This is a genomic window from Streptomyces sp. NPDC002144, from assembly GCF_053593695.1.
In genome coordinates this window covers 1-56400 of the sequence record NZ_JBSFDB010000026.1, presented here as the reverse complement: position 1 = coordinate 56400, position 56400 = coordinate 1, and the positions used below count along the sequence as shown (strand labels likewise).

The window sequence follows — 56400 nt, the reverse complement described above, 5'->3', positions numbered from 1 at the left end:
GCGCCGCGGGCCGACCAGACGGCGCAGCCGCGCTGTTCGGCGATGCGCCGGGTCTCGGCCAGCAGCCTGGTCTTGCCGAGGCCCGCCTCGCCCCGGATCATCAGCAGGCCGCCCGGGGAGGAACGGTCGGCGCACAGGGTGTCCACCGCCTGTTCGACGGCGGCGATCTCCTCTTCGCGCTCCCACAGGGAGTCCGAGGCGGCCTCCCCGGGCCGTGCCTCCGTCATCCCGCTACCTCCCCAAGTCGCCCGAACGACGTACCGAGGTCGAGCGTAGCCGTCGCCATGGGCGAGCGGACCCCGGTGGGGCCACCAGTTCCCGTGACGGGTGACACCGGTCGCGACGGGTCGACGCACCAGGGCTGTGACCTGCGGCCGGCGAGCCCGACGAGGAGGCGGCGGGGCGAAGGCCGGATCCTCTCATCCCGCTTTCACCGACGCCTCATACGGTGGGGGCATGACGCAGGTGACTCCTCCCGGGTGGTATCCCGATCCGGGGCAGACGAGTGAGGGTCCCGCCGCCGAGCGCTGGTGGGACGGCAAGGCATGGACGGACCGGACCCGACCCGTGGGCTCGGCCGCCGTATGGGGTCCCCCGGCGCAGTCGCCGACGGCCGGGGCGGATCCGGCGTACGCGGCGTATCCCGCCTATCCGGTGTACCCCGCGCACCCGCCGGCCGCCCCGAAGCGCGGTCTGCGCACGGGCATAGCCGTCGCCGTGGCCGCGGCGGTGCTCGCCAGTATCGGTGTGGGTGTGTGGGCGCTGACCGACAACGGCGGCTCGAGCGGCAATACCGGCTCCCAGCAGGGTTCGGGCGGGCAGGGCGGATTCGGCGGGCAGGGCGGCGGTCAGGGCGGCCCGTTCGGCGGCAATGGCGGCGGCTCCGGAGGTTCGGGCGGCTCGGGTGGTTCGGGCGGCGGTGACGGCGGTCAGTCGCCCGCGCCCGGGCAGTCGGAGGCGCCGAAGATCACCAGTGGTTCGGTGGCCGACCCGATCAGCGGGATCAGCCTGCCCATTCCGGACGGCTGGTACGGGCAGCAGATCCAGGTGGGCGCCTCGGTCACGTCCGACGCGTCCTACAAGTGCCCGGGCGACACCTCCCAGACCTGCACGAAGGGCGGTGCGTACTCGGCACCGGCCTCCGTGCTCAAGACGGCCGGCAGCACGGCCGAGGTGGTGGCGAAGGCCGACATCGCGGCGAACGCCAAGGAGTCCTACGGCGGCACGACCTACGGCTCCATCACCTCGCACGACGTGCTCGAGTCCAAGGCCGTGACCGTGGCCGGGCAGAAGGGCTATCTGGTCCGCTGGAAGGCGGTCACCAGCAAGGGCGCCGACGGCTACGTCGAGTCGCTCGCCTTCCCGTCGCCCGCGAACCCCTCGGAGATCGTCGTGGTCCGCTTCGGCGTCGACGTCGGCCAGAAGGAGTCCGTCATCGACGACATCACCAAGGGCATCAAGGTGTCCACCGGCGGCGGGGACGGCCACAACGTCTGACCCCGGCCCCCGGAACCGGACAGCGGTCGGCCGGGCGGGGCTCCCCTCCGCTCAAGGAGGAGCCCCACCCGGCCGGGGGGTGCGCGCCGCCCCCGTCCCCACGGTGCGGCGCGGCCAGGCCACCGTCCAGTCATCCCGTGGACGGCGGCCTGCGTCTCAGGTCAGGCCCAGGGCCGGAAGCACGGCGGCCTCGACGAAGCAGACCAGGTAGTCGGGGTCGGCGTACCCGTCGCCCAGGATCGGGCGGACCCGCACGATGCCGAACATCTGGGCGGGGACGTACTCGAGGGCCGGGTTGTCGGCGGACACCTCACCGCGCTCCACCCCGCGCCGCAGCAGCTCCCGCAGCGCCTCGATCTCCGGGAAGACCAGTGCCTCCCGCAGCGCCCGGGCCAGCTCCTCGTCCTGGGTGACGGCGTGGCCGAGGGCCTGCAGCAGCTTGGTGTCCGTGTTGGACCAGCGCCCGATCGCGCGGGCGGCCTCGCGCAGGTCCTCCGCGAGCGACCCGGTGTCGATGCCGCCGAGGCGCTTGCTGCGCCGGGAGCGCAGGGCGGCCACCACGAACTGGGGCTTGGTCTTCCACTGCCGGTACAGCGTCGACTTGCTGCACCGCGTGCTGGCGGCCACGCCCTCCATGGTCACGGCCTCGTACCCGCACTCGCGGACCTGCTCGAGCACGGCGTCGAAGAACTCCTGCTCACGCTCCGGCGTGATCTTGGAGCGGCGCGAGGCGGCGACCGTCTCCGGTTCGTCCGCGGCCTGCGACGTCATGTGCCCTTCTCCTTCGTCTCAAGCGGTCTGCCCAGTCCGGCTCTCGAGCGGTTCCTTATCCCGGCTTTATTCCCGGGATCCAGTGTGGCGTTCCTCAATCGATACGCCAGTGTACCGGAACGCCTAAGTATCGGTACACTCCCGTATCGGAACGCTTTCGTTTCGGCACGGACGCGTACCGATGAGTTCGGGCCACGACAGCGGTCTCGACTCCTGCCAGCACACCGCACCACCGTCAGCGAAGGGGCCGGGGGATGAATGCCCGCACCGAGCCTGCAGAAGGAGAGACCGGCGCCATAGTCCGGCCTCCGCTCGTCCGTGAACTCCTGCTCGTCGCAGGGCTCTTCCTCGTCTACAAGTTCGGCCGTCAGCTGGCGACCGGCCACACCGGCGAGGCCCTGCACAACGCCCGCCGCGTGTGGGACTTCGAGCGAGCGGTCCATCTGCCCGGCGAGGGCTCGGTGCAGTCCCTGCTGCTGCACGGCGACACCCTGGCGCGCATCGCCAACACCTACTACGCCACCGTCCACTTCCCCGCCACCGTGGCCTTCCTGGTCTGGCTCTACCTCCGGCGCCCCGCGCACTACGTCTGGGCCCGCCGGGTGCTCGCCACCGTGACCTCGGCGGCCCTGGTGCTGCCCTTCGTGTTCCCGCTGGCCCCGCCGCGCATGCTGGCCGCCACCGGTCTCGTCGACACCGCGCACGTGTACGGCCCCTCCGTCTACGGCCCGCCCTCCTCCGACCACCTCTCCAACCAGTTCGCGGCGATGCCCTCGCTCCACTTCGGCTGGGCCCTGATGGTGGCGATCGGCCTGATCGCGGCGACCAGGTCCCGCGGGCGCTGGCTCTGGCTGCTGCACCCGCTGGTCACCCTGCTGGTCATCGTCGGCACCGCGAACCACTACTGGCTCGACGCGATCGTGGCGACCGCGATGCTCGGCGCCGCGCTCGCCCTCATCCACCGTCCCCACCGCACGACCACCACAGCCGGGCGCGGCACCGAACAGCTCGCGCCCGTCGCCGAGGACAACGTCCTGGTAGGAGCGGGCCGATGACCGCCACCCTCGTCGCCGTCGCCCTGTCCCTGGTCTCCGCCGTCGCCTACGCGGCCGCGGCCGTCGCCCAGGAGCGGCTCGCCGCCCGCAGCTCCGGCACCGGCATGCTGCGTCTGCTGGGCGCGGGCGCCTGGTGGGCGTCGGTCGGTCTCAACGCCGGCGCGGCCCTGCTGCACGTGGTCGCCCTCAAGTACGGCCCGCTGACCGTCGTACAGCCGGTCGGCGCGCTCACCCTGGTCGCCGCGGTGCCGATGGGGGCGCGGGTCGCCGGCCGCAAGGTGAGCACGAGCGAGTGGCGGGGTACGGCGCTCACGCTGGCCGGACTGGCCGCGCTGCTGGTCACCGCGTCCGGCTCGGCGCCCGCACAGGTGCTGAGCCTGACGGAGGCGGTGGCGGTCGCGGGCACCACGGCCGCCCTGATCGGCCTGCTGGCCCGTCCGGGGGCCCGTCCGGGCCTCCGCCACGCCACGGCCTCCGGCTTCGCCTCGGGTGTGGCCTCGGCGCTCACCCAGACGGTGACGGTCGCCGCGACCGACCACTCGGGTCCGGTGCTGAGCCCGCGGGTCGTCCTGGTGGCGGTCCTGGTGGCCGCGTTCGCGGTGGGCGGCCTGCTCCTGTCGCAGACCGCCTACAAGGGCGGCCTCGGCGCCCCCCTCGCGGTGGTGACCCTGTCCAACCCGGTGGCGGCCGCGGTGATCGGCCTCACCCTGCTGGGCCAGGGACTGCGCGGCGGCGCGGCGGGTGTGCTGCTCGGCCTGGCGGGCGCGGCGCTCGCGTCGTGGGGGGTCGTGCTCCTGACCCGCGTGGCGCCCGTCGCGGCGGTGGCGCCGGTCGAGCCGGTTTCGTCGGTCGGGCCGGTTTCGTCGGTCGGACCGGTTTCGTCGGTCGGACCGGTTTCGTCGGTCGGGCCGGTTTCGTCGGTCGGGCCGGTTTCGTCGGATGAGGAGCACCCGGTGGCGGCGGTCCTGGCCCTCAAGCCGGAGACGGCCACTCTCGAACCGGCGCTGGTGCCCCGGCAGTCGGTCGACCCGGGGCACCTCACCTCGCTCTGACAGCCGTCAGCCGAGGCCCCGGGAGTCCTGCTTCAGCGCCGTGTCGACGGTCAGCGCCGTCGCCACGACCAGACTCAGCAGCGGCTCGGGCAACTGGTAGTGGATCTGCAGCACATAGTTGTCCGCGGTCGTGAACATCGTCTTGGCGAGCCCCTCCCACGTCTTCGTGATCCGGGCGACCTCGTTCTCCGCGTGGTCGACGATCGCGAAGTTCCAGGCCCGCCAGTTCTCCGCCTTGATCGCGCCGACCTGCTGCCCGTCGACGGTCATCGCGAAATTGATCTTCCCGATCATGTTCTGCTGGACGATCTCACCGACCGGCGAACCGTCCGGACGGGACACGACCACCCGGGACTTGAAGACCTTCGCGGGCCGGGTCAGCACCAACTGCGGCTGCCCGTGGGCGTCCCGGATCTCCAGCCGGTGCGTCATGAACTGGTCCAGGCTGGAGACGAACCGCGCCACCTTCTTCAGCGTGCTCTGCCCGACCTCGGTCACCGAGCCGATCTGGTGGCCGTTCTGATCCATGACCGTGTACTCGTTGGTCAGCTCGATCAGCTTGGCCTTCTGGTTGACCACCAGAACCGGCTCGGAGAACAAGGTGCCGCCACCGGGGCCGCCCGCGGCGACCCCGGCCTGCTGCTGCACCTGACGCTGCACCCGCGGATCGGGCCCCGCGGGCTGCTGCGGCACCTGCTGCTGCGGCATCTGCTGGTGAGGCACCTGTTGTTGCGGCACCTGCTGCTGGGCAGCGGCGTGCTGCGGGGCCTGCTGCTGGTCCGCGTGCGTGTGCTGGGTCCACTGAGCGCCGTCCCAGTACCGGAGGGTCTGGGACGCACCGTGCGGATCCGGGTACCAGCCTGCAGGAGTGTTCGAATGCGTGGTCACCGGGGCACACTACCCCGGGCCCACCGGCACCTGACCAGACCCCGGGGCACGCCCTGCCTCACCCTTTACCTGCCTGCCACCGCCCGTTCGCCTACGCGGTGAGGATCGCCGGGTCGCTCACACCCGGACGCCCGTTCTCGACATGGCCCGCGAACCGCCGTACGAACGCCGGGTCCGCCTCGGAGGTGACGGTGAGGTCGTACCAGCGGCGGCTCGCCTTTAGGTCGACGCCGTGCTTCACCGTGGCGCCGGGCCGCACGGTGACGACCTGGGACTTGTGGCCGTAACCGCCGCTCAGCCGCAACCGGACGGTGCCGGAACCCTTGTTGGTGAAGGTGAGCTCGAGGTCGTCGCCGTGGTGGCGGGCGGTGACCTCGGGTCCGGCGGTCTTGTTGACGCCCTTGAAGACGCGCAGGAAGCCGTTGGGGCCGTGCACCGTCAGGTCGTACGAGCCGCTGGAGTACGCCGAGTTCCAGGTGTCCGCGACCGACTTGCCGGCCTCGGTGGTGTAACTCCAGGGGCCGTCATTGCGGTTGCCGGAGGTCACCAGGAACGCGGCGCCCGCCTTCGCCCCCGAGGCGAAGGTGAGGGTGAATTTCCCGGCGGCCGCGTCGACCGAACCGTCGACGTGGGGCGCGTACTTGAGCGGACGTGCCGGGCGCAGGCCGCGCTCCTGCCGGGGCAGGGAGCCCTTGGCCGGCGGGGTCGGGACGTAGTCGGGGTGGCGGTTCTTGTCCGGCGGCTGGTAGCCGTCGGTGCCCGGCAGGGCGACCGGCTTGGTGTCCTTGTGCGAGAAGTCGAACGCCGAGGTCAGATCGCCGCACACGGCCCGGCGCCACGGCGAGATGTTCGGCTCGTGCACACCGAAGCGGCGCTCCATGAACCGGATGATCGAGGTGTGGTCCATCGTCTCGGAGCAGACGTAACCGCCCTTGCTCCAGGGCGAGACGACGATCATCGGCACCCGCTGGCCGAGGCCGTAGGGGCCGGCCGGGTGGCTGCTGTTGCCCTTGAACAGGTCCGGGCCGACGTCGACGGTCGACTTGCCCTGGGCGGCCGAGCCCGGCGCGTACGGCGGGACCAGGTGGTCGAAGAAGCCGTCGTTCTCGTCGTAGGTGATGAACAGCGCGGTCTTCGCCCAGACCTTCGGGTCGGCGGTGAGCGCGTCCAGGACCTGGGAGACGTACCAGGCGCCGTAGTTCGCGGGCCAGTTGGGGTGCTCGGTGAAGGCCTCGGGGGCCACTATCCAGGAGATCTGCGGCAGTTTGCCGCCCTTGACGTCGGCCTTGAGCTGGTCGAAGAAGCCCTCGCCCTTGGTCGCGTCGGTGCCGGTGCGGGCCTTGTCGTAGAGCGGGTCGCCGGGCTTGGCGTTCTGGTACTGCTTGAAGTACAGCAGCGAGTTGTCGCCGTAGTTGCCGCGGTAGGCGTCCTGGATCCAGCCCCAGCCGCCGGCCGCGTCGAGGCCGTCGCCGACGTCCTGGTAGATCTTCCAGGAGACGCCGGCCTTCTCCAGGCGCTCCGGGTAGGTGGTCCAGCTGTAGCCGGCCTCGTCGTTGCCGAGGACCGGGCCGCCGCCCTGGCCGTCGTTGCCGGTGTAACCGGTCCACATGTAGTACCGGTTGGGGTCGGTCGAGCCGATGAACGAGCAGTGGTACGCGTCGCAGATGGTGAAGGAGTCGGCGAGCGCGTAGTGGAACGGGATGTCCTCGCGGGTCAGGTACGCCATGGTCGTGGAGCCCTTGGAGGGCACCCACTTGTCGTACTTGCCGCCGTCGAAGGCGGCGTGTCCGTCGTTCCAGCCGTGCGGGAGGTCCTGGATGAACGCCATGCCCAGGTCGTCGGCGTCGGGGTGGAACGGCAGGATCTCCTTGCCGCTCGCGTCCTGCTGGTGCCAGACGGACGTGCCGTTCGGCCAGGTCACCGGGCGCGGGTCGCCGAAGCCGCGGACGCCTCTGAGTGAACCGAAGTAGTGGTCGAAAGAACGGTTCTCCTGCATCAGGACGACGATGTGCTCGACGTCCTCGATGGACCCCGTGCGGTGGTTCGCGGGCAGCGCGGCGGCGCGCTCGATGCTGTTGGACAGGGCGGTGAAGGCGGTGGTCGCGCCCGCGAGTTGCAGGAATCGGCGCCGATTTACTTCGGGCATGGGTGAGTGCCTCTCATCCTGGTGCGGATGGCCGGAACGTGACGGATTGCGCGCGGTGCGAGTGTTCCAAGAGCAACAAACGTCAGGGAAGGGTCCGGTGGCGTCCGTGTGAAAGTCGTCAGTACGAGAGGTGATGCTCGACCGGGCCCGCCGGCGGGAGACCGGCGGGCCGCGCTCTGTCGTCGTCAGCTGATGAAGGAGCCCGGGGCGCAGGCGCTGGAGGCCACCCACACATGGGACATGATGTTGTCGTTCATGTTCTCGTTGTTGGTGAAGTGGTTGCGGCTCAGGTCGTCCACGTACAACTCGCCCGGCTTGAGGCAGCCGTAGGCGGAGGACGGGTATCCCGGCGTGTAGTAGAAGGTCACGACGTCCTTGCCGCCGACGTAACCGCTGTTCATGACGGACGAGGCCTTGTTCTGGTCGCCCCACTGGAAGGGGCCCTCGTCATCGCTCCAGTCGCGGTCGCCGGGATCGCGATGCCGAGGGCCGCCAGGCCGAGGGTGGCGAGGGAGACGGTCATTTTGCGCATGACGGATTTTCCTGTTCTGCCTCTTCGTGAGGCGTAGGTACGGGTCGGAGTGGTCGAGGGGTCAGGTGCGGGCGGGGGCGATCCGTTCGGCGCGGGCGAGGGCCCGTCGGCCGATCTGCCGGTAGGTGTCGAGCGCGGCCCCGTACTTGCCGCGCAGTTCGCCGACGTAGTGGGCCTCGCGCCGCTCGCCGACGGAGCGGAGCGAGACGCTGCGGGCGCAGGTGGCGTCGGCGACCGCGATCCGGGTCTCCGCGGCGAAGGACCTGGCCTCCTCGGCCCGGGACTGGCCGGCGGCGTGGTCCCTTGTCGCCTGCCGTGCGGCGTCCGGGTCGGGGTAGGAGTGGCCGGCCCGCCCCATGCAGCGCGACCAGGCGCGCACCGCGGCGGTGAACTGCCGGTCGCGCAGCAGCTTGTCCACGTAGAGGGGACGCAGGTTGCTGACGGTCGTGTCGGTGCGGAACCAGGCCGCCGGGTCGCCGTAGAGCTTCTTCTCGGCCTCGGCGGCACAACCTCCGGACTGCTTGGTGATGGTGCCGCCGGACGGGGCCCGCGACTTCAGCAGCGCCGCCTCCCGTCCGCCGTCCATCGCGGCGTCGTAGGCGATCCGCCGTGCCGGCGGGAGTGTCCCGCGGTAGGCGAGGTTGGGGTTGCGCAGACGCGCGCGGTCCTCCTTCGCCATGATCCGGCTGCCGTAGCCGTGTTCGCGCGCCCATACGACGTCGTCCTGCACATAGCCGACCGGCCGGCTCTCGGTCAGGCTCAGTGTCCGCTCCTCCCAGAAGCGGAAGCCGTGACGCCGCATGCACTGTGCGGTCAGCCGCTGTTCTGCGTCCGAGACCCGCAGGCCCTCGGCCCAGGTGAGGTCCGGAAGCCGCGAGGCGGCGGCCGCCGCCGTGGCGGTCTGACGGGCCGTCGGGGCTCCCGCCGTGCAGCCCGTCAGGGCGAGGGAGGCCACCGCGGTGACCGCACACACCGCGGCGGTCAGGCGGGGGACGGCTGTGCGGTTCATCGGCATGCTCCCGGGGCGTCAGGGGGGCGTCGTGCTGTCGAGCCGTTGACGCCCCGGGCGGCACGTTCGTATGACGCCGCAAGCACACGGGTTTTTCTCGCGTCTCCTGTCATACGGCGGCCCCCGCGCCGCCGTCACACGGGTGAGCGGTGCGTCCGCGTGCCGCTCGGATCCAGCCAAGTGACGAGCCGAGGAGGACCGGGAAGGCAGCTGTTCTCGTTCCGGACGCCAGGCCCCGTCGGGGACCCGCTCCGCTGCCGCGGACCGGCCCGATCCGGCCAGACGGTCCGGTCTTCGGCATGTCCACCCCATGCATGCGCCGATATCGTTGCCACGATCCGCGGGGGGCGGGCGGTACGGCGATCGGGGAACGATGCTCCAGGTACGTCTGCTCGGTCCGGTGGAGCTGTGGGACGGGGACCGGCGCGTGCCCCTGGGCGGGGTCAGGCCCCTGGCGGTGCTCTCCGCCCTGGTCGTCCATCTCGGCGAAGTCCTCTCCACCGAGCGGCTCGTGGACTTCGTGTGGGACGAGCAGGCGCCCGCGACGGCCGGTGCCCTCGTCGCCACCCATGTCTCCGCCGTGCGCCGGGCCCTGGCCCGGGTGGGCGAGGCGGACGTCATCCGGACCCGGCCGCCGGGCTACCACGCCGAGCTGGATCCCTCCCGGGTCGATTCCCGCCGCTTCGAGGAACTGCTCACCGCGGGCCGGGCGTCGGCCGCGGCGGGCCGACCGGAAGAGGCCGGGGACCTGCTGTCCGAGGCGCTCGGCCTGTGGCACGGGCAGGAGGCCCTGGAGGGGCTCGGCCAGTCGTTCGCCCGGATCGAGGCGGCCCGGCTGGCGGAGCTGCGGGTCGTCGGCCAGGAGGAGTCCTTCGGTCTGCAACTGGAGCTGGGCCGCGCGGACGGGACGATCGCTCCCCTGCTCGCGCACGTCGCCAACCACCCGCTGCGGGAGCGCCCGCGGGGCCAGTTGATGACGGCGCTGGTGCGCACCGGCCGGGTGTCCGACGCCCTGCGCACCTACCAGGAGGGCCGCGAGGTCCTGCGCGAGGAGCTGGGCATCGACCCCGGGCCGCAGCTGCGGGCGCTGCACAAGGCGGTCCTGACCAACGATCCCGCGCTGCTGGGCACCGGCTCCCGGGGTACGGCGGCCCGGCCGGCCGGACGTCCGAAGCCCCGGGAGACCGCGAGAGCGACCGATCCCGTACCGCCCCCACGGCCCGCCCCGTCCCATCTCCCGCCGGACATCGCCGACTTCGTGGGCCGCTCGGAGCAGATCGACTGGGCCGCCTCCCTGCTGCGCGGGGTCGACGACGCCGGCCGCACCGCACCGCCCATCGGTGTCGTCTCCGGGCGGTCCGGCACGGGCAAGACCGCCCTCGCCGTGCACGTCGGCCACCGCACGGCCGAACTCTTCCCGGACGGGCGGCTGTTCGTGGACCTGCGGGCGGCCGACACCGCACCGCTGGAGCCCGCCGACGCCCTCGCCCGGCTGCTGCGCGCCATGGGCGCCGAACCGGAGACGCTGCCGTCCTCGGTCGAGGAGCTGACGGGGCTGTACCGCACGCACATCGCGCACCGGCGTGTTCTGCTGATCCTCGACAACGCGGCCGGCGAGGCACACGTGCGGCCCCTGCTGCCGCCGGGCCCCGGCTCCGCCGTGCTCGTCACCAGCCGCCGCCGGCTGGTCGCGCTGGAGGGCGCCACCCACCTGGACCTCACCGTGCCGGAGCCGGCCGAGGCGCTCGAACTGCTCCGGCGCGTGGCCGGGCCGGAGCGCACCGACGCCGAGCCGGAGCGGGCCGCCGAGATCGTCTCGCTGTGCGGGCGGCTGCCGCTGGCCGTCAGGATCGCCGGGGCGCGCCTCGCGGCCCGTCCGCACTGGGTGCCCGGCCAACTCGCCGGCCGGCTGCGGGACGAGCGGCGCCGACTGAACGAACTGCGCGCCGGCGACCTGGAGTTGCGCACCAGCCTGGAACTCGGGTACGGCGACCTCGACCCGCAGGAGCGGCGGGCGCTGCGCCGGCTCGCCCTGCTCGACCTGCCCGACTTCGCGGCCTGGATCGCCGCCCCGCTGCTGGACATCGGCACGGAGGAGGCCGAGGAGGCCGTGGAGCGGCTGGTGGACTGCCACTTCGTCGACGTGCTCGGCGCCGACGACACCGGACGCGTCCGTTACCGCATCCACGACCTGGCCCGCGAGCACGCCCGGGAGCGCTGTCTGTCCGAGGAGAGCGCCGAGGAGCGCGCCGGGGCCGTCGAACGGCTGGTGGAGTGCTGGCTGGGGCTCGCCAAACGGGCGGCCGCCCGCGGGCCGGGCGGAGCGGCCCGGTACTTCCCGCAGCCTGCGGCCGTACGGTCCCTCGACGCTCTCGACCCACGGGCCGAGGACGAGCTGCTTCAGCGGCCCGCCGCCTGGTTCGCGGCGGAACAGGCCTGTCTGCTCGCCGCGGTGGAGTACTGCGCGGACCACGGGATGGACCGCGCCGCCCGCGATCTGGCAGGAGCGCTGATCGCGAGTTCCGCCGCGCTCTACAACCAGTTCGACGCCTGGTCCCGTTCCCACGCCGCGGCGATGGCGGCCGTGCGCCGCAGCGGGGACGGCGAGGGCGAGGCGTGGCTGCTCACGGGCCTCGGGCAACTCCGCTACGAGCAGGACGAGTTCGAGGAGTCGTACGCCTACTTCGGGCAGGCCCTGCGGTTGTTCGAGGCACGCGGCGACGTGCCGTGGGGCGAGGCGCTGGCGCTCGCCGGCATGGGGACGGCCCGGCGCGAACAGGCCCGGTACGGCGAGGCGTCCCACCTGCTGACGGCCGCGCTCGAGCGCTACGGCGAGTCCGCGGACCGCGGCGCGCGGGCCCGTGTGCTGTACGGCATCGGCTATGTGCACCGGGAACAGGGACGCGGTCCGCAGGCTCTGGAGGCCCTGTCGCGGGCGCTGGAGCTGTACCGCGCGGAGGGCGACCGGCACGGCGAGGGACTGACCCTGCGCTCGCTGGCCCTGTGCCACCGGGCCGAGGGCGAACTGGCCGAGACGGAGCGGCTGTTGCTGGAGGCGCTGAGGATCTTCGAGGGGCTGCAGGACAAGTTCGGGGTGATGTACACCGAACAGTCCCTGGCCAAGACGGAGGTGCGGCAGGGCCGCCTGGACGCGGCGCGGGTGCGGCTCGAGCGGTGCCTGGAGGTGGCCCGCGAGCGCCAGGACCGGTTCGGTGAGGCACTGGTGCTGCGCACCGTGGGCGAGTCGCGGCTGGCGGCCGGTGATCCGGCTGCCGCCCGGGAGCCGCTGGAGCGGGCGCTGTCGATGTGGGAGTCCCTGGGCCTGCCGCTGTGGCGGGCCCGTACGCTCCGGGACCTCGCCCGGGTGCGGTCGACACTCGGCGACGAGCCGGCCGCGCGCTCGGCGCGCGCCGAAGCGCTGGCGGTCTTCCGGGAGTTGGACTGCCGGGAGGCCCACGAACCGGACCCCGGCGAGTGATCCCGGCCGTATGCAGAAAGGCCGGTCGGCCGCTTACAGGCAACCTGCAGAGCATGTGCAGCGGCCTGGGCGACGCTGATCCGCGTGCCCGACATCATCACGCTCTCGGACCCACGGGTCGCAGCGGTCGCGGAGGCCGACTGCGGTGAACCGCTGGTCGACCTGCGCGGGACGGACCACCTGCGGCTCGATCACCGGCAGGCCGACGGCGACGGCACCTACGCCCATCTGCGCTCCGGCGCGCTGCGCCGTCTGGTGCGGGCACAGCGTCTGCTGCCGGCAGGTGTCCGGTTCCTGGTGGTGGAGGGGTACCGGCCGCCGGACCTGCAGCGGAGGTACTTCGAGCAGTACGCGGAGGTGATGCGCCGGGCCCACCCGGACGCGGGTCCCGAGCGGATCCGTGAACTGGCGAGCGCCTACATCTCCCCGCCGGAGGTGGCACCGCACGTCAGCGGCGGGGCGGTCGACCTGACGCTGTGCGACCGGGACGGCAGGGAACTGCCGCTCGGCACGGAGGTCAACGCCACCCCCGAGGAGAGCGGGGGCGCCTGCCGCACCGAGGCGCCCGGCATCGGCGCCGAGGCACGCGCCAACCGGGCCGCAATGAGCCGGGCCCTCACCGCGACCGGCTTCGTCAACTACCCGACCGAATGGTGGCACTGGTCCTACGGCGACCGGTACTGGGCCCTTGTCCGCCGGGCCCCCGCCGCCCGCTACGGCCCCGCAGCCCCGCCCGTGTCCACGGCCTGACCAGCCGCGACCGGGACACGGCACGACCACACCGTACGACCGAGGGGGAACCTCGTTGGAGATCAGCAACGCTGCCTGTCCGCCCACGCCAATCCGCGACCCCGACCCCGACCGGATGAGCCCGGGGGACTTCGACGCCTCCTTCACCGCCGACATGCCACGGCTGCGCCGCCGGCTGCTGGCGCTCACGGGCAACCCGCACGACGCCGACGACCTGCTCCAGGAGACGTATCTACGGCTCTCCCGGCGCGCCCGCGCCCAGGACCTGACGCACCAGCGGCACCCGTACGCCTACACCTGCACCGTCGCCCTGAACCTGCTCCGTGACTCCTGGCAGCATCCCTCCCGCCGGGAGCAGAGCACCGACCGGCTGCCCGAGGCGGGCTGGGACGGCGGACTGGCCTCGTACGAGGCCTCGGCGACCACGCTCGCTCTGCTGCGGACGCTCTCCGAGAAGGAGGCCGCCGCGGTGATCCTCGTGGACCTGGAGGGCCTCAGCCACGACACGGCCGGCGAGCGGCTCGGCGCCCACCGGGGCACGGTCCAGCGCAACCGCATGCGGGCCCTGGCCAAGATCCGCGCCGCCCTCGACCTCTAGGACCGCACCGCTCCCCCACGGGGGCGGGGAGCGGCGGCCACGCGACCAACTGCCGCCACGGGCACGCCCGGTGACGATCCATCGATTCACTGACTCATCGACTCATCGACTTACTGAGCCTTACTGACTCATCGACGAAGGATGACTTCCGTGAAGATCAGCAGCACGCGCCGCCGGACCAGCGGCGGGCTTCTGGGGGCCTCGGTCCTGGCCCTGACCGCGTTCTTCTCCGCCCCGGCCCACGCCGCCGCCCAGGACACCTCCTGCGGGGTCCTCGCGCCGGGCGCCTCGGCCACCGCACAGGCCGCCGTGAACGCGGCCTGTTCCCAGATCGGCGTCTGGTACAGCTGGGGCGGCGGCCACGGCGCGACGCCCGGCGCCACCTACGGCTACTACGACGGCTCGGACCCGGACAGCCTGCACGACAACGAGCGCAAGGGCTTCGACTGCTCCGGCCTCATGCGGTACGCGTACTGGAGGGCGACCGGCAGGGACCTGCTCAACGGCACGGCGGACGACCAGTTCCACAGCGCGCAGGCCTCGGCCCGCTTCTCCGCCGGGCAGGGCACCGCCCCGCTGGTGCCGGGCGACCTGATGTTCTGGGGCAACGGGCACATCCACCACGTCGCCATGTACCTCGGCAACGGGCAGATGGTCGAGGCCTACGAGTCAGGCACCCACATCAGGGTCACCCCTGTGCGCACGGGCGGCGACTACGCGGGCGCGATCCGGGTCAACGGGTCGGGCACCCCGACTCCCCCGCCCGCGAACGGCGGTACGACCTTCGAGACGTGGGGCACGGGAGTGCGCACCCACTCCACGCCGAGCGTGCGGTCCGCCGTGGTCGACACCTTCGCCGGTCCCACCCAGGTGTCGGTCCAGTGCCAGCAGCACGCGGAGACCGTCACCGCGGAGGGGTACACCAACGACATCTGGTCGAAGCTGGCCGACGGTTCGTGGATGACGAACATCTACATCAAGGGCCCGGCCTCGCTGCCCGGCATACCGGACTGCGGCGGAAGCAGCACCCCGCCGCCGTCGGGCGGCAGCACGCCGTTCCAGACGTGGGGGACGGGGGTGCGCACGCACAGCGAGCCGAACGTCAACGCCGGCGTCGTCGACTACTTCGCGCAGCCCACGACGGTCAACGTGGTCTGCCAGGCGCACGCCCAGGAGGTGACCGCGGACGGCTACACCAACGACGCCTGGGCGAAGCTGACCGACGGTTCCTGGCTGACCAACATCTACATCAAGGGTCCCGCCTGGCTCCCCGGCGTCCCCACCTGCTGAAGGGGCACGACCGGCGACGGCCGACCGGAACCGCGGGCCTCATCCCGGCGACCCCGGGATGAGGCCCGCACCCGAGCGGGTCAGTCCTTGCGGCGGCAGGCCAGCCACACCAGGACGGCCGCACCGGCGGCCGCCAGCAGCAGGTTGCGGTTGTCGCGTGCCAGTCGCGCTCCCTGGGCGGTGGTGTGCTGTACCTGTTCGGGTGCCTTGTCGTGCCAGACCTGGCCGGCCTGGGCGGCCTTGGCGCGGGCCTGTCCGGCGGCCTGGGCGGCCTTGTCCTTGACCGGGTCGGGCAGCTTGTCCTGTGCCTGGTGGGCCAGGTCGGCGGCCTTGGTCTTCAGCTCGCCCGCCCTGGCCGTGGCCTGCTCCCTGACCGCGGTGGCCTTCTCCTGGGCCCGTGTTTTGACATCGGCCTTGGCGGCGAGCGCCTCGACGGTCTCGCCGAGCTCCGCGCGGGTCTGCTCCACCTGTTCGCGCAGTTCCTCGGGACCGGCGGCCGTGGGCTCGTCGTGGGGTGGCTGGGTCATCGCTGTGCGCTCTCCTTGATCTCGGCCACGTCGGCCTTCACGTTCTCGATCGTCTGCTCGGGCGTGGGCGGCGCGGCCTGGCCGACCTGCTTCTTCCCGCCGAGGGCCAGCACTGCGGCGATCACGGCCAGAGCGGCGGTGACGATCAGCGCTGCGGCCCACACGGGGAGGGGTACGGCCAGCGCCGCGATGACGGTGGCCACCAGGGCCTCCAGCATCAGGAAGCCGACCACACCGGCGCCGCCGAACAGACCGCCGCCCTTGCCGTAGCGTTTGCCCTTCTCCTTCATCTCCGCCTGCGCCAGGCGCATTTCACCTCGCACCAGCTCCGTCAGCTGCTGCGAGGCCCGTTGCACCAGCTCGCTCACCGGCTCCTGGCCGGAGGGGTGCGCGCCGTGGTCCGGCCCGGGCGCGGATCGCTGGATGCTCGACACGACCGTCACCTCCCGTCGCTCTCGTCCTGGGGCCGGGGTCCGGCCCTTTTCACTCGCGCGCGAGTACCCGAAAGACGGCAGTTCACAGACGAGTGGTGCGACCGGATGTGCAGTCCTTCCGAACGACGCCATGGGCGACATCGGCACCACGGTCCCCGGCATGACCGCTCTCACCAGGCGTTTTCCAAGGGCTCTTCCGTGAGGCGGAAGCCCTGTTGCGCCCCCGGGCGGCCCGTCCCGACGATGTCGCCATCACCCAGAGACGGGAGCCGCATCCATGCCGCACATCACCGCCTTCGCCCGGAACCAGTGGTACGTCGCCGCCTACAGTCATGAGGTCGGGCGGGAGGAGTTGCTCGGGCGGACCATTCTCGGGGAGCCGCTCGTCTTCTACCGGACCGAGGAGGACGGGGCGCCCGTCGCGCTCGCGGACCGCTGTGTGCACCGCCGGTTCCCGTTGCACGAGAAGCCGAGCCGGCTGGACGGTGACCGGCTCGTGTGCGGGTACCACGGGTTCACGTACGACACCACCGGCACCTGTGTGTACGTGCCGGGGCAGAAGCGGATACCGCGCACCGCCCGCGTCGCCTCCTACCCGGTGGTCGAGCAGGACTCGCTGGTGTGGGTGTGGATCGGCGACCCGCAGCTCGCCGACCCGCAGACCATCCCGCGCGCCAAGCACCTCGACTCCCCCGGCTGGGTCACCGTCCGCGGCATGGAGCCGATCGAGGCCGACTACGGTCTGCTGGTCGACAACCTGCTCGACCTCTCCCACGAGACGTATCTGCACGGCGGTTACATCGGCACCCCCGAAGTCGCCGAGACCCCGATCACCACCGAGGTCGACGAGGGCGCCGGCATCGTGCGGGTGAGCCGGCACATGGACGACGCAGCGTGCCCGCCGTTCTACGCGAAGTCGACGGGTATCGAGGGGCGGATCACCCGGTGGCAGGACATCGAGTACCACGCGCCCTGCCTGTACCTGCTGCACAGCCGGATCGCCCCGGTCGGCGTGCTGCCCGAGGCCGACGGCAGTGACCCCAACGGCTTCCACACCGAGATCACGTACGCCATCACCCCGTCCTCCGACGGGCACGTGTACGACTTCTGGATGGTCTCGCGGGACTGGGCGACCGCGGACGCCGAGGTCACCGAGTTCCTGCGGGGCAACAACCACACCGTGGTCATGCAGGACGTCGACGCGCTCAACCTGCTGCAGAGGACGCTCGGCACCGAGCGCACCGGCTACCAGGAGCTGAGCATCAACATCGACACCGGCGGTCTCGCCGCCCGCCGTATCCTCGCCCGCCTGGTCGAGGAGGGCGACAAGCCCGTGGAGAAGGTCCTGTGAGCACCGGCGCCACCGGGGAGATCTACCGCATCGACTGGATGCCGGGCACCGACGTGCTGCACGGCACCTGTCACTGCGGCGCCGAGCACACCGCCCAGGACCCGGTCGAGATGTGGGAGTGGATGCTCGCCCATCCCGACGGTCACCGGCCACAGGAGAGCAGCGACTCATGACCGTGTACGAAGCCGAGCTCGTCGTCGACCGCAGGGAGTTCGCGGCCGACGGCGTGCTCGCCCTCACCCTGCGCCATCCGCTCGGCGAGGAGCTGCCGGCCTGGGAGGCGGGTGCCCATGTCGACGTGGTGCTCGGCCCCGGGCTGGAGCGTCAGTACTCGCTGTGCGGGGATCCCGCGGACCGTTCGGCGTGGCGGATCGCCGTGCTGCGGGAGCCGGACGGACGTGGCGGATCCGCCCATGTGCATGAGCAGTTGGGTCAGGGCGACAAGGTCCGGGTGCGCGGCCCGCGCAACCACTTCCGGCTGGAGCCGGCACCCCGCTACCGCTTCGTGGCGGGCGGGATCGGCATCACCCCGATCCTGCCGATGCTGGCCGCGGCGGAGGCGGCGGGCGCCGAGTGGAGCCTGCTGTACGGCGGCCGGACCCGTGACTCCATCGCGTTCACCGAGGAGTTGGCGCGGTACGGCGACCGGGTGACCGTCGCCCCGCAGGACGAGACGGGGCTGCTGGATCTCGCCTCCGTGCTGGAGGACCTGCCCGAGGGCACGCTCGTGTACTGCTGTGGTCCCGGGCCGCTGCTGGACGCGGTCGAGGAGCGCTGCCCGGCCGACCGGCTGCGGGTGGAGCGGTTCTCGCCGAAGGACCAACCGGTCGGTGAGAACGGCGAGTTCGAGGTGGAGCTGGCGCAGAGCGGGCGTACCGTCACCGTCGCCCCGGACGTCTCCGTGCTGGACGCCGTCCGGGCCGCCGGGGTCGAGGTGCTGTTCTCCTGCACCGAGGGCACGTGCGGCACCTGCGAGACCGACGTGCTGGAGGGGACACCGGACCACCGGGACTCCGTGCTCACGGAGGAGGAGCGGGAGAGCGGGGAGACCATGATGATCTGCGTCTCGCGCTGCCGGGGCAGGCGGCTGGTGCTCGATCTCTGACCGCCACCGCCGGAGGAAGCGCCGCCCCGCGCTTCGCCGAGCCGCGGACCCATGTGTACGAGCAGATCCGGGCGGCGAAGCGCGGGGGTGCGAACGACGTGCTCACGACGTCAGATACGCCTCCACCTCACTGAACTGCCCTGCGGGCCAGCCGGTGTTGGCGCTCACCGAGAGCCTGAGATAGCGCAGGTTCGTACCGCTCGGCAGGGCGACGGTCGCCGTGTTGCCGGTCGCCGGGTCGAAGCGGTAGCCGGTGGCACCGAGGACGGTCGAGTAGGCCGAACCGTCGGTGCTGCCGAGCACGGTGATGGTCTGGGTGCGCGCGCCCCAGGCGGAGGAGGGCGGCAGCTTCAGCACCAGCCGGCGGACCGCGTAGGAGGAGCCCAGGTCGACCGTCCAGGACTGCGGGAAGGCGTTGTTGGTCGACTCCCAGTAGCTGTTCGCGTCGCCGTCGACCGCCTTGCCGGGGGTGTAGACGTCCTGTGAGCCGGTCGCGGTGGCCGCACGGCCCTTGGCGAGGTTGCGGTTCGGGTCGGGGTCGGGGTTGCCCTGCCCGGGCTGTGGCCAGGTCGAGCAGTCCGCCCAGGTGCTGCTCCAGCCGGAGTTGCCGCCGCCGTCGGTGAGGACGAAGGTGCCGGAGTTCGCCGGGTAGGGGCAGTTGTAGATTCCCGCGGCGCCGACGCCCGTCGCCGTGACGTTGCGCAAGGTGGCCGCGCCCTGGGCCTCCGCCTGGACGACGACCGTGCCGGTGCCGCGCACGGTCGCGCCGTCCACGGTGACGTTCCTGACCGGGTAGCCCTGTCCGCCGCCCGACACGAACTCGAAGGCGCTGTACGGGCTGTCGGTGACGGTGGTGTTGGTGATGTTCACCGTGGCGTTGACCGCGCTGTCGTAGGAGTCGACGCGCAACGCGCCCATGGGGTGGTTCCAGTTGGGGTTCATGGCGCCGGTGCGGACGAGGGTGTTGCCGTCGACCGTGATGGTGCCGGCGAGCGGGGAGAAGGGGTCGAGGAACTTCTGGTTGGAGATCGCGATGCCGCTGCCGAGGGCGTTGGTGTCGGAGACCAGGTTGTTCCTGACGGCGATGTCGGTGCCGCCGTAGATCGCGATGCCGTTGGCGAGGTTCGGCTGGGAGACGGTGTTGTTCTCGAAGCTGGAATCGGTGTCGGGCGAGTACAGCGACCACATGGCGAGCGCGTCGTCGCCCTGGTCGCGCAGGAAGTTGTTCCGGACGCGGACGCCCTTCGCGGTGCCGTTGAGGTTGATGCCGTCGGCGGTGGTGTCGAGGATGCGGCTGTTCTCGATGACGAGGTTGTCGTTGTTCCCCGTCAGCCAGAGGCCGACCTTCAGGTGCTGGATCCACATCCCGGAGACCGAACTGTTCGGCCCTAGCGAGCCGTTGACGAAGTTGTCAGGGTTGGAGTCGACCCGCTCGGTGACCTCGCCCATGACGGCGAAGTCCTTGATGCGGACGTTTCCGGAGGAGCTGGACTGGTCGATGAAGCGGGAGGTGTGGACCACGGAGTACCAGCTGCCGGCGCCCTGCAGGGTGACGTTCTGGACACCGTTGAGCGAGGACGTCAGCCTGTAGTCGCCGGGCGGGATCCAGACCACTCCCCCCTGGGCCGCGGCGATCGCGTCCCGGAATGCCTGGGTGGAGTCGCCGTTGCCGCTGGGGTCGGCGCCCTTGGAGGTGACCGAGACCGATCCCGCGGGCTGGGTGGCGGCGGCACCGACCTGCTCGAAGTCGGCCACGTCCACGGTGACTTGTGTGCCGGTCGACTGGAAGGCGACCTTGTCGCCCGGCTGGAGGTTCTGGCCGAGCAGCAGTCGGGCGTTGTCGAAGAAGTGGTGCGTCTTGGCGCCCGGGATCCAACCCGTGTCGATGTAGGAGTACTTGGAAGTGACCGGGAGCGTCTTGGCGAGCTTGGTGCCGTTGATGTACACGTCGAGCGAGCCGGACTGGCCGTCGGGGACGCTGTAGGCGAGGTTCACGGCGTTGGCGGCGCGCGGCACGGTGAACTCGACGCGCTGACCGGAGGTGAGCCGTACGGCCTGGCGACCCGAGGCCTCCGAGGCGAGGGTGCCCTGGGTGTAGTCGGGGCCGATCTTCGAACCCGTGGTCGTCGCGGACTCGGCCTCGACGGAGGTGAAGGGCAGGGTGGCGCCGGCGGCCGCGTGGGCGGCCGGAGCGAGGGTGACGAGCGTGCCGGCCGCGAGGGCGACGACCGCCCCGATTGCTGGCATGCGCCTGACAGATCTGGACCTGGACATGTGCCGATCCCTTCGGGGTGGGGGTACGGGGACAGCGGGGTGCGGTCTCAGCCGCGCAGCCAGACCGCCGTGTCTGTGGGCAGCCGGCCGTCCTCGTCCAACGGGCCGCTGGTCAACAGGAGTTCGGTGTGGGGTGGGAGGCCGGCGCTCTCGTCGGCGAGGTTCACGACGCACAGGACGCCCTCCGCGCGGGCGAAGGCGAGAACGCCCTCGGGCGCGGGCAGCCAGGTGAGCGGACCGTCGCCGAACGCCGGCCGGAGCCCGATCGCGGCCCGGTACAGGCTCAGCATCGAGGCGGGGTCGGCGGCCTGGCGGTCGGCCGCGTACTCGGGCCAGTCGGCGGGCTGCGGCAGCCAGGGCTCCCCGCCGAATCCGGCGTACGGCGCCTCGGCCGCCCACGGCAGCGGCACCCGGCACCCGTCACGTCCCGGATCCGTGCCGCCGGAGCGGAAGTACATCGGGTCCTCGACGCGGTCGCGGGGGATGTCGGCCTCGGGCAGGCCCAGTTCCTCGCCCTGGTAGAGGTAGACGGAGCCGGGGAGCGCGAGTGAGAGCAGGGCCGCCGCGCGGGCGCGCCGGGTGCCGAGGGCGAGGTCGGTCGGGGTGCCGAAGGCCTTCTTGGCGAAGTCGAAGCCGGTGTCCGCGCGGCCGTAGCGGGTGACCGTGCGGGTGACGTCGTGGTTGCAGAGCACCCAGGTGGCGGGGGCACCGACGGGGGCGTGCTCGGCGAGGGTCGTGTCGATGGCCGTGCGCAGCCGGCCGGCGTCCCAAGGGCAGGACAGGAAGGAGAAGTTGAAGGCCGTGTGGAGTTCGTCGGGGCGGAGGTAGCGGGCGAAGCGTTCGGCGTCCGGGAGCCACACCTCGCCGACGAACATGCCGTCGTACTCGTCGGCGACCGCCCGCCAGGAGCGGTAGATGTCGTGGAGTTCGTCGCGGTCGATGAAGGGGTGGGGGTCGGGGGCGTCGGCGAGGTCGGGGAGGGAGGGGTCCTTGGCGAGCAGGGCGGCGGAGTCGATGCGGACGCCCGCGACACCCCGCTCGAACCAGAAGCGCAGGATGTCCTCGTGCTCCTGACGGACGGCCGGATGGGCCCAGTTGAGGTCGGGCTGCTCGGGTGTGAACAGGTGCAGGTACCAGTCGCCGTCGGGCAGCCGCTTCCACACCGGCTCGGTGGAGCCGACGAACTGCGACGGCCAGTCGTTGGGCGGCAGTTCGCCGTGCTCGCCGCGTCCGCGCCGGAAGTGGAACAGCTCGCGTTCGGGGCTGCCGGGTCCGGCGGCGAGCGCGGCCCGGAACCACGGGTGCTGGTCGGAGACGTGGTTGGGCACGATGTCGACGATGGTGCGGATGCCGAGTTCCCGGGCCTCGGCGATCAGCTTCTCGGCTTCGGCGAGGGTGCCGAAGGCCGGGTCGACGGCACGGTAGTCGGCGACGTCGTAGCCGCCGTCCTTCATCGGCGACAGGTACCAGGGGTTGAACCACAGGGCGTCCACGCCGAGTTCGGCGAGGTACGGCAGTCTGGTGCGGACGCCCGCGAGGTCACCGGTGCCGTCGCCGTCGCCGTCGGCGAAGCTGCGGACGTAGACCTGGTAGATGACGGCGGAGCGCCACCACTCCTTGCGGGCATGGCGGGACGGTCCCACGGTGCGTGCCTTTCTGTCGGAGGGAGGGCGTCAGCCCTTGGTGCCGCCCGCGCTGATCCCGGCGATGATGTGCCGCTGGAAGACCAGGAAGAGCGCGACCATCGGGATGCTGGCGATGACCATCGCGGCGATGAGCACGGTGAGCTGGATGTTCTGCGACAGCTGGACGAGGGCCACACTGATGGGCTGCTGGTCGGTGTCGGAGAAGACCATCAGCGGCCAGAGGAAGTCCTGCCAGACGGCGACGAGGGCGAAGATCGAGACCACCCCCAGCACCGGCCGCGACATGGGCAGCACGATCGACCAGAGCGTGCGCAGTCTTCCGGCGCCGTCCATCTCGGCGGCCTCCAGCACATCGCGTGGAAGCTGGTCGAAGAACCGCTTGAGCAGATAGAGGTTGAAGGCGTTGGCGACGGCCGGCAGCCAGATGGCGAGGGGTTTGTTGAGCAGTCCCAGGTCCGCCACGGTGAGGTACTTCGGTACGACCAGGGCCTGCGCGGGGACCATGAGGGTGGCGAGGATGCCACCGAGGATCAGCCTGCCGAAGGCGGGCCGGAGCCGGGAGAGGGCGTAGGCGGCCGCGGTGCAGAACACCAGCTGGCAGGCCCAGGCGCCGGCCGCCTGGACCACCGTGTTCCACAGGTGCCGCGGGAGCTGCATCAGGTCCCAGGCGTCGGTGTAGCCGCCGAGGTGCCAGTGGTCGGGGACGAGGGTCGGCGGGGTCCGCGCGATCTCCTCCGGCGACTTCATCGCGCCGGTCACCATCCAGTACACGGGGAAGAGGAAGGCGAGGGCGAAGAGCAGGACGACGGCGGTGAAGACCGTCCAGTAGAGAGCCTTGCCGCGGGGGCGGGCCAGGGTCGCCGGGGAGATCAGGGTCCGGGTGCTCACGCGTCCTCCTCCCCGGAGCGGGTCAGGCGCAGATAGACGGCGGAGAAGGCGCCGAGCAGCGCCAGGAGCATGACGCTGAGGGCGCAGGCACCGCCGAAGTCGTTGTAGAGGAAGGCGTACTTGTAGATCAGGTAGAGCACGGTGACGGTGGCGTTCTCGGGGCCGCCGCCCGTGATCACGAACGGTTCGGTGAAGACCTGCATGGTGGCGATGATCTGAAGGAGCATCAGCATCAGGATCACGAAGCGTGTCTGAGGGACCGTCACGTGGCGGACGCGCTGCAGCAGGTTGGCTCCGTCCAGCTCGGCCGCCTCGTACAGCTCGCCGGGGATGGACTGCAGGGCGGCGAGGTAGATCAGGACCGTGCCGCCCATGTTGGCCCAGGTGGCGACGAGGACCAGGGAAACCAGCGCGGTGTCGGCACCGTTGGACCAGTTCGAGGTGGGCAGGTGCAGGAAGCGCAGCGCCTCGTTGGCGAGGCCCGCACCTGGGTCGTAGAACCACTTCCACAGCAGGGCGCTGACCACGGGCGGGATCATCACCGGCAGATAGACCACGATCCTGAAGAACGCCCTCGCGTGCCGGAGTTCGTTGAGCACGAGGGCCATCACGAAGGGGATCGCGAAGCCGATCAGCAGGGCGAGGAGCGTGAAGGTCAGGGTGTTGCGCCAGGCCGCGGAGAACTCGGGGTCGTGCCAGACGCGGGTGAAGTTGTCGGTGCCGACCCACTCCGGCGACGAGCCCGGCGTGTACTTCTGGAAGGCGATCACGACGGCGCGGATCGCCGGGTACCAGGAGAACAGGGCGAAGCAGATCAGGCCGCCGAGGAGGAAGGCGTAGGCGCGGGCCTGGTCGGCCAGGCGGCGCCGTCCCCGGTCCCCTGCCGGGGACGGCGCCGGGACCGTGGGGGCGGCGGCCGTCCTGGTCCGCTGCCGCTCGGCCGTCTTCGTCATGGCCGTCAGCCCCGGGCCAGGATGCCGTCGATCTTGCCGGAGGCGTCCTTGAGGAGCTGGTCGATGTCGGCGTCCTTCTTGGTCAGGACGGCGGAGACGGCGGAGTCGAGGACGGAGTAGATCTGCTGGGCGTCCGGCGGCTCGATCTTCAGCCGGAGGCTGTGGTTGCCGTCGAGGAAGGCCTGGTAGTTCTCCACCGGGACATTGGCGTTGGCCTTCTTGACCTGCTGGTCCTTGGCGTCGGCGGCGCCGGTGAACAGGCGCGGTTCGGGCAGTCCGACGGGGGCGTTCGCCTTCTTGGCGCGGGCGTAGTCGCCGAGGAAGCCGGTGCCCGGGGTGAGGAACATGTGGTCGAGCCACTTCAGGCCCGCGCGGATCTGGGCGGGCGTGTCGTGCTTGTTGAACATGTAGCCGTCGCCGCCGATGAGCGTGCCCTTGCCGCCGGGCATCGGACCGAGCGCGAGGTCCTTGTAGTTGCCGCCCTTCTCCTTGACCAGGATCGGGATGTTGTCCGGGGCGGAGAGGTACATGCCGAGCTTGCCCGAACCCATCATCTGCTGCACGTCGTTGATGACCAGGAGCTGCTTGCTGCCCATCGAGTCGTCGGTCCAGCGCATGTCGTGCAGGTTCTGCAGGACGGCGTGGCCCTCGGGGGTGTCGATGGTGGCCTTCTTGCCGTCGGGGCCGACGACGTCGCCGCCCTGGGAGTAGAGCTCGGCGGTGAAGTGCCAGCCGCCCTGGTTCTGGGCGCTGTAGTCGGCGTATCCGACGGTGCCGTCGCCGAGGGCCGCGATCTTCTTGGCGTCGGCGCGGACCTCGTCCCAGGTCGTGGGCGGGCGGTCGGGGTCGAGGCCGGCCTTCTGGAAGAGCTTCCGGTTGTAGATCAGGCCCATGGAGTAGCCGGTGCGCGGGACGCCGTAGATCTTCCCGTCGACGGTGTAGATGTCGCGCAGCTGCTTCTGGAGGGAGTCGTAGCTCTTCAACTCCTTGATGTACGGCGTGAGATCGGCCGCCTGGCGGATGTCGACGACGTGCCTGGCGTCGGTGAAGTAGGTGTAGAAGACGTCCTCCATCTGCCCGCCGGCGAGCTTGGCGTCGAAGGTCTTGGGGTCCTGGCAGGGGAACGCGTCGTGCGCGACGACGTCGATGTCCGGGTGCTGTTTCTCGAAGGACGCGACGTCCTGCTCGAAGAAGCCGCGGTCGACCTTGGCGCTCTTGGGCGGCTCGCAGTTGACGGTGATGCGGGTCTTCCCGCTCGCCGTGCCGTCGTCACCGGACCCGCAGGCGGTGGCGGCGAGGGCGAGGGAGGAACAGACGCTGAGCGCGACGAACGTACGGCGGAAGCCGGTGCTTCTCATCGGTGGACCCCTCGTGGCAGGAGCGGTGGGCGCCGCACACTCAAGCACCGCCAACATCCGTCCGCAAGATGTCGCGCAGAATCTGTAATTATTCGACAGCTGAGGGGATCTCAGGGACGAGGAGCTTGCGCGGTCGAGCCGCGCACCACCAGCTCCGGCTCGAACAACAGCTCTTCGGCGGGTACGGAACCGCCGCCGACCTGCGCGTTCAGCAGCTCCACGGCCGCTCGCCCCATGGCCTCGATGGGCTGGCGGACGGTGGTCAGGGGCGGCTCGGTGCAGTTCATCAGCGCGGAGTCGTCGTACCCGACGACGGAGATGCGGCCCGGCACGTCCAGCCCCTTGCGGCGGGCGGCCCTGATGACGCCGAGGGCGAGCGGGTCGCTGGCGCAGATGAAGCCGGTGACACCGCGGTCGATCAGCCGGGAGGCGGCCGCGTGACCACCCTCGATGGAGAACATGGCCCGTGCGACATGCTCCTCGGGGAGGTCGCCGAGGACCTGGGCGGCGGCCAGCTTGCGGGCCGACGGCACATGGTCGGCGGGCCCCAGCACCAGTCCGATCCGCTCGTGCCCGAGCGAGGCGAGATGCCGCCAGGACTGTTCCACGGCCACGGCGTCGTCGCAGGAGACGCCCGGGAAGCCGAGGTCGTCGATGGACGCGTTGACCAGCACCACCGGGATGTTGCGCTCGGCGAGCCGGCGGTAGTGGTCGTGCGGGGCGTCGGCCTGGGCGTACAGGCCGCCGGCGAAGACGACGCCGGAGACCTGCTGTTGCAGCAGCAGGTCCACGTAGTCGGCCTCGGAGACGCCGCCCTTGGTCTGGGTGCACAGCACCGGCGTCAGGCCCAGCTGGGCGAGTGCCCCGCCGATCACCTCGGCGAAGGCCGGGAAGATGGGGTTCTGCAGCTCGGGCAGGACGAGACCGACGAGCCGGGCGCGCTCTCCCCGCAGCTGGGTGGGCCGCTCGTAGCCGAGGACGTCCAGGGCGCTGAGCACCGCCTGCCGGGTGGCCTCGGAGACACCCGGTTTGCCGTTGAGTACCCGGCTGACCGTGGCCTCGCTGACCCCGACCTTCTTCGCCACCTCAGCAAGTCGTCGCGTCATGAACGCAAGAATAGCGCAAGGAACGCAAGCGGCTTGCGTAACCGTGCCGGCTGTCGGCGGCGGAGGTTCAGTGGGCGGCCCACAGGCCCCGGACGTGCCCGAGGTGGCGGGTCATCACCTCGCGGGTGCGCTCGGGATCCCGGGCGAGCAGGGCGTCGAGGAGTTCGAGGTGCTCCTGCGCGGAGGCCTCCAGCCGCCCCGCCTCGACGAGAGCCGTCAGCCCGTACAGGCGCGAACGCTGCCGCAAGTCCCGTACGACCTCCACGAGATGGTCGTTCCCCGCCAGCGCCAGCAGTCCGAGATGGAACCGCAGGTCGGCCTCGACGTAGGCGATGAGGTCGCCCTTGGTGGCGGAGGTGACGATCTCCATCGCCTCGGGGCGCAGTGCCTCGACGTCCGCCGGCTCGGCGGTGGCCGCGAGGCCGACCGTCACCGGGATCTCGATCAGGGACCGGACGTGGGTGTACTCGTCGAGCTGCTTGTCGGAGACCTCGGTGACGCGGAAGCCCTTGTTGGGGACGATCTCGACCATGCCCTCCTTCACCAGCTCCAGCATCGCCTCACGCACCGGGGTCGCGGAGACACCGAGACGCGGGGCGAGGGCGGGCGCCGAGTACACCTGGCCGGGGCGGAGTTCACCCGAGATCAGGGCGGCACGCAGCACGTCCACGACCTTCTCCCGGAAGTTGGGCTTCCTGCCGCCGAGCGACGGCAGGGCGGGGCGGCGGCGCTGCGGGGCCATGGTGATCGTCCTCCTCGGGTCACCGGACATTATGGGGCTCGCCTACAGCACGAATCCCGCGGGGAAGGGGTCTTCCGGGTCCAGCAGGTACTGGGCGGTTCCGGTGATCCAGGCGCGGCCGGTGAAGCTGGGCAGGACGGCCGGACGGCCGGCCACCTCGGTGGTGCCCAGCAGCCGGCCGGTGAAGCGGGTGCCGATGAACGACTCGTTGACGAACTCGGTGTGCAGGGGCAGTTCGCCGCGCGCGTGCAGCTGCGCCATGCGTGCGCTGGTGCCGGTGCCGCAGGGCGAGCGGTCGAACCAGCCGGGGTGGATGACCATCACGTGCCGCGAGTGACGGGCGTCGGAGCCCGGGGCGTGGAGGTGAACGTGATGGCAGCCCCGGATGGAGGGGTCCTCGGGGTGGACGGGTTCGTCGGCGGCGTTGATGGCGTCCATGAGTTCCAGGCCGGCCGCGAGGATGGCGTCCTTGTGGGCGCGGTCGAAGGGGAGGCCGAGCTGGTCGATGGGGAGGATGGCGTAGAAGTTCCCGCCGTATGCCATGTCATATGTCACTGACCCGTCAGGCAACTCGACCTTCCGGTCCAGCCCCACCGCGAACGACGGCACGTTCCGCAGCGTCACCGCCTTCGCCGCCCCTCCCTCCACCGCCACCTCGGCGATCACCAGCCCGGCGGGGGTGTCGAGGCGGATCGTGGTCACCGGCTCGACGACCTCGACCATGCCGGTCTCCACCAGGACCGTCGCGACTCCGATCGTGCCGTGTCCGCACATCGGCAGATAGCCGGAGACCTCGATGTAGACCACGCCCCAGTCGCAGTCCGGCCGGGTCGGCGGCTGCAGGATCGCGCCGCTCATCGCGGAGTGACCGCGCGGCTCGTTCATCAGCAACTGCTTGATATCGTCGCGGTGTTCGCGGAAGTACAGCCGCCGCTCGTTCATGGTGGCGCCGGGGATGGTGCCGATCCCGCCGGTGATCACGCGGGTGGGCATGCCCTCGGTGTGGGAGTCGACGGCGTGCAGGACGAGTTTGCTGCGCATGACGTCTCCTTACACGAGGCCCGCGGCGACGGCCTGTTCGGTGGCGGCCCGGACCGCGGCCTCCTGCTCGGGCAGCAGCGGCATGCGTGGCGGCCGCACCGGGCCGCCGTACCGGCCGACGATGTCCATGGACATTTTGATGGCCTGCACGAACTCGACCCGGGAGTCCCAGCGCAGCAGCGGGTGCAGCTGTTCGTAGAGCTTCTTGGCGGTGGCCAGGTCGCCGTCGACGGCCGCCCGGTACAGCCGGGTGCTCGCGGCGGGCAGCGCGTTGGGGTAGCCCGCCACCCAGCCCTTGGCGCCGGCGATCGCGAGCTCCAGCAGGACGTCGTCGGCGCCGATCAACAGGTCCAGTTCCGGGGCGAGTTCGGCCAGCCGCCAGGCCCGGCGGACATCGCCGGAGAACTCCTTGACGGCCTGGACGTACCCCTCGCCGTGCAGCTTCGCGAGCAGCTCCGGGACGAGGTCGACCTTGGTGTCGATCGGGTTGTTGTACGCCACGATCGGCACGCCCGCCTTCGCGACCTCGGCGTAATGGGCGAGCACCGAACGCTCGTCGGCGCGGTAGGCATTGGGCGGCAGCAGCATCACGCAGGCGCAGCCCGCGTCACGGGCCTGCTCGGCCCAGCGCCGTGACTCCGCCGAGCCGTAGGCGGCGACGCCGGGCATCACGCGTGCGCCGCCGATCGCGGCCACGGCGGTCTCCACGACCTTGGCGCGCTCCTCGGGCGTGAGCACCTGGTACTCGCCGAGCGAGCCGTTGGGGACGACACCGTCGCAGCCGTTGTCGACGAGCCACGCGCAGTGCTCGGCGTACTTGTCGTAGTCGACGGACAGGTCGTCGGTGAGCGGGAGCGCCGTGGCGACGAGGACGCCGCGCCAGGGGCGGTGGTCGGTCATGAGGGCCCTTCCTCGGTGGGGTGGTCGGATTCCCGGGCCAGGACGCCGAGCGGCACGGGCCGGGCGAACGGCCTTCTGGACGGGGTGAGTTCGCAGCCAGCGAGCCCGGCGACCGCGGGCCCGCACATCCGGCCCTGGCACCAGCCCATGCCGGCCCGGGTCAGCAGTTTCACGGTGCGCGGATCGCCCGCACCCAGTTCACCGACGGCCTCGCGGACGGCGCCGGCGGTCACCTCCTCGCAGCGGCAGACCACGGTGTCGTCGGTGACCTGGTCCGTCCAGTGCGCGGGCGGCCGGTACACGTCGTCCAGCGCTGCCGCGAACTGCCGTAGTTTCCTGCGGGACTTGAGGGCTTTGACGTCCGGGGCGGGCTCGGTGCCGGTCAGGCGTGCGGCGGCCGAGGCTCCCGCGATGTGTCCCTCGGCGAGCGCGAGCGCGGAGCCCCCGACGCCGGTGGCCTCCCCCGCCGCCCAGACGCCGGGGACGTCGGTGCGCTGCTCGTCGTCGACGTGGACGCTGTTGCCGTCGAGACGGCACCCGAGGCTCTCCGCGAGGTCGGTGTGCGGGAGCAGGCCGTGGCTGACGGCGAGGGTGTCGCAGGCGATGCGGCGTGCGGTGCCGGGGCAGACACGCCCCGTCGCGCCGAGGGCGGCGACGGTGACGCCCTCCACCCGGTCGGTGCCGTGCGCCTCGATCACGGCATGCCCGAAGAGCGGGCGTACCCGGCGCCTGAGCAACCGGCCCGCGTACAGGGCGCCTTCGGCGAGCTTGCCGGGCTGGGCCGCCAGCGCGCGGGGCCGTCGTACGAACATCCGGGGGTCGGCGGACTCCACGAGTGCCACCACCTCCGTCCCCGCGTCGGCGAGTCCGGTGGCGACCGGCAGAAGGAGGGGCCCGGTCCCGGCGACCACGGCGAGCCGGCCCGGGACGGCCAGTGTGCCCTTCAGCACGGCCTGGGCGCCGCCCGCGGTGACGACGCCGGGAAGGGTCCAGCCGGGGAAGGGCAGCACCTGCTCGTACCCGCCGGTGGCCAGGAGCACGGCGTCGGCGCGGACGGTGACGGGGTCCTCCTGCTCGGGGCCGAGCAGCGCGTGGACGGCGAAGCCCTCGGCCAGCCGCTCGACGAACCAGACGTGATGGTCCGTCAAGTGCCGTACGTGGCCCGCCCCGACGCGGCCGCGCAGTCCGTCCCGCAGTCCCTCCCAGGTGCGCCACTGGTGGTGCAGGGCCTGGGGGCGGCGGGCGCGCAGTTCGCGGGCCGGCTGACGGTAGAACTGGCCGCCCGCCTCCGCGGCCGAGTCGATCAGCGTGACCCGGACTCCGTGCGCGGCGGCCAGGGTCGCGGCGAGGCCCGCGGGGCCCGCGCCGATCACCGCGAGGTGCGGTCGGTCAGTCATCGTGGCCGGTCCCCTCCTGGGTACGGATCACGTCGCCCGGAGCCACCGGCACCAGACAAGCCCGTTGGTTGGGGCGGTCGTTGACGGTCACCAGGCAGTCGAAGCAGACGCCGATCCCGCAGAAGACGCCGCGTGGCCGGCCCTCGCCGCGGGTGGCGCGCCAGGAGGTGACGCCCGCCGTCCACAGCGCGGCGGCGACGGTCTGGCCGGGCAGGGCCTCGATCTCCCGCCCGTCGAGGGTGACCGTGAAGGGCGGCCCGGGGCGGGCGTCGGCCAGGTCGAGCGGCGAGTTCACAGGGCCTCCTCGGCGAAGCGGTCGGGCCGGAACGGCGCGAGGTCCAGGTCGGGGGTCTTCGCGGTCAGGACCTGCGCGATCAGATGTCCGGTGCCGGTGGACAGGCCGATCCCGGCGCCCTCGTGACCGCAGGCGTGGTGGAGACCGGGGACGCGCGGGTCGGGGCCGATGGCGGGCAGATGGTCGGGCATGTACGGGCGGAACCCGGTGTAGGCGCGCAGGGCCCGGACCTCGGCGAGGAAGGGAAACAGCCGGGTCGCGCCCGCGGCGAGGGAGCGCAGGGCGGGGAGGGAGAACGACCGGTCGAAGCCGACGCGTTCGCGGCTCGCGCCGATCAGGACGGGCCCCGCCGCCGTCCCCTCCACGACCGGCGAGGTCTGCAGCGCGGCCGAGTCGCTGGCCACGTCGGCCACGTAGTCGGCGGCGTACACCTTGTGCCGGATCCGGCGCGGAAGGGGCTCGGTGACGAGGACGAAGCCGCGGCGCGGGAGGACGGGCAGGGTGGTGCCGGCCAGGGCGGCGATGTCGGCGCCCCAGGTGCCGGCCGCGTTGACGAGGGAGGGGGCGTGGATGTCGCCCCGGTCGGTGCGGACGCCGAGGACCGTGCCGTCGGGGCGGCGCAGTACGTCCGTCACGGTCCGGCCGGTGTACAGGCGGGCGCCCGAGGCCCGTAGCAGATGGGCGGCGGCCAGCGCGGGCATGACCTGGCAGTCCTGGGGGTAGTGCACGGCACCGGGCAGGCCCGGGGCGAGGTGGGGTTCGAGGTCGTAGAGGTCCGCGCCCGCGACCGGCTCCGCGATGACCCCGGCCGCGCGCTGTCCGGCGGCGAACCGCTCCAGGGCGGTGAGGCCGCCGGGGGACGTGGCCACCACGACGCCGCCCTTGGCCTCGTACTCGATCAACCGGCCCAGTTCTCCGGCAAGTTGGTCCCAGAGGCGGAGCGAGAGGAGGGCCAGGTCCAGCTCCGGTCCGGGCTCCTTGTCGGAGACGAGGAGGTTGCCCTCCCCCGCGCCGGTGGTGCCGCCGGCCACCGGACCGCGGTCGACCACCACAACGTCCAGGCCCGCCCGGGCCGCGTACAGGGCGCATGCGGCGCCCGTCATGCCGGCGCCGACGACCACGACATCGCAGGTCAGTGGCTGGCTCACGCCAGTACTATGTCACATACCACTGGGCGGGGGGAATGGTGCGCGCGCCCCTCAGACCCGACTCCCCCCGGCCGTGTCCCCCGCCAGCCGCTGAGCCGCGTAGATGGGCACGACCGACACCAGCACCAGCACCGCCGCCACCACGTTGACCACCGGCGCCTGCTGCGGCCGGGTCATGTTCTCGAAGATCCAGATCGGCAGCGTCTCGATCCCCGGTCCCGCGGTGAAGGTGGTGACCACGATCTCGTCGAAGGACAGCGCGAAGGCCAGCAGCCCACCGGCCAGCAACGCGGACCGCACCAGGGGAAAGGTCACGTCGACGAAGGCACGGAAGGTGTCGGCCCCCAGATCCATCGCCGCCTCCTCGTACGACCCGGAGGTGCGACGCAGCCGCGCGACCACGTTGTTGAAGACCACGACGATGCAGAAGGTGGCATGCCCGACGATCACCGTGAACAGTCCGAGGCCCACCCCGAGGGGCGCGAGCACCGTGCTGAACGCCGAGTTGAGGGCGATGCCCGTGACGATGCCGGGCAGGGCGATCGGCAGGACGACCACGAAGGAGATGGTGTCGCGGCCGAAGAACCGGTGCCGGGCGACGGCGAAGGCGATCAGCGTGCCGAGGACCAGGGCGATCGCGCTCGCCCCGAGACCGGCCTTCACCGAGACCCAAAGAGCCGCGCGCGCACCGGAGTTGTGCCAGGCGACGGACCACCAGTGCGTGGTGAGACTCGGTGGCGGCCAGCTCGCGCTGCGGTCGGGGTTCAGGGAGTTGACGACCACGAGCAGCAACGGCACGTAGATCAGGGCGAATCCGAGCCCGGCGGCGACGCGCAGCGCGATGCGCGCGGGACGGGAGAGTTGCACGGCGGGCTCCTCTACAGGCTGCTCAACGCGCCCGTGCGGCGCATCGCCAGCAGGTACAGCACGATGACGACGACCGGGACCGTGCCGAGCGCGGCGGCCATGGGCAGGTTGAGTTCGATGTTGGAGTAGACGAGATTGCCGATCAGCTGGGTCTTGCCGCCGACGATCTGCACGGTGATGTAGTCACCGAGACTCAGCGAGAAAGTGAAGATCGAACCGGCGGCGACGGAGGGCAGCACCATCGGCAGCACCACCGACCGGAACGTCCGCCAGCTGCGGGCGCCCAGGTCGGCCGAGGCGTCGAGGAGGCCCGCCGGCAGCTGCTCCAGCGCCGTGTGGATCGGCAGGATCATGTACGGCAGCCACAGGTACGTCAGGGTCAGTACGGCGGCGGGCAGGCCGAAGCCCGGGCCGCTGAGCCCGAACGGCCTGAGCATCCAGTCGGCGAGCCCGCCCTCGGACAGGATCAGCCGCCACGCGTACACCTTCACGAGGTAACTCGCCCACAGCGGCGTGAGGATGGCGACGACCAGCAGCGGACGCCACCTCGGCCGGGCCACCCGGGCGGTGTAGAAGGCGAGCGGGAAGGCGATCACCGCGCACAGGGCGGTCACGGCCAGGGCCACGCCGACGCTCCGCAGGATCACCTCCCGGTAGACGGGCGTGGTGAACAGCTCGTGGAAGTTGTCGGTCGACCAGACCTTCACCACCTCGGAGGTGAAGGAGTTCGTCGTCCAGAACGCGGAGACGAAGAGCACCGACAGGGAGCCGAGGTAGAGCACGGCCAGCCACAGCAGCGGGGCGGTCAGCAGGAGGGACAGCCGGAGGCGGGGGCGGCGGTGCAGCGCCCCCGCGGTCCGCGTCAGCAGGGCCATGCCTCAGCCCTTGATCTCGGTCCAGGCCTGGACCCACTTGGCGTAGGGCACGCACTTGACGTCGGTGCGGCCGTCGAGGCACTGCTCGATGGGGGTGTTCCAGAAGGCGATGTTCTTCCAGTAGCCCTCGTCGGCGGCGTGGAAGGTGGTGCAGAAGTTCTTGTCGCCGGTGAGGTCGCAGGCCTTGGAGTTGGCGGGTGCCTCGCCGAAGTACTCGGCGACCTGGGCGTTGACCTTCGGGGAGACGATCCAGTTCATCCACTGGTAGGCGCAGTCGGGGTGCTTGGCCTTGGAGTAGATCATCCAGGTGTCGGACCAGCCGGTCGAACCCTCCTTGGGCACGAACGCCCTGACCTTGGCGCCCTCGCCGGCGGCGAGGTTGACTATGACCTGCCAGGTGGTGCCGACGACGGAGTCACCGCTCTTGAAGGCGGAGATCTCCTTCAGGTAGTCGCTCCAGTACTCGCCGATGCTCGCGTTCTGCTTCTTCAGCAGGCTCACCGCGGCGTCGAACTGCTTCTGGTCGAGGGCGTAGGGGTCCTTGATCTTCAACTCCGGCCTGGTGGCCTTGAGATACAGCGCGGCGTCGGCGATGTAGATCGGGGAGTCGTACGCGGTGACGTGCCCCTTGTACTGGGCGGCGTCGTCGAAGACGGCGGCCCAGGAGGTCGGCGCGGGGGTGACCTTCTGGGTGTTGTACATCAGCAGGTTGGCGCCGCGGCCGTGCGGGATGCCGTACATCTGGCCCTTGACGGAGTTCCAGGCCCCGTTCTTCAGGCCGCTGAAGATGTCCTTGTAGTTCGGGACGAGCTTGGTGTTGACGGGGGCGGCGTCGCCGGAGGCGATCAGGCGCAGGGAGGCGTCGCCGGAGGCGGAGACGGCGTCGTACTCGCCGGTCTTCATCAGTTTGACCATCTCGTCGGAGCTGGCGGCGACCTTGGAGTTGACCTTGCAGCCCGTCTGCTTCTCGAAGGGGGTCACCCAGTCGACCTTGGGGTCGTTGGAGCCGTTCTCGACATAGCCGGCCCAGGCGATCAGGTTGACCTGCCCCTCGGACTTGCCGAGCTTCGACAGGGGTTTGAGGTCAGGGGGGTTGAGGCCGGTGGAGGACGAACCGCCGGATCCGGAGCCGCAGGCGGTGGCGGCGAGCAGCAGCGCGGTGGCGGCCGCGAGGTGGAGAGTTCGGGTGAGGCGCACGACGTTCTCCATGGGTCGGGGGTCAGTCGGGGACGTGGACGGTGTGGCGGCGGTGCCAGCTCAGGCGCACCCGGGTGCCGCGGTAGGCGGCGACGTCCTCGGCGGAGGTCTCCAGGTTCTGCTGGAGGGCGGTGAGGCGGCCGCCGGCGTCGAGGTCGACGAGGAAGCGGGTGGCGTCCCCGAGGTAGACGACCTCGGCGACGGTGCCGACGGCGCTCGCGTGCTCGGGCTCGTCGGCCTCGGCGGACTCCTTCAGGACGCGGATCTTCTCGGGGCGGACGCTGTAGACGCCGGGGGCGCCGACGACGCGCTGCGCGGACTCGCCCTCCAGCAGGTTGGAGGTGCCGACGAAGGAGGCGACGAAGGCGGTCACGGGGCGCTCGTAGATCTCGGCGGGGGTGCCGACCTGTTCGACGCGGCCCTGGTTGAAGACGGCGATGCGGTCGCTCATCGTCAGGGCCTCCTCCTGGTCGTGGGTGACGAACACGAAGGTGATCCCGACCTCGCGCTGCAGCGCCTTGAGTTCGACCTGCATCTGCTCGCGCAGTTTGAGGTCGAGGGCGCCCAGGGGTTCGTCGAGGAGCAGCACGCTGGGGCGGCCGACGAGGGCGCGGGCGAGGGCCACGCGCTGGCGCTGGCCGCCGGAGAGCTGGGCGGGCCGCCGCTTGCCGAAGCCCTCCAGGCGGACCTCGCTGAGCGCCTTGCGGGCCCGTACCAGCCGTTCGGCCTTGGGGACCCCGCGGACCTTGAGGGAGTAGGCGACGTTCTGCTCGACGGTCATGTGCGGGAAGAGGGCGTAGTCCTGGAAGACGGTGTGCACGTCCCGTTCGAAGGGCGCGAGGCCGGTGACCTCCTGCCCGGCGAGTTCGATCCGTCCGCCGGTGGGGCTCTCGAACCCGGCGATCATGCGCAGGACGGTGGTCTTGCCGGAGCCGGAGGGGCCGAGCAGGGAGAAGAACTCACCGTCCCGGATCTCCAGGTCGATCCCGGCCACGGCGGTCGTCTCCCCGAAGGACTTCCGCAGATCCTGCAGCCGGATCGCACTTCCCTCCATGGACGGGAACCTTTCTGGCGCACGCGGACGTTGTACGGAAAGATATGAAGTCATAGATCAAAGCTCAAGGCCCCCTCAGGGTAAAGCTTGAGTCAACGCGCAAGGTGGTGGCCGTGAACCAGCAGCAGATGACGGGCGGTGCCCGCAGGGCCGTCTTCACCCCGGTGGACAACCGGGCACGCGTGGACGCGGTCGTCCGCCGGATCGGTGACGCCATCGAGCTGGGCCTGCTCGCCGACGGGGAGCAGTTGCCCGGCGAGAGCGAACTGGCCGGGCAGCTCGGCGTGTCCACGGTGACCCTGCGGGAGGCGCTGATGGCCCTGCGCCAGCAGGGCCTGCTCACCACCCGCAGGGGCCGCGGCGGCGGCTCCTTCGTATCCCTGCCCGAAGTCCCCGGCGCGGAACGCCTGAAGGCCCGCCTGCGCGGCTGGGGCACCGAGGAGCTGCGCGACCTCGGCGACCACTGGGCCGCCCTGTCCGGTACGGCGGGCCGGCTCGCCGCCGAGCGCACGGAACCCGACGACCTTCTGCAACTACGGCGTACAGCCGAGGAGTTGGCGCAGGCCGAGGACGCGGCCGCGCGTGGGCGGGTGTACGGGCGCTTCCATGTGGAGCTGGCGGCGGCCGCCCAGTCGGCCCGGCTCACCCGTGAACAGGTGGCCCTGCAGACCGAGGTGGGGGCGCTGCTGTGTCTTGTGCTCGCGGACGACGAATATCGTGAAGAGGTGGCGGACCGTCACCGCTCCGTAATCTCGGCCGTGCAGGATGGGGCTCACCAAACGGCCAGGGAACTGGCCGAGCGGTGCGTGCAGGAGTCGACGGCACGGCTCATCGCCCTGCGTCTGACGCTCTAGCCGCGCACCGCGTCCGGTCGCGTCCGGGGGAGGGTGGCATGAGCCTGGCGACGGCAGCGCTCGGCACGGCGCCGGAGGAGTCGGTCGCGGCCGAGGTCGGTTCCGCGCTGGAGAGCGTGTTCGACGCCGTGTCCGCCACCCGCGCCGAGGCCACGGCCCTGCTCGCCCGGGTGGCCGCCGGCAACCGCCGCCCCGCCACCGTGGACCTCGCCGCCCTGCGCCCCGGCCTGCATCTGCGGCTGGCCCGGAACGCGCTGGTGTCCGGGGTCGGCTTCGTCGCCGCGCCGGGCCTGCTGGGTGACGTACCGGCCTGGCTGGAGTGGTGGCAGTCGGGCGCGGAGGGGGACGTACGGCCGCTGCTGCTCGACCTCGACCCGGACCATTCGGCGTACGCCGACTACACGCACTGGGGCTGGTTCGCCCTGCCCCGGGACACCGGCGAGCGGGCGGTGGCGGGACCCTATGTCGACTACCTCTGCTCCGACGAGTACAGCCTCACCCTGTCCGCGCCGGTGGAGACGGAGGGCCGCTTCGCCGGTGTGGCCGCGGCCGACGTGTACCTGCGTCACTTCGAGGCCGCCGTGCTGCCGCTGCTGCGCCGGCTGCCGGGCCCGGCGCACCTGGTGAACGCGCGCGGACGGGTGGCGGCCTCCGCCGACCCCGCCCATCTGGCCGGCTCGCTCACCAAGGGGCCGGACTTCGCCGCCGTGCTGGACAGCGCACGCCCGGCCCGGCACGACGGCATGCGCCTGATCCCGTGCCGAGGCGTCCCGCTCGTGCTGGTCACCTCCCCGCGCTGACGCGGGCCACCACGGCCCTTCTGTTGGATCTCCGTGGAGGACGGAGCGGCGTCCGGTGCGTGCGATCGGCCTGCGGTGTGAAGGGTCGTGCGGTGCCACCTGTCCGTTCGCGCCGTGCGGCATGGGGTCCCCCCGCTCGAGCGAAGCCGAGAGTGGGGGGGAGTGCGTGCCGGGCGTCGCGACGCCGATCCGGCAGAAGGGCCCTGCCCCTCTCCGACCCGGCACCGTCGGCGACCTGAACGCCGACGGGGCCCGGTCAGGTCTCGGTGTCCGGCACCACCCTCAGGTGCGCCGCCGTGCGCCGGGCGGTGCGCGTGCGGGGGCGCTCGCGCCGGGCCTCCCGCAGGACGAACGTCATGCGCGTGTACCCCATCTCCCGCAGCGTCTCGGGCGTCTCGTCCACCACGCGGCAGTCGGTGGCGCCCCAGCGCGGATCGGGATGCAGCAGCGGCCGTACGGCGCCGTCGTTCGCGGCGGCCCGCTCCCCCATCACCCTCAGCCAGTGCGGCAGGCCCTGGCGGTAGGCCGCCTCCATGATCGGGTCCTGGGCGATCTCCCGGCGGATGGCCTGCAGCCCGTGGTCGTGGGTGTGGCACTCGACGGCGGCGGCGAAATGGGCGAGCATCGGCAGGCACCAGCTCGACTCGTGCTCCCCGAGGACGCTCGCCGCGTCGGGATGGAAGAGCACGAACCGGAGGAGGTTGTCGCCCGGCATGGCCGTCGGGTGGGGGCCCACCTCACGGAAAAGTGACGCGAAAGCGTTGTTCGTCAGAACGACGTCCCAGCGGTGGTCGACGACGACGGAGGGGAAGGGCACAGCCTCCAGGAGGGTGGCGTAGTCCTGCAGATACGCCTGGGCCTCGGGACTCTCGGGGACGGGCCGCGGTGCCGGCCGCTGCCCTCCTGCCTGATACGCCATCGGGAGGTCACCCCTCTTGCCTCTGCGGCCTTCACGCGGCGCCTTGATCCTGCGGCCCCGGCAGGAGCCATGTCAACTATCGTGGCATTCCATACCTGTTGACGGCTGAAATTGGCCACAGTTGTGGCGACACCTGGATGTGAGTTCGAACGACCCGGTAATCTCCGTCAAGTTCACGGCATCCGCTTGTGAGCAGCCTGTGCGAAACGTAGGAGATCTGTCGGTGACGGAAGGCTTCGAGGCTCCGGGCACCACGCCGGCCACCGCCGCGCTCCCGGCCGTCGTCGCTCGCGTCGGCACGCTCGCCGACCGGCTCGGCGTACCGCACGCGGAGGTCTTCCACACCGGCCGCCTGTCCACCGCCTCGGGCGTGCCCGAACCGGTCGTCCAGGCCCTCCTCGCCGGCCGCCCCGCGGGTGAACCCGACGTCCAGGCCCGCTTCCTGCAGCGGCTCGACCTGCTGCGCCGCACCCGGCTGAAGCCCAACGGCCGCAAGTACACCCAGCAGGAGATCGCCGACGGCGCGGGCATGTCCCGTCAGCAGGCCGGCGCCCTGATCAACGGCGACCGCCGCCCCACGATGGAGCACTGCGACGCCCTGCAGCGCTTCTTCCGCGTGCACGCCGGCTTCCTCACGGCCGAGGACCCCGAGGCCCTCACGGTCGCCCTGCAGGGCACCGAGCAGGAACTGCTGCAGCGGCTCGCGGAGCGGGAGGCGGCGTCGGCGGCCGAGGACCCGCTGGAGAAGCTGCTGCAGGACCACGGGGTGCGCGGGATCGCCTGGCGGGCCGCCCAGCTGCCCACCGACCAGCACCGCGACAAGGTGGCGGAGTGGCTGGACATGCTCCTGGAGAGCGTCAAGCGGCCCGAGTCGTGAGCCGGGGGCAGCGCGTGGGCATCGGCAGGGACATGCGCCGCCTGTGCGGCGAACTGGTCACGTCACTCACCCTGCCCGTCCCCGCCTCCCCCACCGGCCTGCACACCGCCCTGTGCGAGGCGATGAGCCGGCGCCGCGGCCGCCCGCTCCACTTCCGTACGGCCGTCTTCCCGCCCGGCACGGCGAGCGGCCTGTGGCTGGACATGACGGACCGGGACCTGGTCGTCGTCGAGGAACGCACCGCCCCCGACCACCAGTTGGTGATCCTGGGCCACGAACTGTGGCACATGCGGGCCGGCCACCGCGGCCACCATGTCGACGGCGCGAGGGTCGCCGCCCGCCTCCTGGACGACGACATCGATCTGCGGGCCACCGTGCGCACGGTCGCCGCGCGCAGCCACTTCGAGCAGGCCGACGAGCAGGAGGCCGAGAGCTTCGGCCTGCTGCTGGCGAGCAAGTGCCGCACCCTGCTCGCCGGTTCGGGTCACCGGGCGCCGGTGCAGCGCGACCACCTGGCGGGCCGCATCGAGGCCTCCCTCGGCTACCTGGGCCCGCAGGGCTGAGCGGGCCGGGTGGCGTCCGCCGCGGTTCGGCGGCGTCTCGAAGGGGCGCCGGCCTGCGGCCATGCGTCACGTCACGTCGCGCTGCGTTCGCTGGCCTCCCGCAGGTTCCGGTCCGCGGGGCGCTCCCTGCCCTCGTGGAGGCGGCCCTCGACGAGCAGGTCCCGCCAGTGCTCGCGGCTCCAGTCGGCCGGCGCGGTCGTGGCCGTGAACTCCTCGACCAGGGAGACGAAACGTGCCGGGTCGCTGTGGAAGGGGAAGTGGCCCGCGCCCTCGAAGATCTCCAGTCGGCTGCCCGGCATCGCCTCGTGCGCCCCGTACGCGTGCCGCACCGGCACCACGCTGTCCCGGTCCCCCCACATCAGCATGGTCGGCATGCCCTCGGTCAGATAGCAGCGGTCGAGCATGGTCACGACCTGCCCCCGCCAGTCCACCACCGCCCGCAGCGTACGGATGAAGGCGTTGCGGGAGGTCTCGTCCGGGAGGGCGTCGACGAGGTCGACCAACTCGGCGGCGTCCTGCCCGAGATCGGTGTCCATGAGCTTCATCAGCCGCACCACGAGCCCCACTTGCGTCCGCATCCCCGGCAGCCGCAGCGCGGACAGCATCACATGGGCGCCCGGCAGCGAGACCAGCCGCAGCACGGGGTTGACCTCCCGCCCCACCCCACCGGCACTGACCAGGATCAGCCGCTCGGTCCGCTCCGGGAACTGGTAGGCGAACTGCATCGCCACGCCCCCGCCCAGCGAATGCCCCACCAGGGTCGCCGACTCGATGCCGAGCGTGGTGAGCAGGTCCCGGACCCCGTTGGCGTACGCGGCCACGGAGTAGTCGGCGCGCGGCTTGTCGGAGGCGCCGTGGCCGAGCAGGTCGGGGGCGATGACGGTGTGGGTGCGGGCCAGGTCGGGGATCAGGTCGGCCCAGGTCGCCGAGGAGTCGCCGATGCCGTGCACGAGGACCAGGGCCGGGCCCTCGCCGGCCATCCGGAAGGCACGCCGGTATCCGTGCACCACGCGGTACCGCAGCTCCAGTTCGCCCTCGCCGACCGGGCGCAGCCGCACGGCACGCGCCGGGCGCCTTCCCGAGACGTCGACCATGCCTCGCCTCCCGTTCCACGGCCGCCCGCAAGCGGCCCGAAAGCCCCTGCCCTCCAGCGTAGAGCCCCATTCCCACCAGGGGTTTCGAGGAGGTTTCGGCTCCGCTAAGCGAGCGAACGGACCCGTCGCCCAACCCGATTGTCAGTGGCGGGCGGCAAGCTGGAGTCGCACCCCTCCATACCGGGGTGCGCAGCGACCGAGCCGAGACGCGACACGGGGAGAGCCGACGATGCCCACCGCTGTACTGACCGACCGCGAGCGCACCGCAGTACAGGCCTACCTGCGGCTGCTGCACACCGTACGGGCCGCCTTCGACGGTCCTCCCGGCGAGGCCCGACCACCCGTGGTGCCGCCCTCGGTGCTGGCCGAGGCGGAGCAGGCGCTGGCGGACGCGGGCCTGACGGGCAACGAGGAGGAGTTCTTCCGGCTGTTGCAGAGCTGGTGCCCCGAACCGTGACGGCCCCGCTCGGTGGGGTCAGTCCGCGGTGTGCGGGACCGTGACCGTCGTCGCCACCAGCCCCCGCCGCACGCTCCAGCGGCCCTGGAAGCGGTTGATCCGGCGGCCGCCCACCAGGGGGCCGGGGACGAGGAGTTCGGCGCGGAAACCGCCCTGCGGCGGCCCCTCGCCCGCGTCGAGGGAGACCTCGAGGTCGGCCTCGGTGAACTCCAGCCACCGCCCGGTGAGGGGGAACCACGCCTTGTAGACGGACTCCTTGGCGCTGAACAGCAGCCGGTCCCAGTGGACTTCCGGGTGCTCGTCGACGAGCCGACGCAGCCGGTCCGCCTCGCCGGGCAGCGACACGGCGTCCAGGACCCCGTCCGGCAGGGGCCCGTGGGGTTCGGCGTCGATGCCGAGGGAGGCCAGGTCGGCGGCGCGGACCAGGGCGGCCGCGCTGTAGCCCTCGCAGTGGGTCATGCTGCCCACCAGGCCCGCGGGCCAGACCGGCGCGCCGCGTTCGCCGGGCAGCACGGGCTGCGGGGGCACACCGAGCTTCTCCATGGCGCGCCGCGCGCAGGCGCGCACCAGGGCGAACTCGCGCCGGCGCTTGGGCACGGCCTGCGCGACGACCGCCGCCTCCTCGGGGTACAGCGGGGCGGGCTCGGTGCCGTCGTCGCCGTGCACCTCCACGACGACGACCTCGTGCGGCAGCAGCTCCTCGATCATCCGGCCCCGACCTCCCTCGGCAGTACCCGGCGCGGTCCGCCCGGCGGGTGCGGCCGCTTGCGCCACTCGCGGGGGTAGCCGACGGACACCTCCTCGAAGCGGACCCCCTCGTGCCAGGTGGTCCGCGGGATGTGGAGGTGACCGTAGACCATGGTCTCGACGCGGAAGCGGCGATGCCAGTCGGCGGTCAGCTCCGTGCCGCACCACATGGCGAACTCGGGGTACCACAGCACGTCACAGGGGTGCCGGTCCAGCGGGTAGTGGTTGACGAGGACGGTGGGCAGGTCGGCGGGGAGCCCGGCGAGCCTGCGCTCGGTCTCGGCGACCCGGGCCCGGCACCAGTCCTCACGGGTCGGGTGGGGGTCGGGGTGCAGGAGGTACTCGTCGTTGCAGACGATGCCGGTGCCGTGCGCGTACCGCAGGCCCTCCTCCTTGGTGGCGCAGCCGGCCGGCAGGAAGCTGTAGTCGTAGAGGAGGAAGAGCGGGGCGATCGCCACGGGCCCGTCCGGGCCCTGCCAGACGGGGTAGGGGTCCTCCGGCGTGGTGACGCCGATGTCGCGGCACATCTCGACGAGGTGCTCGTAGCGGGCTACACCGCGCAGGGTGACCGGGTCGCTGGGGTGGGTCCACAGCTCGTGGTTGCCGGGCGCCCAGACGACCTTGGCGAAGCGGCCGGCGAGGGTCTTCAGGGCCCAGCGGATGTCGGAGACGGTCTCCGAGACGTCACCGGCGACCAGCAGCCAGTCCTCGTCGGTCTCCGGGCGCATCGCCTCGACCAGGGCGCGGTTCTCGGCGTATCCGATGTGCAGATCGCTGATGGCCAGCAGCCGTCCTGCACCACCGGCCCTCGACGTCACCGCTCGCCCCCTCCGCACATCGCACGCCCGAGACACCCCACGCCCGGGAGTCCCACCAGAGCACATTCACGGCGCGTGGACAAGGCGGCACCGGTCCGTCCACGGGTCCGGCGAATCCGTAACACGTACGTTGCACGCGGGGCCCCGGGAAGGCCGTATGATCGCCCCAACACCAACGCCACGGACTCCCTTCACAGGGGCGTTTGGTGACCCTCCAACTCCCCTGCCCGGGCACGGGCTGCTCAGCCGTGCCCGCGAACCGTGAAAGGACGGCCCTGCATGGTCTCTCGCGTACGCGTCTGGCTCAACCGCACGTACGCGGAGAACGTGTTCTTCATGGATCAGCTGCGGCGAAATCCGAGTGATCGGGCGGTCGAGATCCACGCGACCCACGGTGACGCCGACTCGCCGGTGCTGGCCGCCGCCGACACCGCTGACCTGGAGCCGGAGGGGCTGTCCCCGGCCGCGTACGTGGAGTTCGCCCTCGACCAGTGCGCCAGGCGGAACATCGACGTCTTCGTGCCGCGTCTGCACCAGTCCGCGATCGTGGCGCACCGCGCCGACTTCGAGGCCGTGGGTACGGCCCTGCTCGCGCCGCCGCCCGAGGCCGTCGCGGTGTTCGAGGACAAGGTGACCGCCTACGAGGCCGTGCAGGCGATCGGGGTGCCGGTGCCGTCCTGGTGGCGGGTGCGGACGGCGGACGAACTCCTCGCCGCTGTGGAGGAGTTGGAGGCCGCCGGGCACAAGGCGTGCTTCAAGCCCGCGTCCGGCGCGGGCGGGGTGGGCTTCCGGGTCGTCACCCGGGCGCCCTTCTCGATGGCGCACCTCAACGGGTTCCCGAGCCCCTATGTGCCGCTCGATCTGGTGGTGGGGGCGCTGGAGCAGGCCGAGGAGCCGGTCGACTGGATCGTGATGCCGCGGCTGGAGCAGCCGGAGGTCTCGGTGGACTGCCTCACCGGGCCCGACAACCGGGTGCGGCTGGCCGTGGGGCGGACGAAGAACGGCCGTCGGCGCGGCTTCACGCTGCACGAGCAGTGGCTGGAGCCGGCGCGGCGGATCGCCGAGGAATTCGGGCTGCACTATCTGTCCAACATCCAGTTCCGGATGTTCGGCGACCGCCCGGTCCTGATGGACGTGAACACGCGGCCGGCCGGCGGCCTGCACCAGCTGTCGCTGTGCGGGGTCAACGCCCCTTGGGCGGCTGTGCAGTTGGCGCTCGGTGAGGACCCCGGGGAGATGGCGCCGCCGTTCCTCGGGCAGGACTACACGGTGGTCTCCGGGCCGCGGCCGCTGCGGCCGGTGTCGATTCCCCAGCAGCGGATGGAGGAGACGGAGACCCTGCTGCCGGCGTTGCCCGCGCCCGTCGAGCCGGTTCAGGCCGCGGCTTCCGTCCTGAGCTGAGCCCCGCCCACAGGTATGGACCAATTCTGTCGTTCGCCTTGACAAGAGGATTGGTCCATACCAACTTTGTTGCGCACCCCCCTGCAGTTCTCTCTGTACCGCTCTCTGCACTCCCGAACACCCCCATTCCTTCAGGGAGATCGCGTGCGCAACACACTCAGACGTTCCCGGCGTCGGCTCCTCGCACTGGTCGGTTCCGCGGCTCTCGCGCTCGCCGGAGCCATCGCCCTTCCCGGCACGGCCCAAGCGGCCAACATCCTGACCAACCCCGGCTTCGAGTCGGGCGGTCTGTCCCCCTGGACCTGCACCGGCAACCTCGGCTCGGTCGTCTCCTCCCCCGTGCACGGCGGGTCCAAGGCCCTGCAGGGCGCGGTGTCGGCGAGCGACAACGCGCAGTGCAGCCAGACGGTCTCGGTCCAGCCCAACACGACGTACAGTCTCAGCGGCTGGGTGCGCGGCTCCTACGTCTACCTCGGCGTGAACGGCGGGGCCTCGACGTGGACCACCTCGCCGTCGGCGTACAGCCAGCTGTCCGTCTCCTTCACGACCGGCGCCTCGCAGACCAGCGCGACGATCTACGTCCACGGCTGGTACGCGCAAGGGACCTACTACGCCGACGACATCAGCCTCGACGGACCCGGGGGCGGTGGTGGCGGCTCGGACACCCAGGCGCCCTCCGCGCCGACGGGCCTGACCTCCACCGGCAAGACCTCCTCGAGCGTGTCGCTGAAGTGGAACGCCTCGAGTGACAACGTGGGCGTCACTGCGTACGACGTCTACAGCGGCTCGAACAACGTGCTCAGCGTCTCCGGTACCTCCGCGACCGTCAGCGGGCTCTCGCCCAGCACCTCCTACACCTTCACCGTGAAGGCGCGGGACGCGGCCGGGAACGTCTCGGGGGCCTCCAACTCCGTGAGTGTCACGACGGACGCCGGGACCGGCGGCGGAGGCGGGTTCAAGCAGGCCGCGCCCTACCTGTACGAGGGCTGGGGGGATCCGCCGAGCCCGAGCACGGTGATGAGCGCGACCGGCATCAAGTGGTTCACGATGGCCTTCGTGCTGGACTCCGGCGGCTGCACCCCGGCCTGGGACGGCAGCCGGCCGCTGACCGGGGGCGCCGACCAGAGCGCGATCAACGCGGTCCGGTCCGCGGGCGGTGACATCGTGCCCTCGTTCGGCGGCTGGCAGGGCAGCAAGCTCGGCGCCAACTGCTCCTCCGCGAGCGCCCTCGCCGGTGCCATCCAGAAGGTGATCGACGCCTACGGTCTGAAGGCCGTCGACATGGACATCGAGAACACCGACGAGTTCGAGAACGAGGCTGTGCAGGCGAGGATCCTGACCGCGCTGAAGACCGTCAAGGCCAACAACCCCGGCCTCAGGACGATCGTCACCTTCGGCACGTCCACCACCGGGCCGACGTACTACGGCAACCGGCTCATCGAGCAGGCCCAGTCGCTCGGCGCCAACATCGACGTCTTCACGATCATGCCGTTCGACTTCGGCGGCGGCTCGGACATGTACGGCAACACGGTGAACGCGGCCGAGGGGCTGAAGGCCAAGCTGAAGTCGACCTTCGGCTGGGACGACGCCACCGCCTACGCGCACATCGGCATCTCCGGCATGAACGGGCTGTCCGACCAGCAGGAGAACACCACTCCGGCGATCTGGACCCAGATCAAGGACTGGGCCAACTCCCACCACATCGCCCGGCTCGCGTTCTGGGCGGTCAACCGCGACCGGCCGTGCCCGGGCGGCGGCGTGGTGAGCAACTGCTCCGGAATCAGCCAGAACACCTGGCAGTTCACCTCGATCACGGCCGGTTTCACCGGCTGACGACGGCTGGAAGCAGGGCTGGCGCCCGGGCCCCCGCGGCGGGAAGAATCCTTCCCCGCCGCGGGGGTTTTCCCGTGGTCCGGGGTGACGGCGGATTCGGGGGCTGCTCAGGGGTGAGAAGAAGCATCGCTGCCTGTGGGTGTCTGCTGCTCCTTCTGGCCGCCTGCGGGGTGCCCGGCGACGAGAAGGACCTGGGGCCGGACCTGAGCCAGGCCGACTTACGGGCCTCGATCGTCAACGACCGCAAACACCTCCTCGACGGCTCCCTCTCCTACGCCCCCTCCGTCTCGGTGCCCGTGGGTGGCAGCCTGCGGTACGACGTCGTCCTGACCGCGCGCGGCGAGAAGTCACGGGGCGTCGTGCGGACCGCCGTTCAGACGCGGGTCTTCCGGGTGGGCGGGATGCAGGGCGCCCGGCTGACGCCGTACAGCCAGAAGGTGCGGGCGGTCCTGCTGTCCGAGGCGAGGCAGCCCGTCGTCGAGCCGGGAGAATCCGCGGTGTGGCAGTGGAGCGTGTCCGCCGACGAGCCGGGCGACTACGAACTCGGCCTCACCGTCATCACGTACCAGAGCGACACGGACCGCGCCCTGGAGACGCTCAACCCGCCGATCGACGTGCGTCTGACCGTGCGCGACACCTGGTCGCACCGCTTCGCCTCGATGCGGGACTGGCTGTTCACGGCAGCGGGCATCGCCGGCGCCCTGGCGGGGATCTACGCGCTCCGGGCTCCCCTGGCCGAACTCGTGCGAGGTCGGCGGGAAGCCCGGAAGCAGCGTGACGAGAGCCGGGACGGCTATCTGTGAGCGGTCGTCAGAAGCGGCCCGACCCCCGGTACAGCTCCAGCTCCCCCTCCAACTCCACGGCCAGCACCGTGGCGCAGGGGTCGAGGTCCGCCTCCCCCGGCGGGTCGATCCACAGCACGCCGACCGCCTCGTGCAGTCCGCCCACGACCCGGTGGCCGAGTTCGGTGCCGGTGCCCAGGACGGTCACCCGGCGGACCCCCGTCGCCAGGCCCCGGACGCCGATCTCCGCCCGCGGGGCGTCGAACAGGGTGAGATAGAGGGTGCGGCGGTCGGCGGAGAGGGTGCTCGGGCCGTAGTGGTGCCCGGCGGGCAGCCCGCGCACCGTCCCGTACACCGCCTCCGCGTGCCGGCGGATCCACTCCCCCAGGCCCTCCAGCCGCTCGACCTGCGGCTGCGGGATGGTTCCGTCCTCCATCGGGCCGACGTCGAGCAGCAGGTTGCCGCCCCCGCCGATCGTCTCGGTGAAGTAGCGGATCAGCTGGGCGAGCGACTTGTGGTTGTGGTCCTGGTGCTGGTACCCCCACGAGTCGTTGATCGTCAGGCACAGCTCCCAGGGGCCGTCCGGCGGCACGATCGGGGCGCCCTGTTCCGGCGTCGCGTAGTCGCCCTCGCTGAGCATGCGGGCGTTGAAGACGACGTGCGGGACGTACGACCTGATGAGCGCTGCCAGTTCGGGGATGCGCCACTGCTCCTCGCTGCGGTCCCACTCGCCGTCGAACCACATCAGGTCGGGGCGGAAGCGGGAGGCGATCTCCGTGATCTGGCCGTCGCGGTAGGCGATGAACCTCTCCCACGCCGCCAGGTCCTCGTCCTCGGCCGCCACTTCGGAGTAGCGGTTGTCCTCCAGCTCCGGCGGGCGGCCCGGCTTGCGCGTGGAGGCGTAGTCGGGATGGTTCCAGTCGGAGTGGGAGTAGTAGAGGCCGACCTTGAGGCCCTTCTCGCGCAGGGCCTCCGCGTAGGGGCCGATGTAGTCCTTGCCGAGGTTGAGGTCCCCGTACGCGGTGTCCCACAGCGCCACACCGTCGTGGTGACGGCTCGTCAGAACCGCGTACCTGGCCCCGGCGCGGGCGAACAGGTCCGCCCACGCCCTCGGGTCGTAGTGCGCGCCGGTGAACCGCTGAAGCTGGGACATGTACTGCTCGTGCGGCACGATGTCGTCGTAGAACGACCAGGACTCCTGGACGCCGTCGACGGCATAGATGCCCCAGTGCACGAAGATCCCCAACTTGGCGTCGGTGAACCACGGCTGCATGGCCATCGCTCAGCCCCTGCGCAGCCGGAGCGTCAGGATCTGGAAGGGGCGCAGGGACACGGGGACGCCGCCGTCCACGACCTCCGTGTCCTCCAGGGGCCGCTCCAGCAGGTCGGTCACCTGGGCGCCGGTCAGCGGGAAGCCGGTGCGCAGGACGCCGCTCGCCCGGCCGCCGCGGGACTCGTAGAGCCGTACCACCACGTCACCGGACTCGTCGTCGGCCAGCTTGACCGCCTCGACGGTGACGCCCTCGCCGGCCACGGAGACGACCGGCTCCGGCTCGCCCGCCGAATCGGCCACGCGCAGCGGGAGGTTGAGGGCGTAGCCCTCGGCCACCGCGTCGTCGATGCTCGCGCCGGGCAGCAGGGAGTAGGTGAGGCGGTGGCGGCCCTGGTCGGCACCCGGGTCCGGGATGCGCGGGGCGCGGACCAGGCTGAGGCGGACCGTGGTGGTCGTACCGCCGTCCTCGCGGACCGTGCGGGAGACGTCGTGGCCGTAGGTGGAGTCGTTGATGACCGCGACGCCGTAGCCGGGTTCGCCGACGTGCACCCAGCGGTGGCCGGAGACCTCGAAACGGGCCGCCTCCCAGCTGGTGTTGGTGTGCGTGGGCCGCTGGATGTGGCCGAACTGGATCTCCGCGGAGGAGTGCGGGGCGCGGATGTCGACCGGGAAGCCTGCCTTCAGGAACTTCTCCGCCTCGTGCCAGTCGATGTCCGTCTCGAAGTCGATGCGGGCACTGCCGGCGCGCAGCGTGATCGTCTGGACGATCGTCGAGCCCTTGCCGAAGGAGCGGGTGACGCGGATCGAGCCGAGCAGCGGGTCCTCGTCGGCGATCTCCACCGAGTCGGCGTCGAGCAGGTCCGTGTAGCGGTTCTTGTAGTGCTTGTCGACGTCCCAGGCGTCCCAGTAGTTGGGCAGGTCGGTGTGCAGGCGGAGCAGGTTGCCCGCCTCGGCGAGGACCTCGCGGCCCCCGGCGCGCAGATCGCGGACCGAGGCGAGGGTGCCGTCCTCGGCGAGCTCGACGCGCACCAGGCCGTTGTCGAGCACGCGGCCGTTCACCGTGACGGGGGCCGGGGGTTCGGCCGCCGCGACCGGCGCGCTGCCGCCTGCCGGTACCTCGACGAACGTCGGGAAGCCCGTCGCCGTGCGGATGACCTCGGCGCGGTCGAAGGGGCTGGTGTTGAACACCCGGGTGCCGCCGGCGCCCAGCGCGGCCACCGCCTCGGCGGTCAGCGCCTCCAGCTCCTCGGCGACGCGCGCGTATTCGGCCTCCGCCTCGCGGTGCACCCAGGCGATCGAGGAGCCCGGCAGGATGTCGTGGAACTGGTGCAGCAGCACCGTCTTCCACAGCCGGTCCAGCTTCTCGTACGGGTAGGTGTAGCCCGGCGCGTGCAGCGCGGCCGTCGTCGCCCACAACTCGGCCTCGCGCAGCTTGTGTTCGCTGCGGCGGTTGCCCTGCTTGGTGCGGGCCTGGGAGGTGTAGGTGGCGCGGTGCAGCTCCAGGTAGAGCTCGCCCACCCACACGGGGGCGTCCGGGTACTCCTCGCGGGCCTTGGCGAAGAACTCGTCCGGGTGCTCGACGACGACCTTGGGCGAGCCCTCCAGGTCGGCCAGCCTGCGCGCGCGTTCCATGATCTCGCGGGTGGGGCCGCCACCGCCGTCGCCCCAGCCGAAGGGGGCGAGGGAACGGGTGGCGTTGCCCTTCTCGGCGTAGTTGCGGACCGCGCGGGACATCTCCTCGCCGCTGAAGCGGGCGTTGTAGGTGTCGACGGGCGGGAAGTGGGTGAAGATGCGGGTGCCGTCGATGCCCTCCCACCAGAAGGTGTGGTGGGGGAAGGTGTTGGTCTGGTTCCAGGAGATCTTCTGGGTGAGGAACCACTCGTTGCCGGCGAGCTTGGCGAGCTGCGGGTAGGCCGCGTTGTAGCCGAAGGAGTCGGGCAGCCAGACGCCCTTGGTCTCGACGCCGAAGTGCTCGATGAAGAACCGCTTGCCGTGGACCAGCTGGCGGGCGATGGCCTCGCCGCCGGGCAGGTTGCCGTCGGACTCGACCCACATGCCGCCGACCGGCGCCCACTGGCCCTTCTTCACGGACTCCTGGATGCGGGCCCAGACCTTCGGGTAGTTGTCGCGCACCCACTCGTACTGCTGGGCCTGGGAGCAGGCGAAGACGAACTCCTCGTACTCGTCGGCCAGCGAGGTGACGTTGGAGAAGGTGCGGGAGGTCTTGCGCTTGGTCTCTCGGATGGGCCACAGCCACGCGGAGTCGATGTGCGCGTGGCCGACGCCGGAGACGATGTGGGCGCTGGCGTTGGCGGGCTTGGCCAGCACCGGCTTCAGCGCCTCGCGCACGGCGGTGGCCGAGCCGGAGACGTCGTCCAGGTCCAGCAGGTCCAGCGCGCGGTCCAGGGCGTGCAGGATCTCGTGCCGGCGCGGGTCGTGCTCGCCGAGCTCCGCCATCAGCTCGCGCAGCACCTGCAGGTCCAGGTCGAGGTGCCAGACCTCCTCGTCCAGGACGGCGATGTCGGCCCGCTTGAAGGTGTACAGGGGCTTGTCGCCGGCGGTGAGGACGTCGCCCAGCGGGGTCGGCTCGGCGAAGTTGCCCGCAAGGATGTCCGGGTTGGAGGCGGCCTCGACCAGGTAGTGGATCTCCTCGCCGCCCGAGGCCGGGTTGGCGATCGGGACGTACTGGTTGAGCGGGTTGACCGCCTTCAGCGGGGTGCCGTCGGTGAGGTGGACGAGGGCCTCGGCCTGGTTGCCGGGCCAGTCGCCGACGAAGCCGAGGTCGATGACGGCCTCGACGCGCCGGCCGGCGAACTCGGCGGGCACCTGCCCGCGCATCCGGAACCAGGTGGTGCCCCACGGCGGACCCCAGGGGGTGTCCATGGCGAAGGGGGCGTACGGCGCGGCCGCGGCCTCCTCGAAGGAGACCGGCTCCCCGGGGGCCTGCCAGGCCTCCACCTCGAAGGGGACGGTGGCCGCGTAGACCGCGGGCTGGATGCGCTGGGTGTGGAGGCGCTCGGCGCGCTCTTCGATCCGGCGGCGTTCGTCGTGCATGGAAGGTCTCCAGGGGGAAGGCGGGGAGAAAGCGAGGAGAAAGCGCTTTCCGCGCGGGAGCTTACTTGAGGTAGGCCAGGCCGGGGTGAACGGCCGTGTAGCCCTCGACCAATCGTCGCGCCACGTTGACGGAGTCGACCAGGGGATGGAGGGCGAATGCCTTGACGGCCGTCGTCCGGGAGCCGGACTCGGCGGCGGCGAGCACCTCGCGCTCGACGGCCTTGACCGCGCAGACCAGCCCGGTGGCGTGGTCGGGCAGCGGGGCCACGGAGACCGGGTGCGCGCCGTTGGCGTCGACCAGGCAGGGCACCTCGATGACGGCGTCGGTGTCGAGGACGGAGAGCGTGGTGCGGTTGCGGACGTTGAGGATCAGGGTGGTGCGCTCGTCGCGGGCGATGGCCCGCATCAGGGCGAGGGCGACCTTCTCGTAACCGCCGGAGAGGTCGTCGGGCTCGCGCTCGCCGGCGCCCGCGGTCTCCCGGTTCTCGGCCATGTACGTCGCCTCGCGCTCGGCCCGGGTGCGGTCCCAGGCGGCGAGGGCCTGGGCCCCGGGGTCGCGCATCTCCTCGTAGAAGTGGGCCTGCTGGTCGCGCAGGAAGGCGCCGCGGGTCTTCTCGGCCTGCTGGTAGGCGCGGACGGCCTCGCGGTTGAAGTAGTAGTAGTGCAGGTACTCGTTCGGGATCGCGCCGAGGGACTGCAGCCAGTCGGTGCCGAAGAGCTTGCCCTCCTCGAAGGAGCCGAGCAGGTCGGGGTCGGCGAGCAGCCGGGGCAGCTCGTCGCGGCCCGAGATGTGCAGGCCGCGCACCCAGCCGAGGTGGTTGAGGCCGACGTAGTCGATCCACGCCTCCCCCGGGTCGGCGCCCAGCACCCGGGCGATACGGCGGCCGAGGCCGACCGGCGAGTCGCAGATGCCGATGACGCGGTCGCCGAGGTGGCGGGACATGGCCTCGGTGACCAGACCGGCCGGGTTGGTGAAGTTGATGACCCAGGCGTCCGGGGCGAGCCGGGCCACCCGACGGGCGATGTCCACGGCGACCGGGACGGTCCTGAGGCCGTAGGCGATGCCGCCCGCGCCGACCGTCTCCTGGCCGAGGACGCCCTCGGCGAGGGCCACCCGCTCGTCGTCCGCCCGTCCCTCCAGGCCGCCGACCCGGATCGCCGAGAACACGAAGTCGGCGCCGCGCAGGGCCTCGTCGAGGTCGGTCGTGGCGGTCACCGCGGGGGCGTCCTCGACCCGGGCGGCCTGCTCGGCGAGGACCCGGGTCACGGCGGACAGCCGGCCGGCGTCCAGGTCGTGCAGCACGACCTCGGTGACCCTGCCCTCGCCGCGGTCGCCCAGGAGGGCGCCGTACACGAGCGGCACGCGGAATCCGCCGCCGCCCAGAATCGTCAGCTTCACTCTTGCACCTTTCCTGCCTCGACCACCTCGACGCCCGCCTCCTCCAGGGAGGCGCGGGTCGCCGGGTCGGCCGGGGCGTTCGTGACCACCACGTCCAGGTCCTCGGGACCACAGACCTTCGCCATGCCCGTACCCGGGAACTTGGCGGCGTCGGCGAGCAGGACGACCTTGTCGCTGGCCTTGATCATGGCCCGCTTCACCGGCACCTCGACGACCGTCGTATCCATCACCTGCCCACCCGGACGCACTCCACTGGTGCCGAGGAAGAGCCAGTCGGCGTGGAGCTGGCGCAGGTTGTCCTCGGTGAGGAAACCGACCAGGGAGCGGTACTCGCGGCGGAGCATGCCACCGAGCAGCACCAGCTCGATGCCCTCGTCGTCGGCGAGCTCCTCGTAGACCACCAGGTTGCTGGTGATCACCGTGAGGCGGCGGCCGTGCAGCTGGCGGGCGAGCCGGAAGGCGGTGGTGCCGATGTCCAGCAGCACCGACTGGCCGTCGGCGACCATGGCCGCGGCACGCTCGGCTATGGCGTCCTTCTCGGCCACGCGCACCTCGGCGACCTCGGCGAAGGGCTGGTCGCCCTCCTCCACCACGGCGCCGCCGTGCACACGCGTGAGCATGCCGTCCTCCTCGAGCTTGACCAGGTCGCGCCTGATCGTGGCGGGGCTCACACCCAGCTGCTCGGAGAGATCGGTCACGGACGCGGGGCCGCCGGAGCGCAGGGCCCGCAGGATGAGTTGGTGTCGTCGTTCTGCCAGCACGGCGTGAACACTACTCGTCATCTTCAATCAAATCCATGCTCAGTTCTGCTCGGGTATTGACCAATCTCGCGGATCAGCGCACGATTCCCGTCATCGAAATTGACGAGTTTTGACGAGAGGCTCTTCGCGTGGACGACGACAGGCCCGACGTGCTCCTGACCGGGCTGCTCTTCTACGACCTCGTCCTCACCGGGCTCGGGAAGCCGCCGACCCCGGGTGAGGAGATCTGGACGGCCGGCATGGGCTGCGGCCCCGGCGGCATCGCGAACCTCGCGGTGGCCGCGTCCCGCTTCGGTCTGCGCACCTCCCTCGCCGCGGTCTTCGGCGACGACTTCTACGGCGAGTACTGCCGGGACGTGCTGTGCGACCAGGAGGACATCGACCTCTCGCTCTCCCGCACCGCGGACGGCTGGCCCACCCCGGTCACCGTCTCGCTGGCCGCCGGTCACGACCGCGCCCTGGTCACCCACGGCCAGGAGCCGCCGTACTCGCAGGACGTGCTGATGGGCGACCCGCCCGAGGCGCGCACCGCCCTCGTGCACCTCGAGGCCGAGCCCCGCGAGTGGCTCGCCAAGGCCGCCGCGAACGGCACGCAGATCTTCGCCGACGTCGGGTGGGACCCCACCCAGGAGTGGTCGAAGGACCTGCTGGACCAGCTGGCCCTGTGCCACGCCTTCGTCCCGAACGAGGCCGAGGCGATGGCCTACACCCGCACCGACAGCGCGGTCGCGGCCCTCGGCACGCTCTCCGAGCTGGTGCCGGTCGCGGTCGTCACCCGCGGCGGGGACGGCGCGGTGGCCGTCGACCAGACCACCGGCGAGTACGCCGAGGTCCCGGCCCTGCACGTCGACGTCCTGGACGCGACGGGCGCCGGAGACGTCTTCGGCGCGAGCTTCGTCGCCGCCTCCCTCGGCGGCTGGCCGCTGGAGGAACGGCTGCGGTTCGCCGTCCTCGCGGCCGGACTGTCCGTCCAGCACCACGGCGGCGCCCTCGCGGCCCCCGGCTGGTACGGCGTCGACCGCTGGTGGCGCTCGCTGACCGACCCCGTCCTGCGCAAGACGTACGGCTTCCTCACGGACCGTCTGCCGGCGGACGTCGGGCCGCCGGTGCACCACGCCCCGGTCACCCCGCCCCGGCAGCACTGACCCTCACAACGCCCCCACAGTCCAACGCCCCTCAGCACCACGAACAGGAACAACAGGAGTGACCCGTGGACCTTTCACGTAGAGGCTTCCTCCAGGCCGCCGCGCTGACCGCGGCCGCGTCCGGACTGACCGTCGCCTGCGGCGGCAGCTCCGGTTCGGGCGGCACCAAGAACGGCAAGAACCTCACCTTGTGGTACTGGGGCGGCGCGCTCAGCGACAAGGTGGTCGCGGAGGCGAAGACCCACTTCGCCTCGGCGGTCACGCTGACCACCGCGTCCATCGGCGGCGACTTCAAGCAGAAGCTCACCACCACCCTCGCCGCGGGCACCTCCGTGCCGGACATCACCGGCATCAAGGGCGAGGACATCGCGTCCTTCCTGCCCAACGCGAGCCGCTTCCTGGACCTCAACGACCTGGGCTTCCAGAAGCTCTCCTCCCAGTACCTGGGCTGGAAGACCAAGCTCGCCCAGACCAAGGACGGCAAGCAGATCGGCTTCCCGATCGACATAGGCCCCACCGCGCTCTTCTACCGCGAGGACCTCTTCGCCAAGGCCGGGGTGGACACCGACCCCGCCAAGGTCGCCGCGCTGGTCAAGACCTGGGACGACTACTTCCAGCTCGGCACCGAGCTGCAGAAGAAGAACCCCGGAACCTACCTGGTCAACAACATCGGCTCCGTGTTCAACATCGCGGTCGGCCAGGGCACCCAGCGGTTCATCGACAAGAACAACCACTTCATCGGCGACCAGGACCACATCCACGCGGCGTGGACCACGGCGGTCCGCCCCTACACGCTGGGCATCGACGCCAAGATCAACGACCAGACCTGGAACGCCGCCGTCGGCAAGAACCTGCTCACCGAGCTCGGCGCGGCCTGGCACGCGCTGGACATCGAGCAGGCCGCCCCGCAGACCAAGGGCAAGTGGCGGGTGTGCGCCAACCCGGTCGGACCGGCCAACCAGGGCGGCTCCTACCTGGCCCTGCCCAAGCAGTGCCGCAACCCCGAAGAGGCGTTCAAGATCATCAGCTGGATCCTGAGCCCCGCCAACGACGCCCGCGGATTCACCGACGCCGCGATCTTCCCGGCCGCGCCGGCCGCCTATGCGATGCCGGCCATGACCGGTCCCGACGCCTTCTTCGGCGGACAGAAGATCATCGAGGTCTTCGGCCCGGCCGCCAAGGCCATCCCGGACAGCTATGAGGCGCCCGCCGACGCCGCCGTCATGGCCCCCTACATGACGGAGCTGACCAACATCGAGGCCAAGGGCAAGAAGCCCGACGACGCCTGGAAGGACGCGGTCAGCCAGGCCAAGCAGATCGCCCGGCGACAGGGGGTGAACTGAGGTGACGTCACCTCCGGTCACCGGTCCCGCCGCGGTGCCGGAGCACCGCGGCGGGC

At 71.5% G+C, this 56400-nt stretch carries 52 protein-coding genes (1 of these 52 only partly in view); 20 read left to right on the top strand and 32 right to left on the bottom strand.

Features of this window, described 5'->3' with window-relative positions:
• A protein-coding gene (locus tag ACWCQ1_RS32840; protein WP_451028027.1) for an ATP-binding protein crosses the window boundary here: on the bottom strand, positions 1-227 show its 5' portion. Its footprint begins 2485 nt before the window's first position; 227 of the gene's 2712 nt are visible here — the first part of the coding sequence; it begins with the start codon at positions 225-227; its stop codon lies off the left edge, out of view.
• A gap of 229 nt (positions 228-456) precedes the next feature.
• Between ACWCQ1_RS32840 and ACWCQ1_RS32835 the strand changes: the two genes are divergently transcribed.
• Entirely contained in the window at positions 457-1497 is a 1041-nt protein-coding gene (locus tag ACWCQ1_RS32835; RefSeq protein WP_451028026.1) for a DUF2510 domain-containing protein, read from the top strand.
• Between the two features lie 156 nt (positions 1498-1653).
• Here ACWCQ1_RS32835 and ACWCQ1_RS32830 read toward each other — a convergent pair whose 3' ends face one another.
• Entirely contained in the window at positions 1654-2268 is a 615-nt protein-coding gene (locus ACWCQ1_RS32830) for a TetR/AcrR family transcriptional regulator (RefSeq protein ID WP_133042032.1), read from the bottom strand.
• Between the two features lie 254 nt (positions 2269-2522).
• Between ACWCQ1_RS32830 and ACWCQ1_RS32825 the strand changes: the two genes are divergently transcribed.
• Together ACWCQ1_RS32825 and ACWCQ1_RS32820 are read left to right on the top strand one after the other, a co-directional pair.
• Positions 2523-3323 carry a phosphatase PAP2 family protein gene (locus ACWCQ1_RS32825; protein ID WP_133042031.1) on the top strand — a complete coding sequence of 267 codons (801 nt, stop codon included), beginning with the start codon at positions 2523-2525 and terminating at the stop codon, positions 3321-3323.
• The gene (locus tag ACWCQ1_RS32820; protein ID WP_451028025.1) at positions 3320-4375 is read left to right on the top strand and encodes a hypothetical protein; all 1056 of its coding nucleotides are present in this window, start codon (positions 3320-3322) and stop codon (positions 4373-4375) included. The genes ACWCQ1_RS32825 and ACWCQ1_RS32820 overlap by 4 nt, the downstream gene beginning before the upstream one ends.
• Positions 4376-4381: 6 nt before the next feature.
• On the opposite strand, the gene ACWCQ1_RS32815 is transcribed toward ACWCQ1_RS32820, so the two are convergent.
• The 4 genes from ACWCQ1_RS32815 to ACWCQ1_RS32800 form a co-directional block, all read right to left on the bottom strand.
• Positions 4382-5263 carry a phospholipid scramblase-related protein gene (locus ACWCQ1_RS32815; RefSeq protein WP_451028024.1) on the bottom strand — a complete coding sequence of 294 codons (882 nt, stop codon included), beginning with the start codon at positions 5261-5263 and terminating at the stop codon, positions 4382-4384.
• 91 nt (positions 5264-5354) lie between these two features.
• On the bottom strand, positions 5355-7409 hold the full coding sequence (locus ACWCQ1_RS32810; protein ID WP_451028023.1) for a phosphocholine-specific phospholipase C: 2055 nt from the start codon (positions 7407-7409) through the stop codon (positions 5355-5357).
• A 185-nt stretch (positions 7410-7594) separates the two neighbouring features.
• A complete protein-coding gene (locus ACWCQ1_RS32805; protein ID WP_451028022.1) occupies positions 7595-7810 on the bottom strand; it encodes a hypothetical protein in 216 nt (71 codons plus the stop codon).
• 192 nt (positions 7811-8002) lie between these two features.
• A complete protein-coding gene (locus ACWCQ1_RS32800) occupies positions 8003-8950 on the bottom strand; it encodes a hypothetical protein (protein ID WP_451028021.1) in 948 nt (315 codons plus the stop codon).
• Positions 8951-9323: 373 nt separating this feature from the next.
• Between ACWCQ1_RS32800 and ACWCQ1_RS32795 the strand changes: the two genes are divergently transcribed.
• The 4 genes from ACWCQ1_RS32795 to ACWCQ1_RS32780 all read left to right on the top strand — a co-directional run bounded on the left by ACWCQ1_RS32795 (position 9324) and on the right by ACWCQ1_RS32780 (position 15066).
• On the top strand, positions 9324-12428 hold the full coding sequence (locus ACWCQ1_RS32795) for an AfsR/SARP family transcriptional regulator (RefSeq protein ID WP_451028020.1): 3105 nt from the start codon (positions 9324-9326) through the stop codon (positions 12426-12428).
• Between the two features lie 84 nt (positions 12429-12512).
• Positions 12513-13178 carry a M15 family metallopeptidase gene (locus ACWCQ1_RS32790; protein WP_451028019.1) on the top strand — a complete coding sequence of 222 codons (666 nt, stop codon included), beginning with the start codon at positions 12513-12515 and terminating at the stop codon, positions 13176-13178.
• Positions 13179-13293: 115 nt separating this feature from the next.
• Positions 13294-13776 carry an RNA polymerase sigma factor gene (locus ACWCQ1_RS32785; RefSeq protein ID WP_451028018.1) on the top strand — a complete coding sequence of 161 codons (483 nt, stop codon included), beginning with the start codon at positions 13294-13296 and terminating at the stop codon, positions 13774-13776.
• A 150-nt stretch (positions 13777-13926) separates the two neighbouring features.
• The gene (locus ACWCQ1_RS32780; RefSeq protein ID WP_451028017.1) at positions 13927-15066 is read left to right on the top strand and encodes a C40 family peptidase; all 1140 of its coding nucleotides are present in this window, start codon (positions 13927-13929) and stop codon (positions 15064-15066) included.
• 80 nt (positions 15067-15146) lie between these two features.
• On the opposite strand, the gene ACWCQ1_RS32775 is transcribed toward ACWCQ1_RS32780, so the two are convergent.
• Together ACWCQ1_RS32775 and ACWCQ1_RS32770 are read right to left on the bottom strand one after the other, a co-directional pair.
• Positions 15147-15593: a DUF3618 domain-containing protein gene (locus ACWCQ1_RS32775; RefSeq protein ID WP_208779781.1), complete on the bottom strand. Its 447-nt coding sequence runs from the start codon at positions 15591-15593 to the stop codon at positions 15147-15149.
• Positions 15590-16018, bottom strand: a complete 429-nt coding sequence (locus tag ACWCQ1_RS32770) for a phage holin family protein (RefSeq protein ID WP_451028063.1) — start codon at positions 16016-16018, stop codon at positions 15590-15592. Before ACWCQ1_RS32770 ends, ACWCQ1_RS32775 begins: the two co-directional genes overlap by 4 nt.
• Positions 16019-16304: 286 nt before the next feature.
• On the opposite strand from ACWCQ1_RS32770, the gene ACWCQ1_RS32765 reads away from it, so the two are divergent.
• The 3 genes from ACWCQ1_RS32765 to ACWCQ1_RS32755 are packed head-to-tail and all read left to right on the top strand — an operon-like array spanning position 16305 to position 18483.
• A complete protein-coding gene (locus ACWCQ1_RS32765) occupies positions 16305-17378 on the top strand; it encodes an aromatic ring-hydroxylating dioxygenase subunit alpha (RefSeq protein ID WP_451028016.1) in 1074 nt (357 codons plus the stop codon).
• Positions 17375-17551, top strand: a complete 177-nt coding sequence (locus tag ACWCQ1_RS32760; RefSeq protein WP_451028015.1) for a hypothetical protein — start codon at positions 17375-17377, stop codon at positions 17549-17551. The genes ACWCQ1_RS32765 and ACWCQ1_RS32760 overlap by 4 nt, the downstream gene beginning before the upstream one ends.
• Positions 17548-18483, top strand: coding sequence for a PDR/VanB family oxidoreductase (locus ACWCQ1_RS32755; protein WP_451028014.1), 936 nt, complete (start codon positions 17548-17550; stop codon positions 18481-18483). Before ACWCQ1_RS32760 ends, ACWCQ1_RS32755 begins: the two co-directional genes overlap by 4 nt.
• A 102-nt stretch (positions 18484-18585) precedes the next feature.
• On the opposite strand, the gene ACWCQ1_RS32750 is transcribed toward ACWCQ1_RS32755, so the two are convergent.
• From ACWCQ1_RS32750 to ACWCQ1_RS32675, 16 genes are all read right to left on the bottom strand, one after another.
• Positions 18586-20730, bottom strand: coding sequence for a discoidin domain-containing protein (locus ACWCQ1_RS32750; RefSeq protein WP_358596838.1), 2145 nt, complete (start codon positions 20728-20730; stop codon positions 18586-18588).
• 74 nt (positions 20731-20804) lie between these two features.
• A complete protein-coding gene (locus tag ACWCQ1_RS32745; RefSeq protein WP_451028013.1) occupies positions 20805-22400 on the bottom strand; it encodes a glycoside hydrolase family 13 protein in 1596 nt (531 codons plus the stop codon).
• Positions 22401-22430: 30 nt separating this feature from the next.
• Positions 22431-23291: a carbohydrate ABC transporter permease gene (locus tag ACWCQ1_RS32740; protein WP_358596832.1), complete on the bottom strand. Its 861-nt coding sequence runs from the start codon at positions 23289-23291 to the stop codon at positions 22431-22433.
• Positions 23288-24244 carry a carbohydrate ABC transporter permease gene (locus ACWCQ1_RS32735; RefSeq protein WP_451028012.1) on the bottom strand — a complete coding sequence of 319 codons (957 nt, stop codon included), beginning with the start codon at positions 24242-24244 and terminating at the stop codon, positions 23288-23290. The genes ACWCQ1_RS32740 and ACWCQ1_RS32735 overlap by 4 nt, the downstream gene beginning before the upstream one ends.
• Before the next feature lie 5 nt (positions 24245-24249).
• Positions 24250-25602 (bottom strand): ABC transporter substrate-binding protein, encoded by a 1353-nt coding sequence (locus ACWCQ1_RS32730; RefSeq protein WP_451028011.1) that lies wholly within the window; start codon positions 25600-25602, stop codon positions 24250-24252.
• 110 nt (positions 25603-25712) lie between these two features.
• Positions 25713-26708, bottom strand: a complete 996-nt coding sequence (locus tag ACWCQ1_RS32725; RefSeq protein WP_207929666.1) for a LacI family DNA-binding transcriptional regulator — start codon at positions 26706-26708, stop codon at positions 25713-25715.
• Positions 26709-26775: 67 nt separating this feature from the next.
• Complete coding sequence (locus ACWCQ1_RS32720; protein WP_133042014.1) at positions 26776-27450, bottom strand: GntR family transcriptional regulator; 675 nt, start codon at positions 27448-27450, stop codon at positions 26776-26778.
• A gap of 42 nt (positions 27451-27492) precedes the next feature.
• Positions 27493-28491 (bottom strand): proline racemase family protein, encoded by a 999-nt coding sequence (locus ACWCQ1_RS32715; RefSeq protein WP_451028010.1) that lies wholly within the window; start codon positions 28489-28491, stop codon positions 27493-27495.
• 9 nt (positions 28492-28500) lie between these two features.
• Positions 28501-29391: a dihydrodipicolinate synthase family protein gene (locus ACWCQ1_RS32710; RefSeq protein WP_358596820.1), complete on the bottom strand. Its 891-nt coding sequence runs from the start codon at positions 29389-29391 to the stop codon at positions 28501-28503.
• Positions 29388-30788, bottom strand: a complete 1401-nt coding sequence (locus ACWCQ1_RS32705; RefSeq protein ID WP_358596817.1) for an FAD-dependent oxidoreductase — start codon at positions 30786-30788, stop codon at positions 29388-29390. Before ACWCQ1_RS32705 ends, ACWCQ1_RS32710 begins: the two co-directional genes overlap by 4 nt.
• Positions 30781-31083, bottom strand: coding sequence for a (2Fe-2S)-binding protein (locus ACWCQ1_RS32700; protein WP_358596814.1), 303 nt, complete (start codon positions 31081-31083; stop codon positions 30781-30783). Before ACWCQ1_RS32700 ends, ACWCQ1_RS32705 begins: the two co-directional genes overlap by 8 nt.
• Positions 31080-32231 carry an NAD(P)/FAD-dependent oxidoreductase gene (locus tag ACWCQ1_RS32695; protein WP_451028009.1) on the bottom strand — a complete coding sequence of 384 codons (1152 nt, stop codon included), beginning with the start codon at positions 32229-32231 and terminating at the stop codon, positions 31080-31082. Before ACWCQ1_RS32695 ends, ACWCQ1_RS32700 begins: the two co-directional genes overlap by 4 nt.
• 51 nt (positions 32232-32282) lie before the next feature.
• Entirely contained in the window at positions 32283-33098 is an 816-nt protein-coding gene (locus ACWCQ1_RS32690) for an ABC transporter permease (RefSeq protein WP_133042008.1), read from the bottom strand.
• Positions 33099-33109: 11 nt separating this feature from the next.
• Entirely contained in the window at positions 33110-33973 is an 864-nt protein-coding gene (locus ACWCQ1_RS32685; RefSeq protein WP_133042007.1) for an ABC transporter permease, read from the bottom strand.
• A 3-nt stretch (positions 33974-33976) separates the two neighbouring features.
• On the bottom strand, positions 33977-35170 hold the full coding sequence (locus ACWCQ1_RS32680; RefSeq protein WP_358596807.1) for an ABC transporter substrate-binding protein: 1194 nt from the start codon (positions 35168-35170) through the stop codon (positions 33977-33979).
• 22 nt (positions 35171-35192) lie between these two features.
• Complete coding sequence (locus ACWCQ1_RS32675) at positions 35193-36224, bottom strand: ABC transporter ATP-binding protein (RefSeq protein ID WP_358596804.1); 1032 nt, start codon at positions 36222-36224, stop codon at positions 35193-35195.
• A gap of 113 nt (positions 36225-36337) precedes the next feature.
• Here ACWCQ1_RS32675 and ACWCQ1_RS32670 point away from each other — a divergent pair, with 113 nt between their 5' ends.
• A complete protein-coding gene (locus ACWCQ1_RS32670; RefSeq protein WP_358596801.1) occupies positions 36338-37078 on the top strand; it encodes a FadR/GntR family transcriptional regulator in 741 nt (246 codons plus the stop codon).
• A gap of 38 nt (positions 37079-37116) precedes the next feature.
• The gene (locus tag ACWCQ1_RS32665) at positions 37117-37878 is read left to right on the top strand and encodes a cache domain-containing protein (RefSeq protein WP_358596798.1); all 762 of its coding nucleotides are present in this window, start codon (positions 37117-37119) and stop codon (positions 37876-37878) included.
• A gap of 256 nt (positions 37879-38134) precedes the next feature.
• On the opposite strand, the gene ACWCQ1_RS32660 is transcribed toward ACWCQ1_RS32665, so the two are convergent.
• Positions 38135-38797, bottom strand: coding sequence for an MmyB family transcriptional regulator (locus tag ACWCQ1_RS32660; RefSeq protein WP_165954742.1), 663 nt, complete (start codon positions 38795-38797; stop codon positions 38135-38137).
• Between the two features lie 223 nt (positions 38798-39020).
• Here ACWCQ1_RS32660 and ACWCQ1_RS32655 point away from each other — a divergent pair, with 223 nt between their 5' ends.
• Positions 39021-39674 (top strand): helix-turn-helix domain-containing protein, encoded by a 654-nt coding sequence (locus ACWCQ1_RS32655; RefSeq protein ID WP_358596795.1) that lies wholly within the window; start codon positions 39021-39023, stop codon positions 39672-39674.
• A gap of 32 nt (positions 39675-39706) precedes the next feature.
• The gene (locus tag ACWCQ1_RS32650) at positions 39707-40237 is read left to right on the top strand and encodes a toxin-antitoxin system, toxin component (RefSeq protein ID WP_451028062.1); all 531 of its coding nucleotides are present in this window, start codon (positions 39707-39709) and stop codon (positions 40235-40237) included.
• A gap of 71 nt (positions 40238-40308) precedes the next feature.
• Here ACWCQ1_RS32650 and ACWCQ1_RS32645 read toward each other — a convergent pair whose 3' ends face one another.
• Positions 40309-41331 carry an alpha/beta fold hydrolase gene (locus tag ACWCQ1_RS32645; RefSeq protein WP_451028008.1) on the bottom strand — a complete coding sequence of 341 codons (1023 nt, stop codon included), beginning with the start codon at positions 41329-41331 and terminating at the stop codon, positions 40309-40311.
• Positions 41332-41560: 229 nt separating this feature from the next.
• On the opposite strand from ACWCQ1_RS32645, the gene ACWCQ1_RS32640 reads away from it, so the two are divergent.
• Positions 41561-41788, top strand: a complete 228-nt coding sequence (locus ACWCQ1_RS32640; protein ID WP_133041998.1) for a hypothetical protein — start codon at positions 41561-41563, stop codon at positions 41786-41788.
• 18 nt (positions 41789-41806) lie between these two features.
• Here the strand turns inward: ACWCQ1_RS32640 and ACWCQ1_RS32635 are convergent, their stop codons facing one another.
• Together ACWCQ1_RS32635 and ACWCQ1_RS32630 are read right to left on the bottom strand one after the other, a co-directional pair.
• Positions 41807-42496, bottom strand: a complete 690-nt coding sequence (locus ACWCQ1_RS32635; protein WP_133041997.1) for a 4'-phosphopantetheinyl transferase family protein — start codon at positions 42494-42496, stop codon at positions 41807-41809.
• Entirely contained in the window at positions 42493-43353 is an 861-nt protein-coding gene (locus ACWCQ1_RS32630) for a metallophosphoesterase family protein (protein ID WP_133041996.1), read from the bottom strand. The genes ACWCQ1_RS32635 and ACWCQ1_RS32630 overlap by 4 nt, the downstream gene beginning before the upstream one ends.
• A 279-nt stretch (positions 43354-43632) precedes the next feature.
• On the opposite strand from ACWCQ1_RS32630, the gene ACWCQ1_RS32625 reads away from it, so the two are divergent.
• From ACWCQ1_RS32625 to ACWCQ1_RS32615, 3 genes are all read left to right on the top strand, one after another.
• The gene (locus ACWCQ1_RS32625) at positions 43633-44754 is read left to right on the top strand and encodes an ATP-grasp domain-containing protein (RefSeq protein WP_358596790.1); all 1122 of its coding nucleotides are present in this window, start codon (positions 43633-43635) and stop codon (positions 44752-44754) included.
• Positions 44755-44898: 144 nt separating this feature from the next.
• Positions 44899-46587, top strand: a complete 1689-nt coding sequence (locus tag ACWCQ1_RS32620) for a carbohydrate binding domain-containing protein (protein ID WP_133041994.1) — start codon at positions 44899-44901, stop codon at positions 46585-46587.
• A 113-nt stretch (positions 46588-46700) separates the two neighbouring features.
• Positions 46701-47390, top strand: a complete 690-nt coding sequence (locus ACWCQ1_RS32615; protein WP_358596787.1) for a hypothetical protein — start codon at positions 46701-46703, stop codon at positions 47388-47390.
• A 7-nt stretch (positions 47391-47397) separates the two neighbouring features.
• On the opposite strand, the gene ACWCQ1_RS32610 is transcribed toward ACWCQ1_RS32615, so the two are convergent.
• From ACWCQ1_RS32610 to ACWCQ1_RS32595, 4 genes are all read right to left on the bottom strand, one after another.
• A complete protein-coding gene (locus ACWCQ1_RS32610) occupies positions 47398-48648 on the bottom strand; it encodes an alpha-L-fucosidase (protein ID WP_358596784.1) in 1251 nt (416 codons plus the stop codon).
• Positions 48649-48651: 3 nt separating this feature from the next.
• On the bottom strand, positions 48652-51696 hold the full coding sequence (locus ACWCQ1_RS32605) for an alpha-mannosidase (protein WP_451028007.1): 3045 nt from the start codon (positions 51694-51696) through the stop codon (positions 48652-48654).
• 61 nt (positions 51697-51757) lie between these two features.
• On the bottom strand, positions 51758-53095 hold the full coding sequence (locus ACWCQ1_RS32600; RefSeq protein ID WP_451028006.1) for a 6-phospho-beta-glucosidase: 1338 nt from the start codon (positions 53093-53095) through the stop codon (positions 51758-51760).
• Positions 53092-53856: a DeoR/GlpR family DNA-binding transcription regulator gene (locus ACWCQ1_RS32595; RefSeq protein WP_133042155.1), complete on the bottom strand. Its 765-nt coding sequence runs from the start codon at positions 53854-53856 to the stop codon at positions 53092-53094. Before ACWCQ1_RS32595 ends, ACWCQ1_RS32600 begins: the two co-directional genes overlap by 4 nt.
• A 128-nt stretch (positions 53857-53984) precedes the next feature.
• Here ACWCQ1_RS32595 and ACWCQ1_RS32590 point away from each other — a divergent pair, with 128 nt between their 5' ends.
• Entirely contained in the window at positions 53985-55001 is a 1017-nt protein-coding gene (locus ACWCQ1_RS32590; protein WP_358596777.1) for a carbohydrate kinase family protein, read from the top strand.
• Positions 55002-55066: 65 nt separating this feature from the next.
• Entirely contained in the window at positions 55067-56344 is a 1278-nt protein-coding gene (locus ACWCQ1_RS32585; RefSeq protein ID WP_133041988.1) for an ABC transporter substrate-binding protein, read from the top strand.
• Positions 56345-56400: the final 56 nt, after the last annotated feature.

What these genes read in the sequence shown, in the direction of transcription:
- ACWCQ1_RS32725 (WP_207929666.1), bottom strand. Translation starts at nt 26,708, where the DNA reads ATGACGCGACGACTTGCTGAGGTGGCGAAGAAGGTCGGGGTCAGCGAG.
- ACWCQ1_RS32805 (WP_451028022.1), bottom strand. Translation starts at nt 7,810, where the DNA reads ATGAACAGCGGTTACGTCGGCGGCAAGGACGTCGTGACCTTCTACTAC.
- ACWCQ1_RS32645 (WP_451028008.1), bottom strand. Translation starts at nt 41,331, where the DNA reads ATGGTCGACGTCTCGGGAAGGCGCCCGGCGCGTGCCGTGCGGCTGCGC.
- ACWCQ1_RS32705 (WP_358596817.1), bottom strand. Translation starts at nt 30,788, where the DNA reads ATGACTGACCGACCGCACCTCGCGGTGATCGGCGCGGGCCCCGCGGGC.
- ACWCQ1_RS32650 (WP_451028062.1), top strand. Translation starts at nt 39,707, where the DNA reads ATGCGCCGCCTGTGCGGCGAACTGGTCACGTCACTCACCCTGCCCGTC.
- ACWCQ1_RS32665 (WP_358596798.1), top strand. Translation starts at nt 37,117, where the DNA reads ATGAGCCTGGCGACGGCAGCGCTCGGCACGGCGCCGGAGGAGTCGGTC.
- ACWCQ1_RS32720 (WP_133042014.1), bottom strand. Translation starts at nt 27,450, where the DNA reads ATGGCCCCGCAGCGCCGCCGCCCCGCCCTGCCGTCGCTCGGCGGCAGG.
- ACWCQ1_RS32625 (WP_358596790.1), top strand. Translation starts at nt 43,633, where the DNA reads ATGGTCTCTCGCGTACGCGTCTGGCTCAACCGCACGTACGCGGAGAAC.
- ACWCQ1_RS32640 (WP_133041998.1), top strand. Translation starts at nt 41,561, where the DNA reads ATGCCCACCGCTGTACTGACCGACCGCGAGCGCACCGCAGTACAGGCC.
- ACWCQ1_RS32675 (WP_358596804.1), bottom strand. Translation starts at nt 36,224, where the DNA reads ATGGAGGGAAGTGCGATCCGGCTGCAGGATCTGCGGAAGTCCTTCGGG.
- ACWCQ1_RS32765 (WP_451028016.1), top strand. Translation starts at nt 16,305, where the DNA reads ATGCCGCACATCACCGCCTTCGCCCGGAACCAGTGGTACGTCGCCGCC.
- ACWCQ1_RS32735 (WP_451028012.1), bottom strand. Translation starts at nt 24,244, where the DNA reads ATGACGAAGACGGCCGAGCGGCAGCGGACCAGGACGGCCGCCGCCCCC.
- ACWCQ1_RS32715 (WP_451028010.1), bottom strand. Translation starts at nt 28,491, where the DNA reads ATGCGCAGCAAACTCGTCCTGCACGCCGTCGACTCCCACACCGAGGGC.
- ACWCQ1_RS32605 (WP_451028007.1), bottom strand. Translation starts at nt 51,696, where the DNA reads ATGCACGACGAACGCCGCCGGATCGAAGAGCGCGCCGAGCGCCTCCAC.
- ACWCQ1_RS32835 (WP_451028026.1), top strand. Translation starts at nt 457, where the DNA reads ATGACGCAGGTGACTCCTCCCGGGTGGTATCCCGATCCGGGGCAGACG.
- ACWCQ1_RS32800 (WP_451028021.1), bottom strand. Translation starts at nt 8,950, where the DNA reads ATGAACCGCACAGCCGTCCCCCGCCTGACCGCCGCGGTGTGTGCGGTC.
- ACWCQ1_RS32820 (WP_451028025.1), top strand. Translation starts at nt 3,320, where the DNA reads ATGACCGCCACCCTCGTCGCCGTCGCCCTGTCCCTGGTCTCCGCCGTC.
- ACWCQ1_RS32830 (WP_133042032.1), bottom strand. Translation starts at nt 2,268, where the DNA reads ATGACGTCGCAGGCCGCGGACGAACCGGAGACGGTCGCCGCCTCGCGC.
- ACWCQ1_RS32775 (WP_208779781.1), bottom strand. Translation starts at nt 15,593, where the DNA reads ATGACCCAGCCACCCCACGACGAGCCCACGGCCGCCGGTCCCGAGGAA.
- ACWCQ1_RS32785 (WP_451028018.1), top strand. Translation starts at nt 13,294, where the DNA reads ATGAGCCCGGGGGACTTCGACGCCTCCTTCACCGCCGACATGCCACGG.
- ACWCQ1_RS32755 (WP_451028014.1), top strand. Translation starts at nt 17,548, where the DNA reads ATGACCGTGTACGAAGCCGAGCTCGTCGTCGACCGCAGGGAGTTCGCG.
- ACWCQ1_RS32795 (WP_451028020.1), top strand. Translation starts at nt 9,324, where the DNA reads ATGCTCCAGGTACGTCTGCTCGGTCCGGTGGAGCTGTGGGACGGGGAC.
- ACWCQ1_RS32825 (WP_133042031.1), top strand. Translation starts at nt 2,523, where the DNA reads ATGAATGCCCGCACCGAGCCTGCAGAAGGAGAGACCGGCGCCATAGTC.
- ACWCQ1_RS32750 (WP_358596838.1), bottom strand. Translation starts at nt 20,730, where the DNA reads ATGCCAGCAATCGGGGCGGTCGTCGCCCTCGCGGCCGGCACGCTCGTC.
- ACWCQ1_RS32810 (WP_451028023.1), bottom strand. Translation starts at nt 7,409, where the DNA reads ATGCCCGAAGTAAATCGGCGCCGATTCCTGCAACTCGCGGGCGCGACC.
- ACWCQ1_RS32685 (WP_133042007.1), bottom strand. Translation starts at nt 33,973, where the DNA reads ATGGCCCTGCTGACGCGGACCGCGGGGGCGCTGCACCGCCGCCCCCGC.
- ACWCQ1_RS32610 (WP_358596784.1), bottom strand. Translation starts at nt 48,648, where the DNA reads ATGGCCATGCAGCCGTGGTTCACCGACGCCAAGTTGGGGATCTTCGTG.
- ACWCQ1_RS32730 (WP_451028011.1), bottom strand. Translation starts at nt 25,602, where the DNA reads ATGAGAAGCACCGGCTTCCGCCGTACGTTCGTCGCGCTCAGCGTCTGT.
- ACWCQ1_RS32660 (WP_165954742.1), bottom strand. Translation starts at nt 38,797, where the DNA reads ATGGCGTATCAGGCAGGAGGGCAGCGGCCGGCACCGCGGCCCGTCCCC.
- ACWCQ1_RS32710 (WP_358596820.1), bottom strand. Translation starts at nt 29,391, where the DNA reads ATGACCGACCACCGCCCCTGGCGCGGCGTCCTCGTCGCCACGGCGCTC.
- ACWCQ1_RS32635 (WP_133041997.1), bottom strand. Translation starts at nt 42,496, where the DNA reads ATGATCGAGGAGCTGCTGCCGCACGAGGTCGTCGTCGTGGAGGTGCAC.